Here is a 45,159-nt window from a genome sequence, read left to right on the forward strand (position 1 = left end):
CGGCTCCGTTCGCGAGTGCCAGAAAGCGATCGAGGTCGGCCGTCGGGGAGACCACCGACCGCGCTGCGATCAGGTGACGGGACGCTTCGCGTTGATCGTCGAGACTGGGCTGGATCGCCAGCAGGAGCTGGGCGATCCGGATATGCAGGTCCGCCCAGCGCTCCGGCTCCGCATGCGGGCTGACGATCAGAAGCTGGCGTTCCAGGCTCTCGACCGTGACGGCACCCGGCACCAGGGGCGCCGAGACGCGCGGGCCGGCCGGCGGTGTCGCCGGGGCGACGCCGCCCAAACTGGACGGTTCCGCGGCCCGGCCCGGCAGCGTCGCCGGGAGGATGGCGAGAAGCGCGGCCAGGACGGCGGCGACGGGTCGGGACCAGACGGGAGACGGCATCGCGACCGCAGGAGTTGTTTGCAATGCCCCAATTCCACAACCCGAGGCACTGCCCGTCAATTCCCTGAATGGCGTCGGCGGGCGCTTGTAACCACCGGCAGCATCAGGCCGCCCGGCGGTGAGGGCAAACGGCGCGACGGGGCTCCGCCCCTCAATAGTCCACGCCCACCAGATAGAGCCCCCAGGGCGGGGCGACGGCGGCGCAGGCGGCGCGGTCGCGGGCGGCGAGGGCTTCGGCGACGCGCTCGGGCGGCCAGGCGCCGAGGCCGACGCGTTCCAGGGTGCCGACCATCGAGCGGACCTGGTTGTGCAGGAAGGAGCGGGCGTCGGCACGGACCTCGATCAGGTCGCCGACGCGGCGCGCCTCCAGGTGGTCGAGCGTCTTCATGGGCGATTTCGATTGGCAATTGGCCGAGCGGAAGGTGGTGAAGTCGTGATGCCCGATCAGGTGGCGGGCGCCGGCATTCATGGCGTCGACATCGAGCGGTTCGCGCCGGTGCCAGACGCGGCGGCGATCGAGCGCCGGGGGAGGGCGCCGGTCGAGGATGCGGTAGATGTAGTGCCGGCCGCGCGCGGAGAAGCGCGAATCGAAATCCTCGGCGACCCGCTCGGCGGCGAGCACGACGACGCTCTCTTCGACCAGATGCGCGTTGAGGCCGTCGCGGACCACGGCCGGGCGCCAGTCCTTCGCGAGGTCGACATGGGCAACCTGGCCGGTGGCGTGCACGCCGGCATCGGTGCGCCCGGCGCCGCGCAGCGTCACGGTCTCGCCGGTCATGGCCAGGATGGCGGCCTCCAGGGCGCCCTGCACGGAGGCGCCGTTGGACTGGCGCTGCCAGCCGACATAGGGCGTGCCGTCATATTCGATGGTGAGCTTGAAACGGGCCATGGCGGTCAGCCGAGCGCCGCGAAGGGCGGCGGATAGGAAAGGGCGAGGCGCAGCGGCAGCGGGCGGTCGCCGAGCGCCAGCCACTGGTTCTCCGGGATCGGATAGGGGGTCAGCATCCGCTCCGGCCGGCCGGGATGGAAGCCGAAGCGGCCGTAAAAGGCCGGATCGCCGAGCACCAGCACGATGTCCTCTTCGGACGCCTCCAGCCGGGCCAGCCCCTCGCGTACCAGCGCGGTGCCGATGCCGGCCTTCTGCCGGCCCGGCGCGACCGCCAGCGGCGCGAGGCAGACGGCCCGGCGCCGGTCGTTGGGCGGGGCGACGGTCAGGCGCGTGAACAGGAGATGGCCGAGGATGGCGCCATCAGCGTTGTTGGCGCCGTCGCGGGCGACCAGTTCGAGGACTGCATGTCCGCCAATGCGCAAGGCAGCGACCAGATCCGCCTCGGCCGGCGTCGGAAAGGCGGCGACCAGCAGCGCGCGGATCGCGGCGGCATCGGCGGGCAGGGCGGCCTCGATCGCGAAGGCGGACATCGCGGCCTCACCCGAGCCTGGCGCCGGGGGCGAGTGCCGCCCCGCGCAGAAAGTCTTCCGCCCTGAGCGCCTTGCCGCCGGCGCGCTGCAATTCGACCAGCCGCACCGCGCCCGACCCGCAGGCGACCGTCAGCCGGTCGTCGACGAGCGTGCCGGGTGCGACGGTTGCGTTGGCGTCGGCGGCGGCGGTTTCAGGGGCGAGCGTCGCGCGAAGCACCTTGACCCGCTCCGGCTTGCCGCCGATCGTCGCCTCGCACCAGGCGCCCGGGAAGGGCGAGAGGCCGCGGATGCGGTCGTGCACGGTCGCGGCCGGCAGGCTCCAGTCGATGCGCGCCTCGGCCTTGTCGATCTTGGCCGCATAGGTGACGCCCTCGGCCGGCTGCGGCACGGCGCCAAGCGCACCGCGCGAGAGGGCGGCGAGCGCGCGCACCATCAGGTCGGCGCCGAGCCGGGCGAGCCGGTCGTGCAGGTCGCCGGTGGTCTCGTCGGGCCGGATCGCGACCCGCTCCGTCATGGCGACCGGGCCGGTATCGAGGCCCGCTTCCATGCGCATCACCGCGACGCCGGTCTCCCGGTCGCCGGCCATGATGGCCCGGTGGATCGGCGCGGCGCCGCGCCAGCGCGGCAAAAGCGAGGCATGCAGGTTGACGCAGCCCTCGCGCGGCGCGTCCAGGATCGGCACCGGCAGGATCAGCCCATAGGCGACCACCACCGCCACGTCGGCGTCATGCGCGCGGAAGCGCTCCTGCTCCTCGGCCGATTTCAGGCTGGTCGGGGTCAGGACCGGGATGCCGAGCGCTTCGGCCTGGCGATGCACCGGCGAGGGCGTCGGCTGCAGGCCGCGCCCGGCCGGCCGCGGCGGCTGCGAATAGACGGCGACCACCTCGTGGCCCTGGCCGACGATCTCGACGAGGGTCGGCACGGCGAAATCGGGCGTGCCCATGAAGACGACGCGGAGGGACATGGCGGGCGGGTTCCCGAATGGAGCGACAGCCCGGCTCTATAGCGCGAAGGGATCGACGAGGTCGACGCCCGTCGCCTCGAAATCGCGGACATTGCGGGTCACCAGCCGCATCCCGTTCGCCCGCGCGATGGCGGCGATCTGGGCGTCGATGACCGCGACGGGACGGCCGATACGCCTGCGCTGGGCGCGGATCACCGCGGAAAGGCGTGCCGCAACAGCGTCGAACGTCAACAGGCGGTCACGATAGTGTTCAAACTCGATCGCGTCGACCATCTCCACAAGCTGGCGCTGGCGCCGGGATGGCTCGAGGATTTCGACACCGTAACGGAGTTCGGCGAGAACGGTGTCGGCACGAACACATGCCGGTCGTCGATTCCACCGAGGAAATCCAACACCCGCGCATCCGGGCGAGGACGCAGCACCTCCGACACGATGTTGGTGTCGAGTGCGATCATTCGAAATCCGGTGGGGGGCGATCGGACATCTCGCGCGGCGGAAGCTCGAACTCGACGGGCCCGTATTTCTCCCGCAGTTCACGGAAGGTGTCGGCCGCCGACCGATCCGGTGCGCGCTCGGACATGTCGGGCAGGTTGATCGCAAGCGACAGGATGTCGGCGGCCTCCGCCGAAATGCTGCGCCGGTTGGCCTTGGCGCGTGCCGCCAATCTTTCCTTGGTTTCCGGATCCAGCCCGCGGATCAACAGATCGCCCATGACCGTCCTCCCGCGCGTCATCGTGGAACAACAACACGCTACCACGCGGGCCGGTTTCGGACAATCGCCGCAACCCTGGCGTGAGATTCAGGCCAGTCCCTGTTCCTTCAGGCGGGCCTGCTTCTGGAACTTCTTCATCACCCGATCGCGCTTCAGCTTGGACAGGTGGTCGATGAACAGGACGCCGTCGAGATGGTCGATCTCGTGCTGCAGGCAGGTGGCGAGCAGGCCGTCGGCCTCCAACTCGCGCGTCTCGCCCTGCCGGTCGAGATAGCGCACGCCGACCTTGGCGGTGCGTTCCACGACTTCGTAATAGTCGGGGATCGAGAGGCAGCCCTCCTCGTAGGTCGACAGCTCCTCAGACGACCAGACGATCTCCGGATTGACCAGGAACAGCGGCTCGCGCTTGTCCTCCTCCTTCGACACGTCGATCGTCACGACGCGCTGCATCACGCCGACCTGCACGGCCGCCAGCCCGATGCCGGGCGCGGCATACATGGTCTCCAGCATGTCGTCGAGCAGCCTGCGGATCGAGCCGTCGACCGAGGTGACCACCTCGGACTTCTGCTTCAGGCGCTGGTCGGGAATGATGACGATGTCGAGTTTGGACATGGTCGTCAGATAGGCGAGAACGCGCAGCCGGTCAACGGATCCGGGGCTGCGACGGCGTGTCCGTTAACCCCTTTCGTACCCGAATCGTTCTAGCCTGCCGGCCATGGACGGATCCCTTTTGGCCGCCTTCGGCGGTGCTGCGGCTCTGGCCCGCATGGCCGCCTGGGGGGCGGTCCTGGCGGGCGGGCTACTCGTTGTCTGGCTGTGGCGCGGCACGCGCGCCCGGGCGGTCGCGGAGGAGCGTGCGCGCGAGCTCGACCTGCGCCTGGCAGAGATGGCGCGGCTGCAGGCCGAGATGACCGGCCGCATGCAGACCATGGCGGAGGTCTTCGGCAGCCGGCAATCCGATCTCGCCCGCGCGGTCTCCGAGCGGCTCGACGGACTGACCCACCGGCTCGGCGCCTCGATGGTCGAGACCGGCCGCTCGACCGAGGCCAGCCTCGCCCGGCTCGGCGAACGTATGGCGGTGATCGACCGCGCCCAGCGCTCGATGAGCGACCTCGCCTCCGAGGTGCTCCAACTGCGCTCGATTCTCGCCGACAAGCAGGCGCGCGGCGCCTTCGGCCAGGGGCGGATGGAGGCGATCGTCGCCGATGCCCTGCCGCCCAATGCCTATACGTTCCAGGCCACCCTGCCGACCGGCGTCCGCCCGGATTGCCTGATCCACCTGCCCAACGGCGCGCCGCCCCTGGTGGTCGACGCCAAGTTCCCGCTCGAGGCCTGGACCGCGCTCGGCGCGGCCGAAACCGACGACGAGCGCAAGCTCGCCGGCACCCGCTTCCGCCGCGACGTGCTGCGCCACGTCATCGACATCCGCGACAAGTATCTGCTGCCCGGCGAGACCCAGGATACCGCCTTCCTGTTCGTGCCGTCGGAATCGATCTTTGCCGACCTGCACGAGCGCTTCGAGGACCTGGTGCAGAAGGCGCAGCGCGCCCGGGTGGTGATCGTCTCGCCCTCGCTCCTGATGCTGTCGATCCAGGTCGTCCAGGCGGTGCTGCGCGACCACCGCATGCGCGAACAGGCGCATCTGATCCAGGCCGAGGTCGTCCACCTGCTCGACGACGTGGCCCGCCTGCACGACCGGGTGCTCAAGCTGCAGGCCCATCACGGCCAGGCCGCCAAGGATCTCGAACAGATCGTCATCTCCTCGGAGAAGCTGCAGCGCCGTGCCGCGCGCATCGAGGATGTCGAGATGGGCGAGGCGGTGCCGGCCAGTCCCGTCGTGCCGATCCCGCTCGGCGCCAGTCGGCTGGCCGGGGAGTGAGGACGCCGCGGCGTGCTGTCCGGCGCCGCCAGGTATCACCGGGCATTTCGTGAAGGAGGCTGCGTTCGGGACCGCGGTGCGCCGCCACCGGACCCGCTCCCGGGCCGGGCCTCGGCTTCCGATCCTTGACCCCAGACCCACGATCCTTGCCCTTTGGGCAGCCGCCTTGCGGCCGCGGCCCTGGACGGACCTGCCGCACTGCGGCATGACTGGCGTTCCCGCCCTTGTCCCCGCTCCCCTCCTGTCGGAATGCTGCCCATGTCCCTCCTTGTCGCGATCAATGGCTGGTCCCCCGACGAATGGATCGCGCGTTTCCAGCGCGAGACCCCGTCGATCCCGATCGTCGACGCGCGGACGGCGTTCGATCCGGCATCGATCCGCTATGCCGCCGTCTGGAAGCCGACGCCCGGTCTGCTGGCCGGCCTGCCCAACCTCGCCGCCATCTTCAATCTGGGCGCCGGCGTCGATGCGCTGCTCGGCGACCCGACGCTGCCATCCGCGCCGGTCGTCCGCGTCGTCGACCCGGATCTGACCGGACGGATGACCGAATATGTCGTGCTGCACTGCCTCGATCGCCTGCGCCGGGGCGATCGGCACCGCGCCGCCCAGGCGCGCCGGGAATGGCTCGCCGACTACCAACCGGCCGCCCCGGATGTCCGGATCGGCATCATGGGCATGGGGGTGCTCGGTCGCGACGCGAGCGCGGTGCTGGCGCGCCTCGGCTTCCGCGTCGCCGGCTGGAGCCGCCGCGGCGAGGCCGTGCCGGGCGTCGGAACCTTCGCCGGGGCCGAGGGACTGAAACCCTTCCTGGCCCGCACCGACATCCTCGTCGTCCTCTTGCCGCTGACGCCCGACACCCGCGGCATCCTGGACCGCGGCCTCTTCGCCGGCCTCGCCCGCGACGGCGCGCTCGGCGGACCGATCCTGATCAATGCCGGCCGCGGCGGCTTGCAGGTCGAGGCCGATATCCTGGCGGCCCTCGACGACGGCACCCTCGCCCATGCGGTGCTGGATGTCTTCGAAACTGAGCCGCTGCCGACCGAAAGCCCGTTCTGGGCGCATCCCAAGGTCACCGTGACGCCGCACAACGCTGCCGATTCCGACCCGCAGCATATCTGCCGCTACACGCTGGATCAGATCGGCCGGCTGGAACGCGGCCTGCCGCTCGAGAATGTCGTCGACCGCAAGACGGGATACTGAGCCGAATAAGGACCGTGCAAAACGCCGGTCCGCCGACGTGGATCGCCGGGCCGGACGGCGGGTCGGCGGTGGACGCGATGCCGCAAGCCGGCCGGTCTTGCGGAGCGTCCCTCGCGGCGCGATGCTCCGGCGAAACCAAGGGGAGGAATGCCGTCATGCCGGTTGCCGCCACGCCGTTCCGCCGGCCCCGCCTCGCGGCCCCGGCGGTCCTTCTGTTCGCCGCCCTTCTGCTCGGTGGCGGCTCGGCGCAGGCCGACTACGAGAGCTACGGCGTCTTCTGCGCCTCCGGGCGGATCGAGGTCGATTCCCGCTCGGCCGAGCAGATGCAGTCGAACCGCGGCGCCTGCCAGTTCGCCCGCTTTCCGACCCGGTCGGATGCGGAAAACTTCGCCCGGCGCAATTTCGGCGGCGTCGGCGGCACCTGCAGCTGCCGTTGAGACAGCGGCGCGGCCCGGACGATCCGGTCGCCGACAGGACAGAGCCGCCGGCCGTGCCGTGCTGCCATCGCTGCCGTCATTCTCCGGAGGCGGCATGATCGACGCGGTCGACTGGAAGGCCTTCCGCCGGGCGGAGCGGGACCGCCTGCTTGCGGCGCGCCGGACGATCGGTGCGGCCGAACGCGAGCGGCTGACCGCCGTGCTGGCCCGCCAACTCGATGCGGCCGTCCCGCCGCAGCCGGGCCGGGCGCTCGGTCTCTATTGGCCGATCAAGGGCGAGATCGACATCCGCGCCTGGGCCGAGGCCTTCGCGGCCCGGCACGCCATGACGCTCGCCCTGCCGGTGGTGGTCGAGAAGGCCGCCCCGCTCGAATTCCGCGCCTGGGCGCCGGGCGATGCGATGGAGCGCGGCTTCTGGAACATCCTGGTCCCGGCCGTCCGCACGGTGGTCGTGCCGGCCGTGGTGATCGCGCCGCTGGTCGGCTTCCAGGCCGCGGGCACCTGGCGGCTCGGCTATGGTGGCGGCTATTTCGACCGCACCCTGGCGAGCCTCGCGCCGCGGCCTTGCGCAGTCGGGCTCGGGCTCGACGACGCCGAACTCGCCACCATCCATCCGCAGCCGCACGACGTGCCGATGGATGTCCTGGTCACCGAGAGCCGCATGCTGTCGGCCGCTCAATCCTTTTCCAGATAGATCGCCCAGTAGCTCGCCGCCACGCCGCCGGCGCCGCCGATGACGTTGCCGAGCGTGACGACGGCGATGTTCTCGACGAAGCCGCCGAGATCGATCGTCCCGCCGAAGGCCCAGCCGGCCGGGATCAGATACATGTTGGCGATGGAATGCTCGAAGCCGAGCGCCACGAAGGCGGTGATCGGCCACAGGATGGCGAGGATCTTGCCGGACACCTCGCGCGCCGCGAAGGTCAGCCAGACCGCGAGGCAGACCAGCGCGTTGCACAGGATGGCGCGCGCGAAGGCGGCGAGCGGCGACAGCGCCAGCTTGGCCTCGGCGATCTTCGCCGCGTTGCGCCCGACCGCGCCGCCGCCGAGATCGCCGAGCCCGGCCGCCCAGGCGAGCGCCACCATGGCCAGCGCCCCGGCCAGATTGGCCACGAACACGATCGCCCAGTTGCGCAGCAGCGCGCCGAGGCCGACCTTGCCGTCGACCCAGGCCATCACGATCAGCGCATTGCCGGTGAAGAGCTCGGCCCCGCCGATCACGACCAGGATCAGGCCGAGCGAGAAGGCCGCGCCGCCCAGGAGCCGCACCGGGCCGAAGCCGTCGCCCGCGCCTGTCGTCACCAGCGTGAAGAACATCGCCCCGAAGGCGATGAAGGCGCCGGCCAGCATGCCCAGCATGGCGAGCCGGCGGACCGACAGGCGGGCCTTGGCGACCCCGGCTTCCTCGACGCGCCGCGCCATCTCGGCCGGCTTGTAGGCGTCGAGCCCGGTCGGGTTGGGCGGCGGCGGGGCCGGATCGGACGGCGGGCTGGACATCGCATCGGGCATCGGGGGCTCCGTTCTCGTCGCCGCAGGTCTCGTCGCCACTGTCGCGGCAGGATCGCCCGCCGGCCATGATTTCGCGCAACGCGCCGCGCGGCTCCGCATTCAGACGGCTGGTGCCGGCGCGGCGCGTGCCTATATTGGGGGCGAAACGGGCGGCCGGGGAGATGCACCATGGGCGATGCGCTGGATCTGAGCGAGAAGGATGTGCTCGGCATCGCCGAGGCCTGGCGAGGCGAGGGGCGCGCCGTTGCGCTGGCGACCGTCGTCGAGACCTGGGGTTCGGCGCCGCGGCCGATCGGCAGCCATCTGGTGATCGACGAAGACGGCCGGTTCGAGGGCTCGGTCTCCGGCGGCTGCGTCGAGGGTGCGGTGGTCGGCGAGGCGGTCGACGTGATCGGCGACGGCCGGCCGCGGCTCCTGGAATTCGGTGTCGCCGACGAGACCGCCTGGCGGGTCGGCTTGTCCTGCGGCGGCCGCATCGCCGTCTATGTCGAACGGATCGACTGAAAGAGCGCGTCGGATGGATCGTGGCCTGCTTGAATCCCTCAATGCGGAACGGCGCGCGCGTCGGGCCGTGATCCGCGTCACCAACCTCGCGACCGGGGCCGAGCGTCTCGTTCGGGAGGCCGAACTCGATCGGGCCGATCCGCTCGTGGCGGAGCTTGCCGCGCGGTTCCGCTCGGCGAAATCCGGCATGGTCGAGGCTGCCGACGACGGCCGCCTGTTCCTGACCGTGCATGTGCCGCCGCCGCGCCTCGTCTGCATCGGCGCGGTGCACATCACCCAGGCGCTGGCCCCGATGGCGCGCATGGCCGGCTTCGACGTGAGCGTGATCGACCCGCGCACCGCCTTCGCCACCGAGGACCGCTTCGAGGGCGTGCCGCTCTTTCCCGATTGGCCGGACGACGTGATCCCCGGCAAGGTCGGCCTCGACGCCTATACGGGCCTCGTCGCCGTGACCCACGATCCCAAGATCGACGACTGGCCGATCGCGCGTGCGCTGGAGGCCGGCAGCTTCTATGTCGGCGCCCTCGGCAGCCGGAAGACCCATGGCCGGCGCGTCGAGCGGCTGACCGCCGCGGGCGTCGATCCCGCCGCCATCGCCCGCATCGCCGCCCCGATCGGTCTCGACATCGGCGCGCAGTCGCCGGCCGAGATCGCCGTCGCGGTGCTGGCCCAGGCCATCCAGGCCCTGCGCCGGCGGCCTGCCGCAGAGGCGGCAAGGGCAGGGACCTCGGGGGAGGCGGCGCCGGCGGCTCTGCCGGCGGACGCGTCGTCATGAAATTCGGCCCCGTGCCGGTCGACGAGGCGGCCGGCGCCATCCTGGCCCATGCGGTGGTGACGCCTGCCGGCACCTTCCGCAAGGGTCAGCGCATCGGCCTCGTCGAGGTCGCCGCCTTCCGGGCGGCCGGGCTCGATGCGGTGGTCGCCGCCATGCCGGGGCCGGACGATCTCGACGAGGACGAAGCCGCCGGCCGGATCGCCGAGGCGCTTGCCGGCGTCGGCATCCGGGTCGAGCCGCCGGCAACCGGCCGCTGCAATCTCTTCGCCGCGACGCCGGGCCTGCTGATCGTCGACCGCGCCGGCATCGACGCGCTGAACGGCCTCGATCCCGGCATCACCTTTGCGACCCTGCCGGCCCACGCGTCCGCCGAGACCGGCCGCATGGTCGCCACCGTCAAGATCATTCCGTTCGCGTTGCCCAAGTCCGTCGTCGACCGCGCGGTGGCGTCGATCCGGGCCGCCGGCCCGCTGGTTTCGATCGCCGCCTACCGTCCGCAGCGGGTCGCCGTCGTGTCGACGCTGCTGCCGTCCCTGAAGGCCTCGGTGATCGACAAGACCCTGCGCGTCATGGCCGAGCGGATGCGGCCCGCCGGCAGCACGATCGTCGCCGACCGGCGCGTGCCCCATGCGGAGGCCCCGCTCGCCGCCGCGATCCGGGCGGCGATCGCCGAGGACCATGCCGATCTGGTCGTCGTCTTCGGCGCCTCCGCGGTGGTCGACCGGCGCGATGTGATCCCGGCCGCGATCGAGGCGGCGGGCGGTCGGGTCGACCATTTCGGCATGCCGGTTGATCCCGGCAACCTGCTGCTGGTCGGCGCGCTCGACGGCCGGCCGGTGCTCGGCGCGCCCGGCTGCGCGCGCAGCCCGCGCGAGAACGGTTTCGACTGGATTCTCGCCCGCCTGCTCGCCGATCTGCCGGTCGGGCCGGCCGAGATCGTCGGGCTCGGCGTCGGAGGGCTCCTGATGGATATCGTCTCCCGCCCGGCGCCGCGCGCTGCGCCCAACGAGGCCGAAGTTCCGGAGGCGCGCCGGATCGCCGCGGTCGTGCTGGCCGCCGGCCGCTCGACTCGGATGGGCGGCCCGAACAAGCTCCTCGCCACCCTCGACGGCAAGCCGCTGGTCCGTCATGCCGCCGAGGCCGCGCTGGCGAGCCGTGCCGACAGCGTCACGGTGGTCACCGGCCACATGGCCGCCGAGGTCGCCGCGGCGCTCGACGGCCTGGACGTCCGCCTCGTGCACAATCCCGATTATGCCGAAGGCCTGTCGACCTCGATGCGCACCGGCATCGCGGCCGTGCCGGAGGCCGCCGAGGCCGCGGTGATCCTGCTCGGCGACATGCCGCGCGTCGACGCCGCGGTGGTCGATCGCCTGATCGAGGCCTACGACCCCGCCCGCGGCGCCCTGGTGGTCGTCCCGACCGCCGCCGGCCGGCGCGGCAACCCGGTCCTGATCTCGCGTCGCTTCTTCCCCGACCTGATGGCGGTGGCCGGCGATGTCGGCGCCCGCCAGGTGCTCAGGGGCTATCCGGAAGCCATCGTCGAAATCGAACTCGGCCCCGCCGTCGCCCTCGATCTCGACACGCCCGAAGCCCTCGCCGCCGCCGGCGGCCTGTCACGCCCCGGCTGATACCGCCGGCCTGCCCGCCGCCCGGTTCCTCGTGATCCATCAACACGTTCCTCCCCTTCGCCCCCTGAAGGGGGGAGAAGGTGCCCGAAGGGCGGATGAGGGGGACGGTCTGGCGGCCGACCGGATCGGCCCGTGTCCGGATCACAGCTTCGGAGCCTGTTGCGGCATCGACCCCCTCATCCCGCCTTCGGCGACCTTCTCCCCCCTTAGGGGGAGAAGGGGAAGGAGCCGCGGGGTCTGGAGATGTTTTCTGCAATCTATCAAAGGGTTACCCCTTCTCCCCCCGTGGGGGGAGAAGGTGCCCGAAGGGCGGATGAGGGGGACGATGCGGCGGTCGGCGCAGAACTGCCGTTCCTGGGAGACGGGTGCGGACCGGTTCCGCAGCCTCGCCCCAAACCACAGGATCCAGCCCCTCATCGGGCCTTCGGCCCCCTTCTCCCGGCGGAGCGAAGAGGCCGTCGCCCGTGCGGCGTCATATCCGCCGCCGTCACAGGCGCTTGACGGTCCGGAGCGGGGTGCCGGCGGCTTCGATGCGGGCGAGGCCGGCGGCGAGGCCTTCGATCGCGGTCGACATGGTGTGGGCGTTGGCGTGCAGCATGGTGTCGCGATCGCGGACGAGCGCGACATGGCCCGGCCAGAACAGAAGGTCGCCGCGCCGCCAGGCGGACGGATCGAGCCCGACGGGCGTGCCGAGCGCGGCTTCCTGCATGTCGGAATCGCGCGGGGCTTTCAGGCCGCAGGCGGCGAGCGCGGTCTGGACGAGGCCGGAACAGTCGATGCCGAGGCTCGACTTGCCGCCCCACAGATAGGGCGTGCCGAGAAAGCGCTCGGCGACCGCGACCGGGTCGGTCTCGGCGCTGCCGAGCGGTGCGAGATGCTGCATCACGATCGCGCCGCCGGTCTCGGTCAGGCCGAAGACGCGGCCGCGAACCTCGATCTCTCGCCGGATGGTGACCTCCGCGCCGAGGCTCAGCCACAGGAGCGGCGGCTCCTTGATGCTCGGGCCGGGGAAGACGAAGGTGCGCAGCGCCGCGACGCGGTGGGTCGGCGCGGGCGCCTCGCCCTTCAGGATGGCATGGCTCGGCAGATAGCCGACATAGCCGTCGCGGGCCAGCTGCACCCAGGCCCAGCCCTCCTGGTCCTCGTCATAGACCGTCAGCCGCTCGCCATGCAGCGCCTCGGTGTCGAGCCCGGCATCGGGCCGCGGCTCCCGGCGCAAGGGCGCCAGTCCCTCGATCACCCGGGCCGGTGTCCCGGACGCATAGCGCGGCGCGGCGATTGTGCCTTCGAGCGATCGCGCGGCGAGATCGGCGCGGGCGGGGGTCAGGCGGGGATCGTGGATGGTCATGACGGCGGGACCCTGAGGACGACCGGCAGGCTACCATGCCGGCAGGACGGCGTCAGCCGACGGATCGGCATCAGCCGACGGATCGGCGTCAGCCGACGGATCGGCATCAGCCGACGAGGTGGCTCGTCACCACGCCGATCAGTTTCGCGAAGATCAGCCCGATCAGCAGCATCACCACCGCGATCTGCGCGCTGCACCCGGTCGTCATGCGCGAGACCCGATAGAAGATGGCGAGGCTCGCGGCGAGGCCGATCAAGCCGACCAGTCCGGCGCCCTGATCCGAGAGGAGGCCGATGCCGTAGCCGAGCGCTGCGATCGTCGGCAGGATCGCGGCCGGCAGGCTTGCCCAGTTGGTGGCGGTGATCAGCGGCGCGAAGCGGGCCGCGATGCCGAGCGGACCGGCCAGCGCGGCGAGCAGCAGCGGCGCGCCGAACCAGTTGACCACCTCGCCGGCGAGCTTGACCGCCAGAAAGACCAGGAACGGCACGGTGGCGAGGTCCGGCTCCGCGGCCACCAGATACCGGTGTTCGGCCGCGATGCCGATCGCGAAGGCCGGCAGCAGCGGCACGATCACCTGGAACGACCGCCAGAACCCGGCTTCCGAAAAGTCGAAGCCGCGCAGGCCCTCGGGATTGCCCTTGACCAACAGCCAGGTCGCCGTCACGCCGTCCCGGATCTCCGCCAGCGTGATCATGCGGTCCGGTCCGCCCCGTCGAAGAAGCCGTCCAGGAAGACCCGGTAGATCGCCGTCAGGGTGAAGAGATCGGCGACCGGCACATGCTCGTCGAGCTGGTGCATGGTCTGGCCGACCAGCCCGAACTCGACCACCGGGCAATAGTCCTTGATGTGGCGGGCGTCCGATGTGCCGCCGCCGGTCGAAAGCTCCGGGCGGTGCCCGGTCACGGTCTCGATCGCCGTGCCGAGCCCGTCGACGAGGCGGGTGTCGACGGTCAGGAAGGAATCGCTCGACGGGGTCTGCAGCGTCAGCGTCCAGTCGAGACCATCGCCGGCGGCGGCGAGCCGGGCGCGCAGCCAGGCCTCGAGCGTCGAGCGCGACCAGCGGTCGTTGAAGCGGATGTTGAAGCGGGCGCGCGCCACGCCCGGGATCACGTTCCAGGCCGGATTGCCGACATCGACGGAGACGAATTCCAGGTTGGACGGCTGGAAGCGCTCGTTGCCGGCATCGAGCGGTTCGGCCATCAGCGCGCCCATCAGGCGGACGAGGCCGGGGATCGGGTTGTCGGCGAGATGCGGATAGGCGACATGGCCCTGCCGGCCGGTGACCGTGACGGTGCCCGACAGGCTGCCGCGGCGGCCGACCTTGATGGCGTCGCCGACGGCTTGCGGGTTGGTCGGCTCGCCGACGATCGCCGCATCGAAGCGCTCGCCGCGGTCATGCGCCCAGCGCAGCAGCTTGACCGTGCCGTTGATGCTCGGTCCCTCCTCGTCGCCGGTGATCAGGAAGGACAGCGTGCCGGAGCCGGGCCGGCGGGCGGCGAGATGGTCGATGGCGGCGGCGACGAAGGCCGCGATGCCGCCCTTCATGTCGACCGCGCCGCGGCCGTAGAGCCGGCCGTCCTCGATCGTGGCCGAGAAGGGATCATGCCGCCACTTGGCCGCATCGCCGGGCGGGACCACGTCGACATGGCCGCCGAAGGTCAGATGCGGTGCACCCTGTCCGATCCGGGCATAGAGATTGATCACGTCCGGCGTGCCGGGTTCGCTGAAGGTGACGGTCTCGCAGTCGAAGCCGGCCGCCTCCAGGATGCGGGCCAGCCGGGCGATGGCCTCGCCGGAATCGGGTGTGACGGAGGGGGCGGTGATCAGGTCGCGCAGGATGGCGACCGGATCGGAAATCGGAGACGGGAGCGACGGCATGAGCGGATGTAGCCTCGCGTTTGGCGGGCCGTCAATCGCCCCGCGGCGTCGGTCGTGGTCCCGCCGGCCCGGGGCCGGAGCCCCGGCGGCTCGGGGTCTGCGTCGATCGCTCAGCCGCGCGGGTCGGGGCCGTAGCCCCGGCGGCTCGGAATCTACGCCGATTTCTCAGCCGCGCGGGTCGGGGCCGTAGCGGTTGGGGCCGCGCGTGCCGCGCAGGCAGTAGAGATGCACGAACAGGATGACGGAGGCGAGCGTGATCAGGCCCATGGCCATCAGCTGCGCCTGCGTCCGTCCGGGCGGCGACGGCACCAGGCCGGCGAGGCTGACCACAAGATAGGGCAGGGCCAGCCAGGTCGGCCGGCCATGGTCGTGCAGCCGCCGCACGATGAGGCTGCCGGTGCCGGCGATCGCGATCAGCGGAAACAGGGCGAGGAGCGCGAGCAGGAACGGATTGCGCCCCATCAGCCGGGTCAGCGGGACCAGCACGACGACGCCCAGAAAGAGCAGGATCATCAACTGGAAATTCCGCTTCCAGAACTGGGCGCGTCCCAGGCGTCCGTCCAGGCCGAAGAAATACTCGAACATCGCCGTCCCGTTCGCCATCGTGAACCGGCCGCGCCGCCGGCGGGCCGGCCGAAAGGCCCGTGTCCGTCCGAGGACCGGGCGTTTCCGCGCCCCCGGCTTCACCGGCCGGTCGCGTTCACGATCATGATCTTCTGCCAGATCTTCTGCGACAGGTTCGTGGTCAGCTGCTCGATTTCGTTGACCGCCGTGGCGATTTCGCCATCTTCGGTGGCAATGGCGTAGAGCGCGGCGCCCTTGGCGGTGAGCGAGAGCAGTTCCGAGCAATAGTCGAGATAGCGCGACAGCTCGAAGGGCGTCATCGAGCGGTCCGGGGAGACCGGCGTGCGCACCGCGCCGGGGCCGATCATGCCGGGATCCTTGGTCAGCTGGTGCATGTCGATGACATGGACCACCGCGCGGAACGGGTTCAGCGCCTGGAGGGCACGCGACCGGCGCAGGCGGCGCTCGGCCGTGACCAGCGAGACCACCGCCACCGCGCTCAGGATGGTCAGGTTGACCAGCGCGTCGATGCTCTGGACCAGATTGAAGATGTTGTTGGTGCCGGCATCGAATTCGAGCCGCAGCACCAGCGCGGCGAGCAGCGCCACCGCGCCGGCCAGAACGCCGGCGACGAACAGCCGGAGGAGCCAGCGCGGCCGCATGATTGCGCGCGTCGTCGCGCCGGTCTCGGCGATCAGGTCGCGCACCTCGGCGGTCACGCCGGCGAGGCCGGCGCCGGGGAAGCGGGCCTCGATGCGCGCCTTGAGCGCATCGAGCGTCTCGACGATCTCGTCGGCCTCCAGGAGGCGGTATCGCGGTTTCGATGCCTTGGCCATCGCCGCCTCCGGGGCTTGCGCGGCTGCGGTCCGCGCCGTGCGGATCAGTCGCGCAGCAGCTCGTTGATCGAGGTCTTGGAACGGGTCTTCTCGTCGACCTTCTTGACGATGACCGCGCAATAGAGGTTCGGCCCGGGCGTGCCGTCCGGCAGCGGCTTGCCCGGCATGGAGCCGGAGACCACCACCGAATAGGGCGGCACGCGGCCGATATGGACCTCGCCGGTGTCGCGGTCGACGATCTTGGTCGAGGCGCCGATGAAGACGCCCATCGACAGGACCGAGCCTTCGCCGACGACGACGCCCTCGACCACCTCGGAACGGGCGCCGATGAAGCAGTTATCCTCGATGATGGTCGGGCCGGCCTGCAGCGGCTCGAGCACGCCGCCGATGCCGACGCCGCCGGACAGATGCACGTTCTTGCCGATCTGCGCGCAGGAGCCGACTGTCGCCCAGGTATCGACCATGGTGCCGCTGTCGACATAGGCGCCGAGATTGAGGAAGGAGGGCATCAGCACCACGCCCGGCGCCACATAGGCGGAGCGGCGCACGACGGCATTCGGCACGGCGCGGAAGCCGGCGGCGCGGAAGCGCGCCTCGTCCCAACCGAGGAACTTCGACGGCACCTTGTCCCACCAGACCGCCCCGTCGGGGCCGCCGGAGACGATCGCCATGTCGTTCAGGCGGAACGACAGCAGCACGGCCTTCTTCAGCCATTGATGCACGACCCATTCGCCGTCCCGCTTTTCGGCGACGCGGATCTGGCCGCGGTCGAGCAGTTCGAGCGCCGCCTCGACGCCGTCGCGGACCTCGCCACGCGTGTCGAGACCGACATCGGCCCGGTTCTCCCAGGCGGTGTCGATGACGCGTTCGAGCAGGGGCAGGTCGACGGGCAGGCTCATGTTCGGGCTCCGGAAACGGCTGATCGGGCAGGGTGGCGGGACCATGGCGAGGGTCGCCGGGACTGTCAACCAGCGCCCTGCCGCAGGCGGATCGGGTTCGGCCCCCGGTCCGCCCTCCGGTTTGATGTCGCCGGCCGTCCCGACAGCCGTCTCGCCGACAGTCGGGCGGATACCGGCCGCGGAACGGTGATGGACCGCTAAGCCGTCACCGGCCGCCAAGCGGTCACTGACCGCCAAGATAGACTTCCTGCAGCAGGCCGTCGTCCGAATAGGGTGTCTGCCGGCCGCCGGTCGCCTCGAAGACCTTCGAGCGCACCCGGCCGATCATCAGCCGCGCGTCGAGCCCCTTGGTGGCGACCGTCTCGACGAAGGCGCGCGTGAAGGGGCTGAGGTCGCCGTCGCCGTCGGCGGCGACATCCTGCGGGGCGGTCGAGTAGACCACCAGCGAGCCGTGATTGGGCACGGACAGCCGCGCCAGCCCGCGGGCCGGCGTCGAACGCGTCGACGACGCGATCTGGGCCGCGAAGGGATTGTCGCGGCAGGCGTCGAGGATCACGATCCGGGTCTTGGCCCGGCCGACGCGCTCCATGACCCGGCCGAGACCGATCGCCTCGTCCTCGGCATCGCGCACGTCGGAGAGCTGTGCGTCCACCGGCAGCAGATAATTCTCCATCGCGCCGCCGCGCGGGATCTGCACCGCATGGCCGGAATAGTAGACCAGCGCGATCTCGGCCCGATCGGCCTTGTCGGAGAAGGCGCGTAGGCTGCGCGCCAGCGTCTCGCGATTGGCATCCGTGACGATCTCGACCGAGAAGCCGATCGCGGTCAGCGCCTTGCCGACGGCGGCCGCGTCGTTGGCCGGATTGCGCAGTCGGCCCATGCGTCCATAGGCGCCGTTGCCGACGACCAGCGCGACGCGGGAACCGGTCGGGACGGCCGGCGTTGCCGCGGCGGCCTTGGCCTTGTCGCGCTGGGCGGCGACGAGCTTGCGGTTGTCGATCGCCACCGCATAGTCCGGTCGCAACTGGATGGCGCGCTCGTAGTCGGCCAGCGCGCGGTCGTAATCGCCCTTGTCCCAGAAGAGATTGCCGCGATTGTTGAAGTTGCCCGGATCCGCGGGCCGCAGGGCAATGGCCTTGTTGTAGTCCGCCAGCGCTCGATCGGCGTCACCCTTGGCGCGGTAGGCGATGCCGCGATTGGTGTAGCCGTCCGGATCGTCGGGCTTGAGAGCGATCACGCGGGTATAGTCGGCGATCGCACGATCGTGCAGGCTCTTGGCCTGAAAGGCGACGCCGCGATTGAACAGTGCGAGGCTGTCGTCCGGGTTCTGTGCGATCACCTGATCGAAGTCGGCGATCGCGCGGTCCGGCTCCTTCCGTCTGATATTGACGTCGCCGCGGTTGATCAGCGCCGGCCGGTAGCCGGGTTTCAGGGCGAGGGCCCGATCGTAGTCGGCGATCGCCCGGTCGTTGTCGCCCTTGTCGCGGAAGATGCGGCCACGAGACGTGAAGGCGTCCGGGTCGTCCGCCTTCAACGCGATGGCCTGATTGAAATCGGCGAGGGCGCGGTCCCGGTCGCCGCGGGCAGAATAGGCCAAGCCCCGGTTGAAGAAGGCCTTGTAGTAGTCGGGCTTCAGGCTGATCGCCTGACCGAATTCGGCGATGGCGCGCTCGGTATCCCCAAGGGCGCGATAGGAATTGCCCCGGTTCAAACGGGCCGCGGCGTCGTTCGGCTTCAGCGCGATCGCCTGGTCGTAGTCCCGCAGGGCGCGATCGTGCTGGCCGAGACCGGCATATTCGACGCCGCGATTGATGTAGGAGGCGGCCTCGCCGGGCGACCGGGCGATGGCGGCCGTGCAGGCCCGGATGCCGGCCTCGCCGGTCAGTTTTTGGCAATCCTCCGCATCGCCGGCCCAAGCCAAGGTGGGCGCGGCGAGACCGGCGAGGAGCGCGGCGATCAGCAGGGTGGGCATCGGGCGGGCCATGGGAGACCTCGTCGGTCGCGGGTTGCGGACACGGAAGGATGTTCGTGTTCGCAACTATGGCTCGCAGCCGAGGCCGCCGGTCAATCGCGGCCGGCCCCAACGGCTTTGGGGGCCCGCAGAAGGGCCTTCCGGACCCCGCAACCGGGTCCTTCAGCGCGCAGCGGTCCGCCTCTGGCCCGCTTGCGGCCCGGCTTGCAGCCCTCAGGCCGCGTAGCGCGACAGCGCCAGGTCGGCGGTCTCGATCTCCGGCTTGCGGGCGCCGATCTGGTCGGCGAGGACGGCGGCCGAACCGCAGGCCATGGTCCAGCCGAGCGTGCCGTGGCCGGTGTTCAGCCACAGATTGCCGAAGCCGGTGGCGCCGATGATCGGCGTGCCGTCGGGCGTCATCGGCCTGAGGCCCGACCAGAAGGTCGCCGCCTTGAGGTCGCCGCCGCCGGGGAAGAGGTCGCCGACGGAATGTTCCAGCGTGCCGCGCCGCCGCTCGGGCAGGTCTGTCGAGAAGCCGGAGATCTCGGCCATGCCGCCGACCCGGATGCGGTCGCCGAGCCGGGTGATGGCGACCTTGTAGGTCTCGTCCATGATGGTGGAGACCGGCGCGCGCGCCGCGTCGATGATCGGGGCGGTGATCGAGTAGCCCTTGACCGGATAGACCGGCAGCCGGAGCCCGAGCCCCTTCAGAAGGCGCGGCGTATAGCTGCCCATGGCGGCCACATAGGCGTCGGCCGTCAGCGTGCCGGCGGAGGTGCGCACCCCCGTGACGCGGCCGCCGGCGGTCTCGACCGCCTCGATGGCGACGCCGAAGCGGAACACCACGCCGAGGCTCTCGGCGATCGAGGCGAGCGCGTTGGTGAACTTGAAGCAGTCGCCGGTCTCGTCGTTGGGCAGGCGCAGGCCGCCGACGAACTTCTCGCGCACCTGGGCGAGCGCGGGCTCGGCGGCGATGCAGCCGTCGCGGTCGAGCACCTCGAAGGGCACGCCGTCGGCCTTGAGCACGGCGATGTCCTTGTCGGCGCCGGCGAGCTGCTTCTCGGAGCGGAACAGCTGCAGCGTCCCCTGCATCCGCTCGTCGTAGTGGATGCCGGTCGCCTGGCGCAGCGCGATCAGGCGGTCGCGGCTATATTCGGCGAGGCGGACCATGCGGCCCTTGTTGATCGCGTAGCGGCCGGAGGTGCAGTTGGCCAGCATCGAGAACAGCCAGCGCAGCATGTCCGGGTCGAGGGTCGGGCGCAGGATCAGCGGAGCGTGGCGCATGAACAGCCACTTGGCCGCCTTCTGGGGAATGCCGGGCGCCGCCCAGGGCGAGGCGTAGCCGGGCGAGATTTCGCCGGCATTGGCGAAGCTCGTCTCCAGCGCCGGGCCGGTCTGGCGGTCGATCACCGTCACCTCGTGGCCGGCACGGGCGAGATAATAGGCCGTGGTCACGCCCACCACGCCGCCGCCGAGAACCAGAACCTTCATGACATGCCCCTCAGATGGAATTCACGTGGTGCCGCTTCGGGACCGCACCGTCAGCGCATCGGTCCGCGGTAGTGCCGCTCGAAGCGGCGGCCGAGGCCGGTGAGGATTTCGTAGGCAATCGTCCCCGCATCGCGGGCCACATCGGCGAGCGACTGGTGCGGACCGACCAGTTCGACCCTGTCGCCGGGCCGCAGCAAACCCGGTGCCAGGGCACTGGCGTCGACGATGGTGCTGTCCATCGAGACGCGCCCGACGATCGGCAGGCGGATGCCGCCGGCATAGACGGCGCCGCGGTCGCTGAGCGCGCGCGGCCAGCCGTCGGCATAGCCGACCCCGATGGTCGCCAGCCGGCGCGGGGCGCGGGTGACATGGGCGAGGCCGTAGCCGACGCCGGTGCCGGCCGGCACGTCGCGCAGCTGGATGACCGGCGCGGCGAGCGAGACCACGGGCTTGAGCGGCGAGCCCCGGTCGTCGACCGGATCGACCCCGTAGAGCGCGATGCCCGGGCGGACGAGATCGAGCCCGAAGCCGGGCAGGAAGGCGCCGCCCGAATTGGCCAGCGCGCGCGGCGCGGCCGGCAGGCGGTCGGCGAGGTCGCGGAAGCGCTCGAACTGGCGCAGATTGGCCGGCGCCTCGGGCTCGTCGGCGCAGGCCAGATGGCTCATCACCAGCACCACCTCGATCGCCTCCTGCCAGGCCGGATCGGCGGCGAGGACGGCGACCTCCTCGGCGGCGAGGCCGAGCCGCGCCATGCCGCTGTCGATCTGCACGGCGGCCGGCAGACGGGTATGGCGGCGGCGCGCCTCCTCTTCCCAACGGGCGACTTGGTCGAGCGAGTTGAGCACCGGGATCACGGCGGCGGCCGCGGCGGCGCCTTCCGCGCCGGGTGCCAGGCCGTTCAGAACATGGATGCGGGCGGTGGCCGGCATTTCGGCGGCCAGATCGAGCGCCTCGCAGAGATGCGCGACGAAGAAGTCGCGGCAGCCGGCGCCATAGAGCGTCTTGGCGACCCGGCCGGCGCCGAGCCCGTAGGCGTCGGCCTTGACCACGCCGGCGATGCGCGCATCGGGCTGGCGGGCCTGCAGCACCGCATAGTTGGCCGCGAGCGCATCGAGATCGACGACCAGTTCGCCGGCGCCGAACGTCGGTACGCTGGCGACCGAACCCGGCGCGCTGGCGACCGTTGCCGGTACGGTGGCGCTCGGAGCCCGTCCACCAGGGCCGGATGCCGGTCCGACCACGCCTTCGACCACCTTCATGAGCATGCCGTCGCCCCCCTGCCGCCACGCCGCGACATGGCTGCCACTGTCGCAGAAGGGTGTTCGAATGTGGCACCCAAGCGCCGGAGAAGCTTGCGGAATCGGCCCTTTTGCGCAACGATCGTGCGTCCCACGCGAGAATGTTGCGATGAAGATCGACGACTTCGACCGCAAGATCATCCGCGCCCTGCGCAAGGACGGGCGGATGAGCAATGTCGATCTCGCCCGCGCGGTCGGATTGTCGGCCTCGGCCTGCCTCCGGCGGGTGCAGGCGCTGGAGGCCGGCGGCGTCATCCGCGGCTATACGGCGATCGTGGCCGGCGACGACGAGGACGGCATCGTGGTCATCGTGCAGATCACGCTCGACCGGCAGAGCGAGGATTCGCTCAACCAGTTCGAGGAGGCGGTGCGCAAGCATCCCGAGATCCGAGAATGCTTCCTGATGACCGGCATCGCCGACTATGTGCTGCGCGCGGAGGCCCGCAGCGCCGCCCATTACGAGACCATCCACAAGGAGATCCTGTCGCGCCTGCCCGGCGTCGCCCGGATCCAGTCGAGCTTTGCCATCCGCGCCGTGCTGCGCGATCCCGGCCCGGGGCGGTAGCCCCGGCACCGGGGCGATAGCGGCGCGGGACGGCGCCCGGGGCGACTTGGCGTAAGGGCGGAGCATCCGATGGGGTGCGCCGATCGATCGCCGCTCAGGCGGGCGTGCCCAGCACCTCGGCCCTGTATTCCTCGATCAGGCTTTCCAGCGTCGGGCCGGCATCGACGCAGGCGAGCGGGCGCAGGCGGGTCTCGACCAGGGCCAGATGGCTCGACATCGCCTTGACGGCGCGGCCGCGCTCGCCGGCGGAGAGGGCGCGATAGATGGCGCGGTGCTCGTCGCAGCCGCATTGCGAGCCGTGCGAGTTCTCGTAGAAGGCGACCAGCATGGTGGTGCGCGAGACCAGTTCGCGTGCCTGCCGCTGGATGATCGGGTTGCCGGTCAGCGCCGCCAGACGATGATGGAATTCGGCCGACAGCCTGAGCCAGGTGTCGCGGTCGCCGATGCGCAGCGCCTCGGCCTCGCTCTCGACATGCTCGCGCAGTTGGTCGATCTCCGCCGCCGTCAGGGTCTCGGCCAGATGCGCCGCGATGCCGCTCTCCAGGATGCGCCGCGCCTCGAAGATGACGTGGATCTCGTTGAGGTCGGGCGCGATCGTGAAGGCGCCGCGGTTCTTCACCACCTCGATCAGCCGCTCGTGGCCGAGCCGGTGCAGCACCTTGCGGATGCGCTCGCGGCTGACCCCGAAAATGTCGGCAAGGCGATGCTCGCCGAGTTTGGTCCGGCCCGGCAGGCGGCCGGCCAGGATCAGCCGCGACAGGATCAGGTGGATGTCGTCTTCGTGCATGAGCGCCAGGGTGACTTGCCGATCCGGCGACCATGCCGAACCCGGGCGGCCGCTGTCCAGCAGATCGCCGGGGCAGATTGCACATTTTTCCATCGATTGTGCACAAAATGGCTTAAAGTGTGAACCGGCTCGATGGACTCACTAGAGGGCAACGTGTTGAAATCATTGAGTCTCGCCGGCAAGGCTCGCGCCATCGGGACTGGCATGAGCCTTGCGAGCCCACCGGCAGCCGCCACTTCGGGCGACGGGTTTCGCGAGGGATCATCATGGACACGATCAGCCGGGCGGGTCTCAGCCGCCGCTCCATCCTCAAGGCCGGCGCCGCCGCCGGCTTCACGCTGGCCGCGCCGGGCCTCCTCCGGGCCCAGACCAAGGAGTTGGTCGTCGGCGGTGCCGCCAGTCACAAGCCCTGGGTCGAGCAGGTCGTCATCCCGAATTTCGAGAAGAAATACGGCGCCAAGATCATCTTCGAGGGCACCAAGTCGCTGGTCAACCTCGAGAAGATGCAGAAGAACAAGGGTTCGCAGTATCTCTCGGTCGTGCAGATGGACGATCCGGTGATGATCCTGGCCGTCAAGGAAGGCCTGCTCGATCCGCTGACCGCCGCCAAGGCGCCGAACCTTGCCGAGCTGGTTGCCGGTGCCACCCATATGGACGGCATGTGGGCCAACTACCTGCAACCCTGGCTCGGCATCGCCTACAACAAGACCGCGATGAAGACCGCGCCGACCTCCTGGGCGGATCTGTTCGACCCGAAATACAAGGGCCGGATCATCATCCCGTCGCTGCAGAACACCGAAGGCCTGCCGAGCCTGTTCATCGCCGGCCACCTCGCCACCGGCGCGAGCTTCGCGGCCGCCCAGAAGGACACCGACGCCGGCTTCAAGAAGCTGGCCGGCATCAAGGCGAACCTGCTGACCATCTACACCCAGATGCCGCAGGCCTATAACCTGCTCGAACAGGGCGAGGCCTGGATGATCGGGCCGGCCATGTCGTCCTTCGCCTCCGAGCGCAAGGCGGCCGGCGCGCCGATCGAACTGGCCGCGCCGAAGGAGGGCGTCTTCGCCATGCCGTCCGGCATCGCGGTCGTGAAGGGCGCGCCGCAGTCGGAACTGGCCTTCGCCTATGTCAACGAACTGCTCGGTGCCGCCCTGCAGGCGCAACTGGTCGGCCCGACCGCCTCGCTCGGCACCAACAAGGCGACGCCCAAGCCGGCCGGCCTGCCCGCCGACCTGACGGTGCACCAGATCGACTGGGCCAACGTCGCCGCCGAGCGGTCCAACTGGGTCTCCCGGTGGGACCGCGAGATGGCGCTCTGACGGCCATGACCGAGGCCGCCGCCCGCGATCCGGGCTTCCTCTCGATCGCCGCCGCCGAGAAGCGTTTCGGCCCGGCGACCGTGCTCGACGGCGTCGATCTCGCCGTCGGGCGGGGTGAGTTCGTGTCGCTGCTCGGCCCCTCGGGCTGCGGCAAGACCACGCTTCTGCGCATCGTGGCCGGTCTCGTCCGGCCCGATCGCGGGCGCGTGGTGCTCGACGGCCAGGACCTCACGCGCCTGCCGCCGCACCGGCGCGACATCGGCGTCGTGTTCCAGAACTACGCGCTGTTCCCGCATCTCGACGTGGCCGGCAACGTCGCCTTCGGGCTCAAGGCCCGCGGCGCCGACCCGGCCGCGATCGGCCCGACGGTCGCCCGCAATCTGGCCCTGGTGCAGATGACGGCGCTTGCCGACCGCTCGGTCAAGGCCCTGTCGGGCGGCCAGCAGCAGCGCGTCGCGGTCGCCCGGGCGCTGGCGGTCGGGCCGAAGCTGCTGCTGCTCGACGAGCCCTTCTCGGCGCTCGACCGCAAGCTGCGCGAGGCGATGCAGATCGACCTGAAGCGCATCCTGCGCGAGGTCGGCACGACGGCGATCTTCGTCACCCACGACCAGGACGAGGCGCTCGCCATGTCGGACCGCATCGCCGTGATGGCGCGCGGCCGCATCGAGCAGTTGGCGACGCCGGCCGAGATCTACGCCCGGCCGGCGACCCCCTTCGCGCTCGGCTTCGTCGGCCTGTCGACCCGCATCCCCGGCACGGTTCAGGCCGCGGAGGCCGGCATCCTGACCATCGCGACGGCGCTCGGGCCGATCCGCGCCCGCGGCCATTTCCTGCCCGGCAGCGCGGTCCTGATCGGCGTCCGGCCGGAACGGATCGCGCTCGGCGCCGGCGGAGGCCCGGACGCGGGCGCGTCCGGCCTCAATGCGATCCGGGCGGCGCTGGCCGATGCGATCTTCAAGGGCGCCCGGGTGCAACTGCTGTTCGCCGCTCCGCAAGGCACGGAGGTGCAGGTCGAGGCGTCGAGCCTGCCGGCGGGCGCCGCACCGGGCGCGATGCTCGATCTCGCCTGGGCGGTCGACGATACGCTCGTCTATCCGGCCGCCGAAGCCGGGCCGCAGGACCTGGAGGCGGCCGCATGATGGCGCTGCGCCGCATCGATCCGGTCGGCCTCCTGGTGCTGCCGGCGGTCCTCTATCTCGGTCTCGTCTACGGGCTGCCGCTCCTCAACCTGCTCGCCCGTGCGCTGGTGGTGGACGGGGTGCCGTCGCTCGCCGGCTTCGTCAAGTTCTTCTCCGATCCGTTCGACTGGATCGTGATCGGCAACACGCTGCGCATCGCCGTCCTGGTCACGCTGCTCTCGCTCGCCATCGGCTTCCCGACCGCCCTGGCGCTGGCCCGGGCGCGCGGTGCCGCGCAGGCGCTGATCCTGGTCGCGATCATCCTGCCGCTCTCGGTCGGCGTGGTGGTCAAGGCCTTCGCCTGGCAGATCGTGCTCCGGCGCGACGGCGTCGTCTCGCAGGCGCTGGTCGCGCTCGGCCTGTGGGACGAGCCGCAGCGGCTGCTGTTCACGGAGGCCGGGCTGGTCATCGGCGCTGCCAACGTCTTCGTGCCGTTCATGATCCTGCCGATCTACTCGGTCGTGAAGCTGATCGACCCGCGTCTCGGCGAGGCCGCCGCCACGCTCGGCGCCGCGCCGGCCTACCGCTTCTTCCGCGTCTTCCTGCCGCTCGCGCTGCCCGGAATCGTCTCCGGCATCGCCTTCGTGTTCTCCATGGCGGTGTCGATGTACGTCGTGCCGAACCTCCTGATCGGCGACCGCTTCCAGACGCTGGCGACCCTGACCGGCCGCTCCTTCCTGCTCATGCGCAACGAACAGCTCGGCTCGACCACGGCCGTGGTGCTGCTGGTCCTCGCCGTCTCGGTCGTGGTCGCCAGTTCGGCCCTGTCGCGCCGGTTCGGAGGTCAGTCATGACGCCGGTCGAACGCCTGTCCGGGATCGTCGTCTGGGGCCTCGCCATCGCGACGGTGGTGTTCCTGCTGACCCCGCTCGCCGTCACGGTGGCGGTCAGCTTCGGGTCGAGCGCCGTCTTCACCCTGCCGGCGCCGTCCTGGTCGCTGCGCTGGTATGAGGCGCTCGGCCGCTCGCGCGAGCTCTGGGGCGTGGTGGCGACCTCGGTGCAGCTGGCCGCGCTGTCGACCGCGCTCGGCCTCGGCTTCGGTACGGCGGCCGCGATCGGCCTGCTGCACGGTCGCTTCCCCGGCCGCGACGCGATCGTCACCTTCCTGGTCTCGCCCTTGATGCTGCCCGGCCTGGTGGTCGGCATCGCCATGCTGGAGGCCTACCGGGCCGCCGGCCTGCGCTCGGTCTGGGTCAGCCTGATCCTCGCCCATGTGGTGATCACGCTGCCCTATGTGGTGCGCACCGTCTATGCCGCGCTGTCGCTGTTCGACTTCACGCTGATCGATGCGGCGCGCACGCTCGGCCTGTCCTATCCCCGGGCGATCGTGAAGGTTCTGGTGCCGGCGCTCGCTCCGGCCTTCGTCACCTCCGGCATGTTCGCCTTCCTGGCCTCGATGGACAACTATCCGATCTCGATCTTCTTCACCGATGCCTGGACCCGCACCCTGCCGATCCAGATGCTCCAATTCGTCGAAGAAAGCCCCGATCCGACCATCGCGGCCATTTCCACCCTGCTCATCCTGCTCGCCGTCGTGGTTCTGGTCGTCGGAGACCGGATGGTCGGGCTGCGCCGCATGGCCGATCTCTGAGGAGTGAATTTGATGTACCCGACCCGTGACTTCCGCGGCTATGCCGGCCGGCCGCCCGCCATTCGCTGGCCGGACGACGCGCGGCTCGCCGTCTCGGTGGTGGTCAATGTCGAGGAGGGTGCCGAACTGGCGCTTTCGGCCGGCGACGAGCGCAACGAAAGCGTCTACGAGGTGCAGGAGGAGATCGTCGGCGTGCCCGACCCCTGCATGGAATCGCATTTCGAATATGGCACCCGCGCCGGCTGGCCGCGTATCCGGGCGTTGCTGATGGACTATGGCGTCGCCGCGACCCTCAACGCCAATGGCCGCGCACTCGCGCTGTCGCCGTGGCTGGCGCAGGAGGGCGTCGCCGACGGCCACGAGGTCGCCGCCCATGGCTGGCGCTGGGAGCGTCACGCCCATATGAGCGAGGCGGAGGAGCGCAGCGCCATCGCCCGCACCGTCGCGGCGATCACGGCCGCCTCGGGCGCGCCGCCGCGCGGCTGGCACACCCGCTCGGCGACCTCGCCCAACACCCGCCGCCTGCTCCTGGAACAGGGCGGCTTCCTCTACGATTCCAACGCCTACAACGACGACCTGCCCTATCTGACCGATGTCGGCGGCATAGACCATCTGGTCCTGCCCTATGCCTTCGACACCAACGACATGCGTTTCACCCGCAATGGCGGCTTCGTCTTCGGCGACGATTTCGCGCATTACTGTATCGATGCCTTCGACCGGCTCCATGCCGAGGGCGGGCAGGCACCGCGCATGATGTCGGTCGGGCTGCATCTCAGGATCATCGGCCGGCCGGGCCGGATCGGCGGGCTCGAACGCTTCCTCGCCCATGTCGCGTCGAAGTCCGGCGTCTGGTTCGCCCGGCGCGACCAGATCGCCCGGCACTGGTTGGAGGCGACCGGTCGGCAGGATATCCTCGCCCGCGTTCTCGGGCCGACGGCGGTGTGATGCGACTTCTCCTGATCAATCCGAACACCAACACGGCCACGACCGAGACGATGCGGGCGATCGCGGCACGCGCGGCGCCGCCCGGCACGGCGGTGATCGGAATGACGGCCCGCCACGGGGCATCGCTGATCACCGATGCCGAAGCCTTGGCGGTCGCCGCCGGAGCGGTCGCGGATCTCGTGCCCGACATCGAGGCGATTGCGCCGGACGCGGTCATCGTCTCGGCCTTCGGCGACCCGGGCTTCGACGCGCTCGATGCCGCGCTCGCCTGTCCGGTCGTCGGCATCGGCCAGGCCGGCTTCCTGGAGGCCTCTGCCGGGGGCCGGCGTTTCGCGGTGGCGACGACCACGCCCGATCTGGTCGCCTCGATCGCCGCCATGGCGGAGGGTTACGGCCATGGCGGCTCGTTTCGCGGCGTCGCGCTGACGCCCGGCCGGCCCGAGACCCTGATGGCCGATCCGGCCGCGCTCCTTGAGGCGCTCGATCGGGCCTGCCGGGAGGCCGTCTTCGGGCTCGGCGCCGAGGCGGTGGTGATCGGCGGCGGCCCGCTCGGCGAAGCGGCCGAACGGCTCGCACCGCGCTTCGCCGAACCGATCGTCGCCCCGATCCCGGCGGCGGTGCGGCTCGCGGCGGCCCGGCTGGCATCGGCCCGGTCGAACGTCTCCTGACCCCGACGGCCGATCGGCGACATTCTACCGTGCCGGGATTCCCGCTACGCGCTCTCGCGGGCCTTGTCATGCCGGGGCGCGGGCGGCTAAGACCTTTTGGAAGTCTTGCCGCCGAACCCGTCCGACCGATCCTGTCTCCGCCGGCACGGCCGATCTGGCGAGCCTGTCCGTGGCGGCGTCCGGCGATGCGACGGCGCCCGGCGCCCCTGGCGCCGCGTCGCGTCACCGTGGCCGTCTGCGCGACGCGGCCTTTGGCCCGTCCTGTCGCCGCGGCCCGCAACGCCTTGCGGGCCAAGCGCGAATCGGCGCCTTTCAGTCCGGATGCGGCCGGTTGGGGGTCGTCCGGGTCGAGGCGGGGCAGCGGACGGGGTGGAATGACGGGTTCGACGGCGGGCGGCGACGCGGCAACACCTGTGGTGAGGACGATGCTCGAACAGACCGAGAAGGCGCGGCTCGGGCGGCTCTACGAACAGTTGCGGCTGAAGCTGCTCGACCTGACCAAGCGCAATCGCATGCTGAGCTATCCGGTCGGCAGCCGCTCGAAGCGGCAGTTGCAGATCGTCGACGAGGTGCTCGAGGAGGTCTACGCCCGGCTGACCGGCGGCGAGGTCGCGATGCGGCTGGTCGCGCTGCCGGAGCCGGACACCATCCCGGCCGACGAGAAGACCGAGGAGTTCCTTGCTGCGCTCGACCATGCCCGCGCGTCCGATGTCGAATATCTCGTCGCGCTGGAAGGCCTGCAGGCGGCCGGCGGCGACAACGAGGCCGAACTCGACCGGCTCGAACAGGCGCTGCGCCGGCGTCTGCGCGTCGAACTCGACCTGCCGCCACGCCCCGAACGTGCCGAGATCAACCGCAACGACCATGCCCGCGCGCTCGGCATCGAGCCGAACCCGGAACTCGGCCCGGCCGCCACCAAGCCGTCGCACGGCAATGGTCAGCTGCAGACGCTGAAATATCCCGAAGAGCTGGAATCCGTCCTGGAGAAGATCCACGACGAGGCCCGCCTCGCCGAGCAGGAATCCGGCCTGTCGACGCTGTTTCTCGCCTTCGGCTTCCTCGAATGGTACGAGAGCGAGACCTCCGACAAGCCGCTTTACGCGCCCCTGATCCTGCTGCCGGTGCGCATCGAGCGCGAGCGGCTGCGCGGCAAGGAGGTCTATGCGCTGTCGGCGCGCGAGCCGGTCGCGGAAGGCAATATCAGCCTGCAGAAGCTGCTCGAGGACCGCCGCTACGGCCGCATCCTGCCCGATTTCGCGCCCGCCGACGAGGAGGATAGCCAGAAGGCCGGCGCCGTGGAGGCCTATTTCGAGGCGGTCCGGGCCGCCGTCGAGGGCCTGCCGCGCTGGCGGGTGCGGCGCTGGCTGGTGCTCGGCCACTTCTCCTTCGCGCGCATCGCCATCTACGAGGATACCCGGCCGGAGCGCTGGACGGTCGATCCGGTCGAGACCGGCCTGGTCGGCTCGCTGCTCGCCGGCTTCGAGCGCGATGCCGTGGCGACCGCCCCGCTCGGCGCCCCGCCGGACTATCCGATCGACGATCCCGAGATCGAGCGGATCGCCCCGATCCTGATCCAGGACGCCGACGCCTCCCAGCACAGTGCGCTGGTCGACGTGATGCAGGCCAAGAACCTGGTCATCCAGGGCCCGCCCGGCACCGGCAAGTCGCAGACCATCACCAACGTCATCGCCAATGCGCTCGCGGCCGGCCGCAGCGTCCTGTTCCTGGCCGAGAAGCAGGCCGCGCTCGACGTCGTCAAGCGCCGGCTCGACGGCGCCGGGCTCGGCCATTTCTGTCTGGAACTGCATTCCGAGAAATCCTCGCCGAAGGCGGTGGTCAAAAGCCTCGCCGACCGCTGCGACCTCGGCGTCGGCGTGGGAGGCGGAACCCCGGCACCGGCGCCCGACCCGACCTGGCGCGCCGCGCGCGCCTTCGTCTCCGAGTATGTCCAGGCGCTGCACGAGCCAGCCGCCGACCGCGCCACCCCCTTCTCGCTGATCTGGTCCTCGATCCGGGGGGCCGCGCGCTTCGCCGACGGGGCCGCCGCACTCGCGGCGACGCGCCTGCCGGACGGCCTCCTGACCGACCCGGTCGCGCTCGCCGACCTCACCGGCGAGGTCGAGACCTATGCCTACCAGGTGCAGGCCTTCGAACAGGCCTTCGGCCCGCGCCAGGCCTGCGTCTGGTCCGGCCTGATCGAGGCCGAGCCGGCGCCGCACGAGCAGCCGCGCCTGATCGCCGCGCTCGACCGGGTGATCGCGACGGGCCGCCCGGCGATGGATCTGCCGGCGCTCTTGGCCGAATTCGGCCCGGCCACGCTCGACGAGGCCCTGGCGCTGGTCCGGCGCGAGGCCGCGCTGCCGGCCGAGCCGCCGCCGGATCCGACCCCCTGGGCCGGTCTCGATCCGGTGATCGCGCGGGAGGCCGGCACGGCGCGCATCGACTGGCTCGATCGCGACACCGACCATGCGGTGCTGTTCGCCCAGATCGGCCTGCCCGACGATCTGATCGCCCGGGGACCTGCGGTGCTGGCCGCCCTGCCGCCGCGCGCCGATGCCGAACGGTCGCCGGCTGAGCTTTTCGCCCAGGCGCGACGCTCGATCGCCGCGGTCGACGCGACCGAGGCGCTGGTTGCGGCGCTGTTGCCGGCACTCGACATCGTCGGTCTCGACGACGGCCTGCCGGCCGAGGCCCTCGGCCTGATCGCCAAGGCGATCGTCGGGCTGGCCGTGCTGACCCCGCTCGAGCGGAGCTGGTATCTCGACGCCACCTTGGATGATGCTGCCTTCGACCGGCTTCATGCCGAATGGTCGGCGCTGGCGCGCGAGCGCGGCGACATCATGCGGCTGAGCCCGGTCCTGGGGGCGCCGGACCTGCCGGAGCCGGCCGCGATGCGCAAGGCTGCGGCGGCCTTGGGGCGATCCTGGATCGGGCGCCTGATCGGACGGCTCGACGGCACGATGGCCGAAGCCGATGCGATCGTCGCCCGCGTCGGTCTGGCCGGCGAGGGCCGCCTCCTCGCCGCGCATCTCGAACGGCTGGCCGATCATGTCGAGCGGACGGCGCGTTTCGAGACCGATCGGACCGCCGCGCAGGTGTTCGGGTCCGCCTGGGCCGGGCTCGCCATGCCGTTCGAGCCGATCGCCCGCGGCCGCGGCCTGCGGCGGGACCTCGAAGCGGCGGCCGCGGACCGGCCGGGCCTCGCGCCGGCGCTTGCCGCGATCCTGGCACTCGACGCCGAGCGGGCCGCCGCCCTGGCCGGCTTTCGCCTGGCCGGCGAAGGCGTGGCGAAGTCGCCGGCCCTCGGCGCGCTCGGCTCCGGTGCCGGCTCGATCCGCGATCTCCTGCGCGGCCTCGGCCAGCAGCGGACCTTGTGGACCCGCTTCCTGGCCGCCGATCCCGATCAGGCGCTGGCCGCCTCGCCGGCGCCGCTGGCCCGGATCGCCCGGGCGGCAACGCTCGATCGCGAGCGCAGCGCGGCTGCGGACCGTCTCGCCGCAACGGGCCTGGCCGATCGGGTCACCGCCGCGATCCCCGACATGGCGGCCGTGCCGGCGGCCCGAAGCGGTCTCGACTGGCTCGCCGCGACGGCAGCCTGCGGCTTTCCGGCTGCGGTCCAGGCCGCCCTCGTCTCGGCGGAGGCCGGGGCCGTGCGGACCCGGCTGGCGGCGCTCTGCACCGAAGCCCGCAACCGGCTGGCCCACCACGAGGCGAGCCTGGTCGATCTCACCGGCGTCGGGCTGGCCCGGCTGGCCGATCTCGCCCTCGCCGAACGCTTCGCCCGCGCCGAGGCGCTGGTCGCCGCGCGCCATCAGCTGGCCGACTTCGTCGCGCTGCAGGCCGCCCGGCGCCGGCTGGCCGCGACCGGGCTCGACGATCTTCTCGACCGGATCGACGCGGCCGGCCTGCCGGGCGCCGGTATCGCCGAGGCCTTCGCCTGGGTGGTCGCCCGGCGCCGGGCCGAACGGGCCCGTCAGACCGCGGCGGGGCTCGCCCGCTCCAATGGCGGGGAACTGGAGGCGCGCCGCCGCATCTTCGCCGAGCGCGACCGGGCCAAGATCCGGTCCGACCGCGAGACCGTGCGGACGCGCCTGCTGACCCGCCGCCCGCCGGACGGCGCCAAAGGCGGCTCGGTGACCACCTGGACCGAGATGGCCCTGCTCAGGAACGAATTGCCGAAGCAGAAGCGCTTCGTGCCGGTGCGGTCGCTGGTCGGCCGCGCCGCCGGGGCGATCCTGTCGCTGAAGCCCTGCTTCATGATGTCGCCGCTGTCGCTTGCCAAGTTCCTGCCGCCCGGCCGGATCGCCTTCGACCTTCTGGTCATCGACGAGGCGTCGCAGATGCGGCCCGAGGATGCGCTCGGCGCCATGCTGCGCGCGCGCCAGATGGTCGTGGTCGGCGATCCGCGCCAGCTGCCGCCGACCAGCTTCTTCGAACGCTCCGGCGACGCGCCGACCGACGAGGCCGAGGCCGACGATGTCGACGACGAATCCATCCTGGAGCGCTGCCAGAAGGTGTTCGGCGAGGTGCGCCGGCTGAAATGGCACTATCGCAGCCGCTGCGAGAGCCTGATCCGCTTCTCCAACGAGACCTTCTACGACAACGGCCTGATCACCTTTCCGGCGGCGCGGCCAGGGGCCTTCTCGGTTGATCTGGTGCGCGTCGACGGCACCTATCAGGCGCGCCGCAACCCGGCCGAGGCCGAGCGCATCGCCGAGGAGGCGATCGCCTTCATGCGCCACCATGCCGGCCTGCCGGAGCATGAGGTCCGCTCGCTCGGCATCGTCACGCTCAACACCGACCAGCGCGACCTGGTCGGCGAGACCCTACGCCGCTTCGCCGCCGGCGACGAGGCGGTCGAGCGCTATGGCGAGATCATGGAGAAGCGCGGCGAGCCGCTCTTCGTCAAGAATCTGGAGAATGTGCAGGGCGACGAGCGCGACTTCATCTTCATCTCGCTGACCTACGGCAAGGAGGCCGGCGCCAAGGCGATGAAGCAGCGCTTCGGGCCGATCAACAGCCGCCACGGCGCCCGCCGGCTCAACGTGCTGTTCTCGCGCGCCCGCCTGCGCATCGGCCTGTTCGCCTCGTTCGGCTCGATCGACGTGGTGCCGAGCGAGACCTCGCGCGAGGGCGTCCATGCCCTGCGCAACTATCTCGAATATGCTGAGACGCGCGGCCGCGCGGCGCCGGGCCGGACGGCCGGCGTGCCGGACAGCGATTTCGAGATCGAGGTCGCCCGCCGGCTGGAGGCCCGCGGCTACCGGGTCGTGCCGCAGGTCGGCGTCTCCGGCTACCGCATCGATCTCGGCATCCGCCATCCGGACCGGCAGGAGACCTTCCTGGCCGGCATCGAATGCGACGGCGCGGCCTATCATTCCAGCCGCAGCGCGCGCGACCGCGACCGCCTGCGCGAGGAGGTGCTGCGCGGCCTCGGCTGGGACATCCTGCGGGTCTGGTCGACCGACTGGTTCGAGGATGCCGGCCAGCAGACCGACCGTCTGGTCCGCCGCCTGGAGGACTTGCGCGCCCGGACGCCGGCAGCGGCGGCCGACTATGTCCTCTGGCGCGCGCCGCAGGGCGCCGCCGATGGCGAGGCGGCCGCGGCAGCGGAGGCCGGTCCGGACGTTCGGGCAGCGTCCGGCGCCGCAGATGTGTCCGGTCCGGAAGTCGGCCGCGCCGCGGTCGGGCCCGGGGCTGAACCCATGCCGATCGCGGCGTCCGGGGCGGCGGCGCCATCCGGCGCGGCCCCGACACCCGACGGTGCCGCGGCCGGGGCGGCGACGTCATCCGGCGCGCTCCCCGCGCCCGACGGTGCCGCGTCCGGGCAGGTCGCGCCGACCGCCGATGTCCCCGCGCGCGACGGCGCCGCGTCGTCGGCGACGGCAGCGGTGCCCTCGGCCGCGGTGTCGGAGATCGTCGTCGGGGCCCCCGATGCTCCGGTCCCGCCGCCGCCCGCCACCCCGCCCGGCGCTCAGGCTGTCCCGGCGGGCGTCGACCGGCGCGCCGGGACTGCCGGTTTTGACCCCGCGGCCGAGATCGACGGCATCCGCCCGCTCTCCGAGCGCGAGGCCTTCTCGGTGCTCGCCGCCTATCGCGAGACGGTGATCCGCCCCGCCGCCGGCGACGCCTTCGAGGCCCAGCGCTCGATCCTGCGCGAGGCCATGATCGAGACCCTGGTCCGCCAGCGCATCGCCGATCCCGACGACTGGTTCGCCAAGGTGCCGCAATACCTGCGGACCGGCACCAGTGCCATGGAAAAGCGCCACCACCTCGACCCCATCTGCGCCATCGTCGCCCGCATCGCCTGACCGCCCGATCCCGCGGCCCCTTCTCCTTCTCTCCCCGGGGAAGAAGAGAATCGACCTCTTGAGAGAACGCGGAAAACATCGCCTCGACCCCGCGGCTCCTTCCCCTTCTCCCCCCAAGGGGGGAGAAGGTCGCCGAAGGCGGGATGAGGGGGGCGATGCCGCAACAGGCTCCGAAGCTGCGGTCCGGACACGGGCCGATTGTGCCCGGACACTTGAAACCGGAGTCGGCGGGATTGGGTGGGAACAGGCGGGAATGTCCGGAAACGGCGCGGAGGCAACGGTTTACGGCGAGCCGGGGCGGTCTAATCGGGTGGGTCGATTAGACACTTGATCCTGGAGGTACGGCCGGGCGGACACATGAAATCGGAGTCGTCGTCGCCCGCCCCGCTGTGAGGCACGACCCTTCGAAGCGTCTTTTAAGGCTGCGGAAAACGGCTGAGAACCGCCTTTTAGCGACGGCGCGGAAGTACGCCAGGTCGACGCGCTGGCCGCAGGTTGCGGCCTAGTCAGGTCGCATCCATAGGCCCAGCGTGGGCCTATTTCTTTGTCGAGCATGTTGAAGGCAAAACCATCGCCCTCGCAATGATATAGGCGGGGACGTCTCTTCCAGACAGGATCGAGGAATAGGCCCACTTGCGTCGGCAGTTCGTGCTCAGGGGATCAAAGGCGGGAATGCCCGGTGGCCTGTTATGCCGAGGCGGCGTTCGCACATCGACATCATCGAACTGAAGGTGCGGACATCCCGGCCATAGAGAGGCGCACCCTTCTCAGGCGGGTACAGCATGTCGTCGATGATGAAGACCAGGAAACCAGCGGCGCTCGCGCATTCCGTGTGATCAGGCTGCGTCTCCAAGCCGCGTCCCTGAAAGGGAAAGAGCGACCGACGGAGTGCGTCTAAGGTCCCGGCGTCCGCAGCGCGATATGCTGCCACCACTTGGCGTTCAATTCTCTGCAGGTCGCTGGCGAAACGCCGCGCAGTCTCTTGGTCACCAGCTTCAGCCTCCCCGGCGAAAAGCCAGGAAACGGCAAGAGCGATGGCTATGGCCGGAGCCTTCATCACAAACACCAACGCACTTGCCGACCCATATAGACCTTCGTGTCGCCAACCGAGGCGGACGATTACGACCTCAGCGCCCCCGAGGGGCACACTTACCGTTCGGAAGCCTATACCCGGCGCCACCTCGACATCCGCAGCCCTTGCAAGCCAGTTGGTCACCCTGGACCTTCACGACGCGCGGAGCATCTGCTTTCGTTCCGGGATTGACACCCAAGGCTAAGGCGTCAGGTCCCCAGGAAACTGCAAAAAGGATCGCAACAACCATTGAAATCGATCGCATGGCAAACTCCCTGATGGGCCTCTTGCGTGCCTGCCATCGAGGATAGATGCAAACCGTAGCAGACCGCAACCGTCGGCTGCCTTCAGAGTTGCCGTCCCGTCCATCTCACCCTGCCAAATATTCGAAAAGGCTCATCGGGTGGGATCAGCTCATCCGAGGGGTAAAGATCCCGGTTGTCGGACCGCATCGACCAGCCACGCGGAGTCTTGAGTAGTCGTTTGACATAGACATCGTCGCCGAGCGCGAAGACATAGATTTTCCCGTCTGCGGGTTGCGCGCGAGTGTCCTTCCGCACGTCGACGAGGAGCAAATCACCGTCGCCAATGGTCGGCTCCATTGAGCCGCCATGCCCTTGCAAGAGCCTCATCTGATCGGGCTTAAGGCCGATCTGATCAACAATTGCCCAAGGAACTGAAACGAAATCGGCGTTGTCGTCCATCACGGCGCCACCCGCCCCTGCCGACGCTCGGATTGACAGTCTTTGAATAGGAATGGATAGCCCTACGCCTGACGACCCGGATGTTTCTGTTGACGTTTTCGCATATTTATCCGAACCCTTTCCAGTCACGAGCCAGTCGATCGGAGTGCCCGTCGCCTCGTGAATTGCAACCAAGTTCTGGAAGCTGGGCAGCGTCTTGCCCTGAAGATACTGCCGCATCGAGCTTTCTTCGACCCCGCAGAGGCGGGCGAATTCGCTGACCGACTTAATGGACCGCTGCTCCATCAGCCTCCGAAGCCGCTCGGGCACTCCGGACACTTACCCTCCTTCCGCACATATCTCTTGAGAGATTCGTAGATTTGTGCGAGTGTCACCAAGGTGATTTGCAGCCCCGAAAAGAGGCCCCTGCCAGGGCCTGCTCCGGAGACGACGCATGGCAATCCGCCGATGGGACAAACACGCCATCAAAGCCGAGGTGCATCGGCGCGGAGCGACCCTGGTCGGGATCGCGCGCGCCGCGGCCCTCGAACCGTCAGCGTGCAAGGTGGCCTTGCATCGGAAGCATGCCGCTGGAGAACGGGCCATCGCCGGATTCCTCGGGATTTCGCCCGCCGAACTCTGGCCCGACCGCTATGCGGCTCGCCCTGCATCGCACGGATTCAATACCGCGGCGGAGCCCCTCGGCGCCAGTCGGAATCGCCCCGCCGCGTAGACACCGCCGCGGTCGACCGCCGCGCGCAAAATTCCACCCTGAGATACCCGGAGACTGCTGATGTACGTCCTGGTGAAGTCCTCGACCCGCGCGCCTGGCGGCGAGGTCTATTTCACGGGCCAGATCGCCTCGCTGATCTCGGCTTCCGACGATCTCGTGCTGGTCGGCGGCGAAGGGTTCTTCGAAGCCGACGCGCGCCAGTTCCCGCGGTTCGGGGATGCGTCCGATCTCATCCGGATGCTGGACAGCTTCGCGGTCAACGAGCGGTCCGGCTGGCGGCTGCGCCGGCTGGCCGAACCCACCGACCTGGCCGGCCCGATCGAAGCGGCGGCCTGATCATGGTTCCGGCGCGGCCCAATCCCCTGAAAACCACCGCCGCGCCGCTGCGGGCCGGGCAATCTCCCGCCCGGCCCGCATTCCCCGCTCCCGCCGGATCGCATCCGGCGCGGAGGCGCCCCTTGGGCGTTTCCTCCCTCAACTGCCGGCCGGGTCAGACCGGCCGGCGTCTTTTCCCGCGGGCACCATGACGCATATCCGGATTTCAGACATCGACATTCCCGATCGGCTGCGACCGACCGACGACGACTATGTCGCGGGCCTCGCCGATTCGATGGACCGCATCGGCCAGACCGACCCGATCCTGGTGCGCCCGATCGCCGATGGCCGGTACCAGCTGGTCGCCGGCGCGCATCGCCTCGCAGCGGCCGGGCTTATCGGATGGCACGAGATCGACTGCACCGTCCGCGAGATGGACGACCTGGAGGCGCGGCTCGCCGAGATCGACGAGAACCTGATCCGCCGCGAACTGTCGCCGATCGACCGCGCAATCTTCCTGTCCGAGCGCAAGGCCGTCTACGAGCAGCTGCACCCCAACGTCCGGCGGGGTGGCGACCGGAAGAGCGCTGAATTCACAGAGGAAAATCAAACTGCCAACTTGGCAGTCTGGTTTTCGCAGGACGTCGCCGAGCGGATCGGCATCTCCGAGCGAACCACCTGGCGCGCGGTCGCGATCGTCCAAGCGCTCGGGCGGGAGACGCTGGCGCGGCTCCGCGGCACGCCCTTGGCTTCCAATCAGAGCGAGCTGGAAAAGCTCGCCAAGGTGCCGGCCGAGCGCCGCGGCGCGGTTGTGGACGCCATCGCGGCCGGTACGGCCAAGTCCGTGCGCGAGGCGCTGGCCGAGCCAGCGCCCGATCGGGGCGACGTGATCGTCCAGAAGCTGATCGACTTCTGGTCGCGCGCCGGTCGCGACGAGCGCAAGCGCTTCCTGGCCCATGTCGGCATCGCGCCGGCCGAGGCCAAGCGGGTTCTCGACGACTGGATGCGGCGCAAATCCGCATCCGATCGCGGCCAGGCTTGAGGGGGCGGCGGCCATGGCGGCACGGCGCAAGGGCACATCGGCGGACGAGCGGCAGGGAAGCCTCTTCCCGGCGCTCTATCCAGTGCGCCGGCCCACGGCGACGCCGCAGACCGTCGACTGCCTGAAGATCCAGCTCGCGTTAGGCCAGGCGTTGAAGGACTGCCCGGAATCGGCCGCGATCGTCGCCGCGCGCATCACCGAGATGACCGGCCGGCCGCTCTCCGCAGCGGCGCTCTACACCTACACCGCCGGCTCGAAGCCGGAGCACGACATGGGCATCAGCCGGTTTGTCGCCTTCGTGCGGGCGACCGGCGCCCGTTGGCTCTGGGACATGCTGGTCGCCGACGACGGCCTCATCGTCATGGAGGGTCGCGAGGCGAAACTGGCGACCTATGGGCTCCTCAGCCAGGAGCGGCAGCGCATCGACGCGCAGCTGCGCGAACTGAAGTCCGAACTGGAGGCCGATCCGGTCCCGGTCGCCAATGTTCGCCGACGCCCCTCGCCGGCGAAGGGAGGCCGCTCATGAAGGAGTGGTTCACGGTCGCCGACCTCCTGGCCATCGGCCCCGCACCCCTGCCGATGTCTGAATCGGCTCTGAAGCGGCACATCGCCGAGTGCGGGTGGCGCGAGCGGCACGAACAGGCCCGCCTGGAGGCAGGCCCCGGTCGCGAGGGCGGCACCTGGCACTACCATCATTCGCTCTTCCCGGCGGAAGTCCGCGCCCGGCTGCTCGCCCGGCAGGCCCCGATGGCCGAGACGGCCGCGGCCCGCCGGGAGGCCGTGTCGAAGAGCCTCTGGGAACGCTTCGACGCCCTGCCTGAAAAGGCGCGCGCGGAAGCGGCGCGGCGGCTCGCCGTGGTCGACCAGGTGCGCCAGCTCGCCGCCGGCATGACCCGGCAGTGTGCGGTCGCGCTCGCCGCGCGCGAGGCCGATATCTCGACCTCGACTCTCTGGACCTGGCTTCGCCAGGCCGAGGAGGTCCCGCCCGCCGACCGCCTGCCGGCCCTGGCGCCGAAGCATGTCGGCCGCATCGCGACAGCCGACATCCATCCGGACGCGTGGGACATGATCCGCGCCGATTGGCTTCGGCCGGAGGCACCCACCTTCGAGGCGTGCGCCCGCCGCATGCGGGCCGCGGCGGCCGAACACGGCTGGAGCCCGATCCCGAGCGACAAGACCTTGAAGCGCCGGCTCGATGCGATTCCGCGCGCGGTGCAGATGCTCGCGCGCAAGGGCGCCCATGCGGTCGAGGCGGTCTTCCCGCATCAGACCCGTGACCGCAGCATCTTCACGGCCATGGAGGCGATCACCGCCGACGGGCACAAGTTCGACGTGTTCGTGAAATGGGGAGACGGAAGCATCGGCCGGCCGATCATGGCGGCGATCCAGGATCTCTATTCGGGCATGATCCTCGCCCATCGCATCGGAGAGTCCGAAAACTGGACGCTCGTCCGTCACGCCTTGGCCGATATGGTCGAAAGCTGGGGCATCCCGGAGCGGGCGACGCTCGACAACGGCCGCGCCTGGGCCTCGAAATGGCTCTCCGGCGGAGCAAAGACCCGATACCGGTTCAAGATCCGGGATGACGATCCGACGGGGCTGCTGCCTCTCCTCGGCGTGCAGATCGCCTGGGCCAAGCCCTACCACGGTCAGTCGAAGCCGATCGAGCGCGCCTTCCGGGACATGTGCGACGACATCGCCAAGCATCCGCGCTTTGCCGGTGCCTATACGGGCAACAATCCCGCGGCGAAGCCCGAGAATTACGGCGCGAAGGCCATCCCGATCGAAACCTTCCGCGACGTGGTCGCCGCCGAGATCGCGGCGCACAACCGCCGACCCGGCCGAAAGACACAGACCGCCCGGGGACGCTCGTTCCACGAAACCTTCGCCGAGTCCTACGCCTCGGCCCTGGTGAAACGGGCGACCGAGGCCCAGCGCCGCATGCTGCTGCTGGCCGCCGAAGGCGTCACCTGCCGGGCACCGACCGGCGAGGTCCAACTCGCGGGCAACCGCTACTGGGCCGAGCCGCTCGCCGACCTGGCCGGCCACAAGGTCACGGTCCGGTTCGATCCCGACGATCTGCTCGCCGGCGTCTCGGTTTACCGGCTCGACGGCCGGTATGTCGCGACAGCGCCCTGCATCGAGGCGACCGGATTCGCCGATGCGGCCGCCGCCCAGGAACATGCACGCCGGAAGCGGCAGTGGATGCGCGCCCAGCGCGAACTGCTCGCCGCCGAACGGCGGATGACCATCGACGAGGTCGCCGCGCTCATGCCCGAGCCCGCGCCCTATCAGGCGCCCGAGCAGAGAGTCGTGAAGCTCGTCGCCAATGGCGGCCGCGCGCCGCAGCCCGGCCAGTTCGACGAAGAGGCCTTCGGCGCCGCGCTCCGCCAGCTCGCCGAGGCCGGCGCCGACACCGTCACCCCGTTCCGGAGGCCTGGAGCCTGAGGAATCGGCCCCAAGCGGGGCCGCAAATGAGTTCGGGCGGCCGGCCTTGCACGCCGAACCGCCCGAGGGACTTTCACAAGGAGACCAGCATCCCATGAGCGACATCGCAGTTCAAGAGAAGCCCGCGGGCCTCGATCCGGCGACGAATCCGGAGCGCGTGCCGGCCGCGGACCTGGAGGCGTGGCGCGCCGCGACAGAGCGGCTCAACACCCACGCCAAGGCCGCCGGACTGTCCCGGTCCGAGATCGCGCGCCGGTCGGAAGTGCCGATGGGGACCCTCTCGCCCTGGCTGGACGGCAAGTATGGCGGGTCTGTCGCGAACGTCACCGCCAAGGTCATCCGATATCTGGATGCGATCGAGGAGCGCCAGCGCACGGCGGTCGCGATTCCCGACGTGCCCGATTTCGTGATGACGCGGGCCGCGCGCGAGGTCACCGACGCGCTCATCTACGCGCAGACCATGTCGGAGATGGTCATCATCACGCTCGCGGCCGGCATGGGAAAGTCGACCGCCTGCCGGGAGTTCGTCCGCACCTCGCCGGGCGCCTTCATGGTGACGATGCGGGAGACCACCCGCTCGGCCTATTCGATGGTCGCCGAGATCGCGCTCGAACTCGACATCCCGGAACAGAACCCGCGCAAGATCGACCGGGCCATCGGCCAGCGCCTGCGGCGCAACGGCCGCCAGACCCTGCTGATCGTCGACGAGGCGCAGCATATCGAGGACGCGGCGGTCAACCAGCTGCGCTACTGGCTCGACCAGTGGGGCTGCGGCATCGCGCTGGTCGGCAACGAGGAGGTCCACACCCGCTGGGGTGGCGCCAGCCCCCGGGCCGGATTCGGCCAGCTGCACAGCCGGATCGGCAAGCGCCTGTCGCGGTCGGCGCCCTATCCGGAAGACATCGCCCACCTGCTCGACATCTGGAACATCTCCGACAAGGACTGCCGGCGCCTGCTCTCGACCATTGCGAAGAAGGCCGGGGCCTTCCGGCAGGTCGACAAGACGATCCGGCTCGCCCACCTCCTGGCCGCCGGTGCCCAGCAGCCCCTTTCGGCCGACCACATCCGCGCCGCCTGGGCGAACCGCGGCAATGAGGAGCTGCGCTGATGGCCCGCCCCGCTCCCATGGTCTCCGGCGCCGGCCGTCCGGTCGTCGCCACCGTCTCGATCGACGGCCGCCCCTGGCGCGGCCGCGGCAACCTGGTCGACGGCGCATCGCCCGTCGTCGTCCTGACCCTCGAACCGATGCCGGCCGCGCCGCTGTTCTCGCGCCAGGCCGAGGATGCGGAGGTGATCCATGACATTCGCCGCTGAGACCCTGCTCGCCGATCTCGCGTCCGAGTTCGGCCGCGCGGTCGCCGAGAGCCGGCCGGTCGCGATCGAGGCCCAGCTCTACGGGGTCATCTCGCTCGCCCTGACCGGGATCGCCGTCGAACTGGGCCGGCTGCGCGCCGATCGCGACCGGGCCACCGCCGCCTACGCCGCGGCCGTCGAGGAGTGCAACCGCGCGGTCGTGACCTGCAACGAGGCCCTGGCCGTCGCGCGCCAGGTGGTCGCCGTGCAGGAGTGTGCCGCCGCCTCGGTGACGTTGCCCCCCGGAGTGGTGCGCCTGCGCGCGCCCCACGCTCGCGTCGTGCCGATCCGCGTCCCCGAGGGAGGGCAGCCGGCATGACTGCCACCGTCACCGTCGCCACCATTGTCGAATGCGTCTCGGAGGTGACCGGCATTTCGGTCGCCGACATCCTCTCGCACAGCACCGCGCGCGAGATGGTCCGCGCCCGGCATGTCGCCTGCTGGATCGCCAAGAACCGGACAGACTACAGCCTGCCGCGCATCGGCCGGTGGATGGGCGGACGAGACCATTCGACGGTGCTGAATGCCGTCGCGCGGATCGACCAGGCCCTGGCGGATCCGGCCGAGCGCGAGACGCGCGTGATCGTCGAGGCCACGGAAGCCGCCCTGGAGATCGTCGCGGCCGTGCTCGCCACCGGCATCGTGCCGCCGCCGGCCGACATCGATCCCGTCGCCGTCGCCGGCCGGGCGCTCGCCTCGCCGCGGGCGGCGATCCGCCTGACGCTGCCCGAGGTCCAGGCGCTCGCCCGCACGGTCCTGGTCCGCGAGACGGAGCGGCCGGCACCGGAGCCGCGCATCGTCGAGCGTCGGATCGAGGTCCCCGTCCGGCCGCCTGAGGTCGGCACGGCCTTGCGCCGCCTGCGCTCCGCCCGCGCCGCATGGACTCGCGACCAGGGCGGCCGCTTCGAGCGCGCCGCCCGTCAAGAACTCGAAACCGCGATCGACGCCGTTCACCGCGCTTGGGACGGGATCGGACAGCTGGAGGTGAAGCATGGCTAAGAAGACGAAGACGCTCGGCATCAATCTGCCGGTGCCGCAGAACCGGGAAGAGGCCGCCGCGAGCCTGCGCGAGATCGGCGAGATCAACCGAAGGGTCGCGCGCCTGGAGGCGACGCTCAACGATCGACTGTCCAAGCTCAAAGAGGCGGCCGAGACCGAGGCGCAGCCGCTGCGCGACGCGGTCGAGGCGAAGCTCAACGGCCTGAAGGTCTGGGCGGAGGCGAACCGCACCACCCTGACGGGCGGCGACAAGACCAAGACCGTCGACCTCGGCACCGGCATCGTCAAATGGCGCAAGCGCCCGCCCTCCGTGACGCTCCGCAAGGTCGAGGACATCCTCGCCCGGCTGAAGACCATGGGGCTGCAGCGCTTCATCCGCGCCAAGGAGGAGGTCGACAAGGAGGCGATGCTGAAGGAGCGCGAGGTCGCGACCACGGTCGCCGGCGTCTCGATCGGCTCCGAGGGCGAAGACTTCGTGGCCGAGCCCTTCGAGGTCGAGCTGGCGGGAGGCGCGGCATGACCTCCATCTATCTGCCCCGCAGCGCGTCGATCGCCGACTACAGCGTGGCGTCCCGCCTGAAGGGTCCGACGACAGTCACCATCAAGGTGACGATCGCCTCCCCTGAGGATCTGGGCTTCCTGCTCCGCGACCTGCAGGACGAACGGAAGCGTCAGGAAGAGGCCGCCTCGCCCTATCGCCCGCAGCCGAAGAGCCGCAAGGAACGCGACCTGGGCCGGCGCCTGCGCGGCCAGGCCGGGCCGCTCCTGATCACCGATCAGCGGGATGGGGGATGATCGTGGCCATCCAGCGCAAATTCACGGCCGGCGAGCGCGAACTCGCCAAATGTCTCGGCGTCTCGGCCACCGGCCTTGCCATCCTGACCCGCGCCGTGGCTCGGCGCCGTGGCCAGGTCGACCACGGCGGCGTCGCGGCCGCGGCCCTCGAACGGCGCGGGCTGATCGACCGCGCCGGCACCATCACCGAAAAGGGTCGCGAGGTGATCGAGCGCGCCCGCAAGGCCGGGTGGTGAGGACGCTATGAGCGAGGCGATCTTCATCGTCGAAGGGAGGCCGGTCTTCCCGACCTTCGAGCAGCAGGCGTCCTATCGGTACCTCTGTAAGCACCCACCTTTCGACGGGCGCTCTTCGCCGGCTTTTGATGCCGGCTTCGCCAACCCGACAGCGGCGTGTCCGTATCGGCCGAGCAGCTTCGCCGCAGCCAGTTTCCACGCCGGGCAGACCATCGCGCGCGACTTCGGCGACCGAGCCGCGGCAACGCCTGGCGAGGGGGAGCGATGAGCGAGAAGCGCCCCTCGATCCTGCGCCAGATCGCCGAGCTTCGGCGCGAGGCTTTGGATCGCGAGCAGACCTATCCGCGCCTAGTCGCCAAGCGCGAGATGCGCCAGGCGGAGGCCGAGTACCAGCTCGAAAGCATCTGGGCGGCCGTCGCGACGCTCGAATGGTGCG

The 45,159-nt window shown here is 70.5% G+C and carries 49 protein-coding genes (1 of these 49 only partly in view); 28 read left to right on the plus strand and 21 right to left on the minus strand.

Annotation, left to right across the window (positions count from 1 at the left end):
• From KL771_RS17630 to def, 8 genes are all read right to left on the minus strand, one after another.
• A protein-coding gene (locus tag KL771_RS17630) for a hypothetical protein (RefSeq protein WP_261969847.1) crosses the window boundary here: on the minus strand, nucleotides 1–391 show its start. Its footprint begins 1,328 nt before the window's first position; 391 of the gene's 1,719 nt are visible here — the first part of the coding sequence; the start codon lies at nucleotides 389–391; the stop codon falls past the left edge of the window.
• Nucleotides 392–542: 151 nt separating this feature from the next.
• Nucleotides 543–1,280 carry a tRNA pseudouridine(38-40) synthase TruA gene (gene truA, locus KL771_RS17635; RefSeq protein WP_261969848.1) on the minus strand — a complete coding sequence of 246 codons (738 nt, stop codon included), beginning with the start codon at nucleotides 1,278–1,280 and terminating at the stop codon, nucleotides 543–545.
• Nucleotides 1,281–1,285: 5 nt separating this feature from the next.
• Nucleotides 1,286–1,810 (minus strand): GNAT family N-acetyltransferase, encoded by a 525-nt coding sequence (locus KL771_RS17640; protein WP_261969849.1) that lies wholly within the window; start codon nucleotides 1,808–1,810, stop codon nucleotides 1,286–1,288.
• Between the two features lie 7 nt (nucleotides 1,811–1,817).
• The gene (fmt, locus tag KL771_RS17645; protein WP_261969850.1) at nucleotides 1,818–2,774 is read right to left on the minus strand and encodes a methionyl-tRNA formyltransferase; all 957 of its coding nucleotides are present in this window, start codon (nucleotides 2,772–2,774) and stop codon (nucleotides 1,818–1,820) included.
• A gap of 36 nt (nucleotides 2,775–2,810) precedes the next feature.
• On the minus strand, nucleotides 2,811–3,086 hold the full coding sequence (locus KL771_RS28385) for a type II toxin-antitoxin system VapC family toxin (protein WP_390867100.1): 276 nt from the start codon (nucleotides 3,084–3,086) through the stop codon (nucleotides 2,811–2,813).
• Nucleotides 3,002–3,229 (minus strand): hypothetical protein, encoded by a 228-nt coding sequence (locus tag KL771_RS28390; protein ID WP_390867104.1) that lies wholly within the window; start codon nucleotides 3,227–3,229, stop codon nucleotides 3,002–3,004. Before KL771_RS28390 ends, KL771_RS28385 begins: the two co-directional genes overlap by 85 nt.
• Nucleotides 3,226–3,507, minus strand: coding sequence for a FitA-like ribbon-helix-helix domain-containing protein (locus KL771_RS17655; protein ID WP_390867081.1), 282 nt, complete (start codon nucleotides 3,505–3,507; stop codon nucleotides 3,226–3,228). Before KL771_RS17655 ends, KL771_RS28390 begins: the two co-directional genes overlap by 4 nt.
• Nucleotides 3,508–3,573: 66 nt before the next feature.
• Nucleotides 3,574–4,098: a peptide deformylase gene (gene def, locus KL771_RS17660; protein ID WP_261969853.1), complete on the minus strand. Its 525-nt coding sequence runs from the start codon at nucleotides 4,096–4,098 to the stop codon at nucleotides 3,574–3,576.
• A 154-nt stretch (nucleotides 4,099–4,252) separates the two neighbouring features.
• On the opposite strand from def, the gene KL771_RS17665 reads away from it, so the two are divergent.
• From KL771_RS17665 to KL771_RS17680, 4 genes are all read left to right on the plus strand, one after another.
• Nucleotides 4,253–5,365, plus strand: a complete 1,113-nt coding sequence (locus tag KL771_RS17665) for a DNA recombination protein RmuC (RefSeq protein ID WP_390867102.1) — start codon at nucleotides 4,253–4,255, stop codon at nucleotides 5,363–5,365.
• Nucleotides 5,366–5,623: 258 nt separating this feature from the next.
• Nucleotides 5,624–6,565: a 2-hydroxyacid dehydrogenase gene (locus tag KL771_RS17670; RefSeq protein ID WP_315901508.1), complete on the plus strand. Its 942-nt coding sequence runs from the start codon at nucleotides 5,624–5,626 to the stop codon at nucleotides 6,563–6,565.
• 155 nt (nucleotides 6,566–6,720) lie between these two features.
• Nucleotides 6,721–7,002 (plus strand): hypothetical protein, encoded by a 282-nt coding sequence (locus KL771_RS17675; RefSeq protein ID WP_261969856.1) that lies wholly within the window; start codon nucleotides 6,721–6,723, stop codon nucleotides 7,000–7,002.
• Nucleotides 7,003–7,096: 94 nt separating this feature from the next.
• Entirely contained in the window at nucleotides 7,097–7,696 is a 600-nt protein-coding gene (locus KL771_RS17680) for a 5-formyltetrahydrofolate cyclo-ligase (protein WP_261969857.1), read from the plus strand.
• On the opposite strand, the gene KL771_RS17685 is transcribed toward KL771_RS17680, so the two are convergent.
• On the minus strand, nucleotides 7,678–8,511 hold the full coding sequence (locus KL771_RS17685; protein ID WP_261969858.1) for a formate/nitrite transporter family protein: 834 nt from the start codon (nucleotides 8,509–8,511) through the stop codon (nucleotides 7,678–7,680). The genes KL771_RS17680 and KL771_RS17685 overlap by 19 nt on opposite strands.
• 168 nt (nucleotides 8,512–8,679) lie before the next feature.
• Here KL771_RS17685 and KL771_RS17690 point away from each other — a divergent pair, with 168 nt between their 5' ends.
• The 3 genes from KL771_RS17690 to KL771_RS17700 are packed head-to-tail and all read left to right on the plus strand — an operon-like array spanning nucleotide 8,680 to nucleotide 11,418.
• Nucleotides 8,680–9,015, plus strand: coding sequence for an XdhC family protein (locus KL771_RS17690; RefSeq protein WP_261969859.1), 336 nt, complete (start codon nucleotides 8,680–8,682; stop codon nucleotides 9,013–9,015).
• Between the two features lie 13 nt (nucleotides 9,016–9,028).
• Nucleotides 9,029–9,790, plus strand: a complete 762-nt coding sequence (locus tag KL771_RS17695; RefSeq protein ID WP_261969860.1) for an XdhC family protein — start codon at nucleotides 9,029–9,031, stop codon at nucleotides 9,788–9,790.
• On the plus strand, nucleotides 9,787–11,418 hold the full coding sequence (locus KL771_RS17700; protein ID WP_261969861.1) for a molybdopterin-binding/glycosyltransferase family 2 protein: 1,632 nt from the start codon (nucleotides 9,787–9,789) through the stop codon (nucleotides 11,416–11,418). Before KL771_RS17695 ends, KL771_RS17700 begins: the two co-directional genes overlap by 4 nt.
• A 487-nt stretch (nucleotides 11,419–11,905) precedes the next feature.
• Here KL771_RS17700 and KL771_RS17705 read toward each other — a convergent pair whose 3' ends face one another.
• The 9 genes from KL771_RS17705 to alr form a co-directional block, all read right to left on the minus strand.
• Entirely contained in the window at nucleotides 11,906–12,766 is an 861-nt protein-coding gene (locus KL771_RS17705; protein WP_261969862.1) for a C40 family peptidase, read from the minus strand.
• A gap of 106 nt (nucleotides 12,767–12,872) precedes the next feature.
• Nucleotides 12,873–13,460, minus strand: coding sequence for a hypothetical protein (locus KL771_RS17710; protein WP_261969863.1), 588 nt, complete (start codon nucleotides 13,458–13,460; stop codon nucleotides 12,873–12,875).
• The gene (gene dapE, locus KL771_RS17715; protein WP_261969864.1) at nucleotides 13,457–14,644 is read right to left on the minus strand and encodes a succinyl-diaminopimelate desuccinylase; all 1,188 of its coding nucleotides are present in this window, start codon (nucleotides 14,642–14,644) and stop codon (nucleotides 13,457–13,459) included. The genes KL771_RS17710 and dapE overlap by 4 nt, the downstream gene beginning before the upstream one ends.
• Nucleotides 14,645–14,809: 165 nt before the next feature.
• Nucleotides 14,810–15,229 (minus strand): DUF805 domain-containing protein, encoded by a 420-nt coding sequence (locus KL771_RS17720; RefSeq protein ID WP_261969865.1) that lies wholly within the window; start codon nucleotides 15,227–15,229, stop codon nucleotides 14,810–14,812.
• Nucleotides 15,230–15,327: 98 nt separating this feature from the next.
• Complete coding sequence (locus KL771_RS17725) at nucleotides 15,328–16,044, minus strand: hypothetical protein (protein WP_261969866.1); 717 nt, start codon at nucleotides 16,042–16,044, stop codon at nucleotides 15,328–15,330.
• A 44-nt stretch (nucleotides 16,045–16,088) separates the two neighbouring features.
• Nucleotides 16,089–16,943: a 2,3,4,5-tetrahydropyridine-2,6-dicarboxylate N-succinyltransferase gene (dapD, locus tag KL771_RS17730; protein WP_261969867.1), complete on the minus strand. Its 855-nt coding sequence runs from the start codon at nucleotides 16,941–16,943 to the stop codon at nucleotides 16,089–16,091.
• 223 nt (nucleotides 16,944–17,166) lie between these two features.
• Nucleotides 17,167–18,927: a tetratricopeptide repeat protein gene (locus KL771_RS17735; protein WP_261969868.1), complete on the minus strand. Its 1,761-nt coding sequence runs from the start codon at nucleotides 18,925–18,927 to the stop codon at nucleotides 17,167–17,169.
• A 201-nt stretch (nucleotides 18,928–19,128) separates the two neighbouring features.
• Nucleotides 19,129–20,385, minus strand: coding sequence for a D-amino acid dehydrogenase (locus KL771_RS17740; RefSeq protein WP_261969869.1), 1,257 nt, complete (start codon nucleotides 20,383–20,385; stop codon nucleotides 19,129–19,131).
• Between the two features lie 50 nt (nucleotides 20,386–20,435).
• On the minus strand, nucleotides 20,436–21,644 hold the full coding sequence (alr, locus tag KL771_RS17745) for an alanine racemase (protein WP_261969899.1): 1,209 nt from the start codon (nucleotides 21,642–21,644) through the stop codon (nucleotides 20,436–20,438).
• Nucleotides 21,645–21,792: 148 nt separating this feature from the next.
• Between alr and KL771_RS17750 the strand changes: the two genes are divergently transcribed.
• A complete protein-coding gene (locus tag KL771_RS17750) occupies nucleotides 21,793–22,248 on the plus strand; it encodes an Lrp/AsnC family transcriptional regulator (protein WP_054360295.1) in 456 nt (151 codons plus the stop codon).
• A gap of 94 nt (nucleotides 22,249–22,342) precedes the next feature.
• Here the strand turns inward: KL771_RS17750 and KL771_RS17755 are convergent, their stop codons facing one another.
• Nucleotides 22,343–23,035, minus strand: a complete 693-nt coding sequence (locus tag KL771_RS17755) for a GntR family transcriptional regulator (RefSeq protein WP_261969870.1) — start codon at nucleotides 23,033–23,035, stop codon at nucleotides 22,343–22,345.
• A gap of 266 nt (nucleotides 23,036–23,301) precedes the next feature.
• On the opposite strand from KL771_RS17755, the gene KL771_RS17760 reads away from it, so the two are divergent.
• The 7 genes from KL771_RS17760 to KL771_RS17790 all read left to right on the plus strand — a co-directional run bounded on the left by KL771_RS17760 (nucleotide 23,302) and on the right by KL771_RS17790 (nucleotide 35,047).
• Nucleotides 23,302–24,354 (plus strand): ABC transporter substrate-binding protein, encoded by a 1,053-nt coding sequence (locus KL771_RS17760; RefSeq protein ID WP_261969871.1) that lies wholly within the window; start codon nucleotides 23,302–23,304, stop codon nucleotides 24,352–24,354.
• Between the two features lie 5 nt (nucleotides 24,355–24,359).
• Complete coding sequence (locus tag KL771_RS17765) at nucleotides 24,360–25,493, plus strand: ABC transporter ATP-binding protein (protein ID WP_261969872.1); 1,134 nt, start codon at nucleotides 24,360–24,362, stop codon at nucleotides 25,491–25,493.
• Entirely contained in the window at nucleotides 25,490–26,326 is an 837-nt protein-coding gene (locus KL771_RS17770; protein ID WP_261969873.1) for an ABC transporter permease, read from the plus strand. Before KL771_RS17765 ends, KL771_RS17770 begins: the two co-directional genes overlap by 4 nt.
• Nucleotides 26,323–27,123 (plus strand): ABC transporter permease, encoded by an 801-nt coding sequence (locus tag KL771_RS17775; RefSeq protein WP_261969874.1) that lies wholly within the window; start codon nucleotides 26,323–26,325, stop codon nucleotides 27,121–27,123. Before KL771_RS17770 ends, KL771_RS17775 begins: the two co-directional genes overlap by 4 nt.
• Nucleotides 27,124–27,135: 12 nt before the next feature.
• On the plus strand, nucleotides 27,136–28,068 hold the full coding sequence (locus KL771_RS17780) for a polysaccharide deacetylase family protein (protein WP_261969875.1): 933 nt from the start codon (nucleotides 27,136–27,138) through the stop codon (nucleotides 28,066–28,068).
• Complete coding sequence (locus tag KL771_RS17785) at nucleotides 28,068–28,736, plus strand: aspartate/glutamate racemase family protein (RefSeq protein WP_261969876.1); 669 nt, start codon at nucleotides 28,068–28,070, stop codon at nucleotides 28,734–28,736. The genes KL771_RS17780 and KL771_RS17785 overlap by 1 nt, the downstream gene beginning before the upstream one ends.
• 425 nt (nucleotides 28,737–29,161) lie before the next feature.
• Nucleotides 29,162–35,047, plus strand: coding sequence for a DUF4011 domain-containing protein (locus KL771_RS17790; RefSeq protein WP_261969877.1), 5,886 nt, complete (start codon nucleotides 29,162–29,164; stop codon nucleotides 35,045–35,047).
• 652 nt (nucleotides 35,048–35,699) lie between these two features.
• Here KL771_RS17790 and KL771_RS17795 read toward each other — a convergent pair.
• Together KL771_RS17795 and KL771_RS17800 are read right to left on the minus strand one after the other, a co-directional pair.
• Complete coding sequence (locus tag KL771_RS17795; protein ID WP_261969878.1) at nucleotides 35,700–36,263, minus strand: hypothetical protein; 564 nt, start codon at nucleotides 36,261–36,263, stop codon at nucleotides 35,700–35,702.
• Nucleotides 36,264–36,466: 203 nt separating this feature from the next.
• Nucleotides 36,467–37,141, minus strand: coding sequence for an XRE family transcriptional regulator (locus tag KL771_RS17800; RefSeq protein ID WP_315901509.1), 675 nt, complete (start codon nucleotides 37,139–37,141; stop codon nucleotides 36,467–36,469).
• A 115-nt stretch (nucleotides 37,142–37,256) separates the two neighbouring features.
• Between KL771_RS17800 and KL771_RS17805 the strand changes: the two genes are divergently transcribed.
• From KL771_RS17805 to KL771_RS17865, 13 genes are all read left to right on the plus strand, one after another.
• On the plus strand, nucleotides 37,257–37,535 hold the full coding sequence (locus KL771_RS17805; RefSeq protein WP_261969879.1) for a helix-turn-helix domain-containing protein: 279 nt from the start codon (nucleotides 37,257–37,259) through the stop codon (nucleotides 37,533–37,535).
• 60 nt (nucleotides 37,536–37,595) lie between these two features.
• Complete coding sequence (locus KL771_RS17810) at nucleotides 37,596–37,871, plus strand: hypothetical protein (protein WP_261969880.1); 276 nt, start codon at nucleotides 37,596–37,598, stop codon at nucleotides 37,869–37,871.
• A 187-nt stretch (nucleotides 37,872–38,058) separates the two neighbouring features.
• A complete protein-coding gene (locus tag KL771_RS17815; protein ID WP_261969881.1) occupies nucleotides 38,059–38,892 on the plus strand; it encodes a ParB/RepB/Spo0J family partition protein in 834 nt (277 codons plus the stop codon).
• A 13-nt stretch (nucleotides 38,893–38,905) separates the two neighbouring features.
• Entirely contained in the window at nucleotides 38,906–39,418 is a 513-nt protein-coding gene (locus KL771_RS17820) for a hypothetical protein (protein WP_261969882.1), read from the plus strand.
• On the plus strand, nucleotides 39,415–41,340 hold the full coding sequence (locus KL771_RS17825) for a transposase domain-containing protein (RefSeq protein ID WP_261969883.1): 1,926 nt from the start codon (nucleotides 39,415–39,417) through the stop codon (nucleotides 41,338–41,340). Before KL771_RS17820 ends, KL771_RS17825 begins: the two co-directional genes overlap by 4 nt.
• 94 nt (nucleotides 41,341–41,434) lie before the next feature.
• Nucleotides 41,435–42,448 (plus strand): AAA family ATPase, encoded by a 1,014-nt coding sequence (locus KL771_RS17830; protein ID WP_261969884.1) that lies wholly within the window; start codon nucleotides 41,435–41,437, stop codon nucleotides 42,446–42,448.
• Complete coding sequence (locus tag KL771_RS17835; RefSeq protein ID WP_261969885.1) at nucleotides 42,448–42,654, plus strand: hypothetical protein; 207 nt, start codon at nucleotides 42,448–42,450, stop codon at nucleotides 42,652–42,654. Before KL771_RS17830 ends, KL771_RS17835 begins: the two co-directional genes overlap by 1 nt.
• The gene (locus KL771_RS17840; protein ID WP_261969886.1) at nucleotides 42,638–43,012 is read left to right on the plus strand and encodes a hypothetical protein; all 375 of its coding nucleotides are present in this window, start codon (nucleotides 42,638–42,640) and stop codon (nucleotides 43,010–43,012) included. Before KL771_RS17835 ends, KL771_RS17840 begins: the two co-directional genes overlap by 17 nt.
• Nucleotides 43,009–43,692: a helix-turn-helix domain-containing protein gene (locus KL771_RS17845; protein WP_261969887.1), complete on the plus strand. Its 684-nt coding sequence runs from the start codon at nucleotides 43,009–43,011 to the stop codon at nucleotides 43,690–43,692. The genes KL771_RS17840 and KL771_RS17845 overlap by 4 nt, the downstream gene beginning before the upstream one ends.
• Nucleotides 43,685–44,212, plus strand: a complete 528-nt coding sequence (locus KL771_RS17850; RefSeq protein WP_261969888.1) for a host-nuclease inhibitor Gam family protein — start codon at nucleotides 43,685–43,687, stop codon at nucleotides 44,210–44,212. Before KL771_RS17845 ends, KL771_RS17850 begins: the two co-directional genes overlap by 8 nt.
• Nucleotides 44,209–44,487, plus strand: a complete 279-nt coding sequence (locus KL771_RS17855; protein ID WP_261969889.1) for a hypothetical protein — start codon at nucleotides 44,209–44,211, stop codon at nucleotides 44,485–44,487. Before KL771_RS17850 ends, KL771_RS17855 begins: the two co-directional genes overlap by 4 nt.
• Nucleotides 44,484–44,723 (plus strand): hypothetical protein, encoded by a 240-nt coding sequence (locus tag KL771_RS17860; RefSeq protein WP_261969890.1) that lies wholly within the window; start codon nucleotides 44,484–44,486, stop codon nucleotides 44,721–44,723. The genes KL771_RS17855 and KL771_RS17860 overlap by 4 nt, the downstream gene beginning before the upstream one ends.
• Nucleotides 44,724–44,730: 7 nt before the next feature.
• Nucleotides 44,731–44,991: a hypothetical protein gene (locus KL771_RS17865; protein ID WP_261969891.1), complete on the plus strand. Its 261-nt coding sequence runs from the start codon at nucleotides 44,731–44,733 to the stop codon at nucleotides 44,989–44,991.
• Nucleotides 44,992–45,159: the final 168 nt, after the last annotated feature.

Source organism: Prosthecodimorpha staleyi (assembly GCF_018729455.1).
GTDB lineage: Bacteria > Pseudomonadota > Alphaproteobacteria > Rhizobiales > Ancalomicrobiaceae > Prosthecodimorpha > Prosthecodimorpha staleyi.

Coding starts and splice junctions, on each gene's coding strand:
- KL771_RS17820 (WP_261969882.1), top strand. CDS start 38,906: ATGGCGGCACGGCGCAAGGGCACATCGGCGGACGAGCGGCAGGGAAGC.
- KL771_RS17640 (WP_261969849.1), bottom strand. CDS start 1,810: ATGTCCGCCTTCGCGATCGAGGCCGCCCTGCCCGCCGATGCCGCCGCG.
- KL771_RS17850 (WP_261969888.1), top strand. CDS start 43,685: ATGGCTAAGAAGACGAAGACGCTCGGCATCAATCTGCCGGTGCCGCAG.
- KL771_RS17720 (WP_261969865.1), bottom strand. CDS start 15,229: ATGTTCGAGTATTTCTTCGGCCTGGACGGACGCCTGGGACGCGCCCAG.
- KL771_RS17740 (WP_261969869.1), bottom strand. CDS start 20,385: ATGAAGGTTCTGGTTCTCGGCGGCGGCGTGGTGGGCGTGACCACGGCC.
- KL771_RS17755 (WP_261969870.1), bottom strand. CDS start 23,035: ATGCACGAAGACGACATCCACCTGATCCTGTCGCGGCTGATCCTGGCC.
- KL771_RS17705 (WP_261969862.1), bottom strand. CDS start 12,766: ATGACCATCCACGATCCCCGCCTGACCCCCGCCCGCGCCGATCTCGCC.
- KL771_RS17815 (WP_261969881.1), top strand. CDS start 38,059: ATGACGCATATCCGGATTTCAGACATCGACATTCCCGATCGGCTGCGA.
- KL771_RS17840 (WP_261969886.1), top strand. CDS start 42,638: ATGACATTCGCCGCTGAGACCCTGCTCGCCGATCTCGCGTCCGAGTTC.
- KL771_RS17735 (WP_261969868.1), bottom strand. CDS start 18,927: ATGGCCCGCCCGATGCCCACCCTGCTGATCGCCGCGCTCCTCGCCGGT.
- KL771_RS17860 (WP_261969890.1), top strand. CDS start 44,484: ATGATCGTGGCCATCCAGCGCAAATTCACGGCCGGCGAGCGCGAACTC.
- KL771_RS17655 (WP_390867081.1), bottom strand. CDS start 3,507: ATGACGCGCGGGAGGACGGTCATGGGCGATCTGTTGATCCGCGGGCTG.
- truA (WP_261969848.1), bottom strand. CDS start 1,280: ATGGCCCGTTTCAAGCTCACCATCGAATATGACGGCACGCCCTATGTC.
- KL771_RS17855 (WP_261969889.1), top strand. CDS start 44,209: ATGACCTCCATCTATCTGCCCCGCAGCGCGTCGATCGCCGACTACAGC.
- KL771_RS17865 (WP_261969891.1), top strand. CDS start 44,731: ATGAGCGAGGCGATCTTCATCGTCGAAGGGAGGCCGGTCTTCCCGACC.
- KL771_RS17680 (WP_261969857.1), top strand. CDS start 7,097: ATGATCGACGCGGTCGACTGGAAGGCCTTCCGCCGGGCGGAGCGGGAC.
- KL771_RS17765 (WP_261969872.1), top strand. CDS start 24,360: ATGACCGAGGCCGCCGCCCGCGATCCGGGCTTCCTCTCGATCGCCGCC.
- KL771_RS17845 (WP_261969887.1), top strand. CDS start 43,009: ATGACTGCCACCGTCACCGTCGCCACCATTGTCGAATGCGTCTCGGAG.
- KL771_RS17690 (WP_261969859.1), top strand. CDS start 8,680: ATGGGCGATGCGCTGGATCTGAGCGAGAAGGATGTGCTCGGCATCGCC.
- KL771_RS17675 (WP_261969856.1), top strand. CDS start 6,721: ATGCCGGTTGCCGCCACGCCGTTCCGCCGGCCCCGCCTCGCGGCCCCG.
- KL771_RS17710 (WP_261969863.1), bottom strand. CDS start 13,460: ATGATCACGCTGGCGGAGATCCGGGACGGCGTGACGGCGACCTGGCTG.
- KL771_RS17825 (WP_261969883.1), top strand. CDS start 39,415: ATGAAGGAGTGGTTCACGGTCGCCGACCTCCTGGCCATCGGCCCCGCA.
- dapD (WP_261969867.1), bottom strand. CDS start 16,943: ATGAGCCTGCCCGTCGACCTGCCCCTGCTCGAACGCGTCATCGACACC.
- KL771_RS17695 (WP_261969860.1), top strand. CDS start 9,029: ATGGATCGTGGCCTGCTTGAATCCCTCAATGCGGAACGGCGCGCGCGT.
- KL771_RS17760 (WP_261969871.1), top strand. CDS start 23,302: ATGGACACGATCAGCCGGGCGGGTCTCAGCCGCCGCTCCATCCTCAAG.
- KL771_RS17775 (WP_261969874.1), top strand. CDS start 26,323: ATGACGCCGGTCGAACGCCTGTCCGGGATCGTCGTCTGGGGCCTCGCC.
- KL771_RS17810 (WP_261969880.1), top strand. CDS start 37,596: ATGTACGTCCTGGTGAAGTCCTCGACCCGCGCGCCTGGCGGCGAGGTC.
- dapE (WP_261969864.1), bottom strand. CDS start 14,644: ATGCCGTCGCTCCCGTCTCCGATTTCCGATCCGGTCGCCATCCTGCGC.
- KL771_RS28390 (WP_390867104.1), bottom strand. CDS start 3,229: ATGATCGCACTCGACACCAACATCGTGTCGGAGGTGCTGCGTCCTCGC.
- KL771_RS17830 (WP_261969884.1), top strand. CDS start 41,435: ATGAGCGACATCGCAGTTCAAGAGAAGCCCGCGGGCCTCGATCCGGCG.
- def (WP_261969853.1), bottom strand. CDS start 4,098: ATGTCCAAACTCGACATCGTCATCATTCCCGACCAGCGCCTGAAGCAG.
- KL771_RS17780 (WP_261969875.1), top strand. CDS start 27,136: ATGTACCCGACCCGTGACTTCCGCGGCTATGCCGGCCGGCCGCCCGCC.
- KL771_RS17670 (WP_315901508.1), top strand. CDS start 5,624: ATGTCCCTCCTTGTCGCGATCAATGGCTGGTCCCCCGACGAATGGATC.
- KL771_RS17725 (WP_261969866.1), bottom strand. CDS start 16,044: ATGGCCAAGGCATCGAAACCGCGATACCGCCTCCTGGAGGCCGACGAG.
- KL771_RS17790 (WP_261969877.1), top strand. CDS start 29,162: ATGCTCGAACAGACCGAGAAGGCGCGGCTCGGGCGGCTCTACGAACAG.
- KL771_RS17785 (WP_261969876.1), top strand. CDS start 28,068: ATGCGACTTCTCCTGATCAATCCGAACACCAACACGGCCACGACCGAG.
- KL771_RS17750 (WP_054360295.1), top strand. CDS start 21,793: ATGAAGATCGACGACTTCGACCGCAAGATCATCCGCGCCCTGCGCAAG.
- fmt (WP_261969850.1), bottom strand. CDS start 2,774: ATGTCCCTCCGCGTCGTCTTCATGGGCACGCCCGATTTCGCCGTGCCG.
- KL771_RS17700 (WP_261969861.1), top strand. CDS start 9,787: ATGAAATTCGGCCCCGTGCCGGTCGACGAGGCGGCCGGCGCCATCCTG.
- KL771_RS17805 (WP_261969879.1), top strand. CDS start 37,257: ATGGCAATCCGCCGATGGGACAAACACGCCATCAAAGCCGAGGTGCAT.
- KL771_RS17665 (WP_390867102.1), top strand. CDS start 4,253: ATGGCCGCCTGGGGGGCGGTCCTGGCGGGCGGGCTACTCGTTGTCTGG.
- KL771_RS17685 (WP_261969858.1), bottom strand. CDS start 8,511: ATGCCCGATGCGATGTCCAGCCCGCCGTCCGATCCGGCCCCGCCGCCG.
- KL771_RS17835 (WP_261969885.1), top strand. CDS start 42,448: ATGGCCCGCCCCGCTCCCATGGTCTCCGGCGCCGGCCGTCCGGTCGTC.
- KL771_RS17770 (WP_261969873.1), top strand. CDS start 25,490: ATGATGGCGCTGCGCCGCATCGATCCGGTCGGCCTCCTGGTGCTGCCG.
- alr (WP_261969899.1), bottom strand. CDS start 21,644: ATGAAGGTGGTCGAAGGCGTGGTCGGACCGGCATCCGGCCCTGGTGGA.